Annotated in this window: 42 protein-coding genes and 2 pseudogenes (1 of these 44 cut by a window edge); 24 read left to right on the top strand and 20 right to left on the bottom strand. The window is 67.2% G+C overall.

The features are described from left to right. Positions 1-445: 445 nt before the first annotated feature. A complete protein-coding gene (locus I7S92_RS13040; RefSeq protein WP_197644963.1) occupies positions 446-1765 on the bottom strand; it encodes a hypothetical protein in 1320 nt (439 codons plus the stop codon). A gap of 863 nt (positions 1766-2628) precedes the next feature. On the opposite strand from I7S92_RS13040, the gene I7S92_RS13035 reads away from it, so the two are divergent. From I7S92_RS13035 to I7S92_RS13025, 4 genes and pseudogenes are all read left to right on the top strand, one after another. Further along, positions 2629-3279 (top strand): VanZ family protein, encoded by a 651-nt coding sequence (locus I7S92_RS13035; RefSeq protein ID WP_197644960.1) that lies wholly within the window; start codon positions 2629-2631, stop codon positions 3277-3279. 158 nt (positions 3280-3437) lie between these two features. After that, positions 3438-3598 (top strand): annotated as a pseudogene (locus I7S92_RS23195) (transposase); the annotation flags it as partial. Between the two features lie 213 nt (positions 3599-3811). Beyond that, a pseudogene (locus tag I7S92_RS23190) lies at positions 3812-3922 on the top strand (IS66 family insertion sequence element accessory protein TnpB); the annotation flags it as partial. 169 nt (positions 3923-4091) lie between these two features. After that, the gene (locus I7S92_RS13025) at positions 4092-4784 is read left to right on the top strand and encodes an outer membrane protein (protein ID WP_197644957.1); all 693 of its coding nucleotides are present in this window, start codon (positions 4092-4094) and stop codon (positions 4782-4784) included. Between the two features lie 996 nt (positions 4785-5780). Here the strand turns inward: I7S92_RS13025 and I7S92_RS13020 are convergent. From I7S92_RS13020 to I7S92_RS13005, 4 genes are all read right to left on the bottom strand, one after another. Continuing rightward, a complete protein-coding gene (locus I7S92_RS13020; RefSeq protein WP_197644954.1) occupies positions 5781-6095 on the bottom strand; it encodes a type II toxin-antitoxin system RelE/ParE family toxin in 315 nt (104 codons plus the stop codon). Continuing rightward, positions 6092-6358, bottom strand: coding sequence for a hypothetical protein (locus I7S92_RS13015; protein ID WP_197644952.1), 267 nt, complete (start codon positions 6356-6358; stop codon positions 6092-6094). Before I7S92_RS13015 ends, I7S92_RS13020 begins: the two co-directional genes overlap by 4 nt. 469 nt (positions 6359-6827) lie before the next feature. Beyond that, positions 6828-7202: a response regulator gene (locus I7S92_RS13010; RefSeq protein WP_197644950.1), complete on the bottom strand. Its 375-nt coding sequence runs from the start codon at positions 7200-7202 to the stop codon at positions 6828-6830. Continuing rightward, positions 7177-7344: a hypothetical protein gene (locus I7S92_RS13005; RefSeq protein ID WP_197644948.1), complete on the bottom strand. Its 168-nt coding sequence runs from the start codon at positions 7342-7344 to the stop codon at positions 7177-7179. Before I7S92_RS13005 ends, I7S92_RS13010 begins: the two co-directional genes overlap by 26 nt. 853 nt (positions 7345-8197) lie before the next feature. On the opposite strand from I7S92_RS13005, the gene ilvD reads away from it, so the two are divergent. Beyond that, positions 8198-10036: a dihydroxy-acid dehydratase gene (gene ilvD, locus I7S92_RS13000; protein WP_197644946.1), complete on the top strand. Its 1839-nt coding sequence runs from the start codon at positions 8198-8200 to the stop codon at positions 10034-10036. A gap of 214 nt (positions 10037-10250) precedes the next feature. On the opposite strand, the gene arsJ is transcribed toward ilvD, so the two are convergent. From arsJ to I7S92_RS12975, 5 genes are all read right to left on the bottom strand, one after another. Next, on the bottom strand, positions 10251-11546 hold the full coding sequence (arsJ, locus tag I7S92_RS12995; protein WP_197644944.1) for an organoarsenical effux MFS transporter ArsJ: 1296 nt from the start codon (positions 11544-11546) through the stop codon (positions 10251-10253). Next, positions 11489-12496 carry an ArsJ-associated glyceraldehyde-3-phosphate dehydrogenase gene (locus I7S92_RS12990; RefSeq protein ID WP_197644942.1) on the bottom strand — a complete coding sequence of 336 codons (1008 nt, stop codon included), beginning with the start codon at positions 12494-12496 and terminating at the stop codon, positions 11489-11491. Before I7S92_RS12990 ends, arsJ begins: the two co-directional genes overlap by 58 nt. Positions 12497-12501: 5 nt before the next feature. Beyond that, positions 12502-13356, bottom strand: a complete 855-nt coding sequence (locus tag I7S92_RS12985) for a metalloregulator ArsR/SmtB family transcription factor (protein WP_197644941.1) — start codon at positions 13354-13356, stop codon at positions 12502-12504. A 169-nt stretch (positions 13357-13525) separates the two neighbouring features. Then, entirely contained in the window at positions 13526-14995 is a 1470-nt protein-coding gene (gene copM / locus I7S92_RS12980; RefSeq protein WP_197644939.1) for a CopM family metallochaperone, read from the bottom strand. An 87-nt stretch (positions 14996-15082) separates the two neighbouring features. Continuing rightward, complete coding sequence (locus tag I7S92_RS12975) at positions 15083-15424, bottom strand: hypothetical protein (protein ID WP_197644937.1); 342 nt, start codon at positions 15422-15424, stop codon at positions 15083-15085. Positions 15425-16050: 626 nt separating this feature from the next. Here I7S92_RS12975 and I7S92_RS12970 point away from each other — a divergent pair. The 4 genes from I7S92_RS12970 to proX all read left to right on the top strand — a co-directional run bounded on the left by I7S92_RS12970 (position 16051) and on the right by proX (position 20306). Continuing rightward, positions 16051-16947, top strand: a complete 897-nt coding sequence (locus tag I7S92_RS12970; RefSeq protein ID WP_197644935.1) for a LysR substrate-binding domain-containing protein — start codon at positions 16051-16053, stop codon at positions 16945-16947. 96 nt (positions 16948-17043) lie between these two features. Further along, the gene (locus I7S92_RS12965) at positions 17044-18138 is read left to right on the top strand and encodes an alcohol dehydrogenase family protein (RefSeq protein WP_242070202.1); all 1095 of its coding nucleotides are present in this window, start codon (positions 17044-17046) and stop codon (positions 18136-18138) included. Then, on the top strand, positions 18135-19259 hold the full coding sequence (locus I7S92_RS12960; protein WP_197644932.1) for a mandelate racemase/muconate lactonizing enzyme family protein: 1125 nt from the start codon (positions 18135-18137) through the stop codon (positions 19257-19259). The genes I7S92_RS12965 and I7S92_RS12960 overlap by 4 nt, the downstream gene beginning before the upstream one ends. Positions 19260-19319: 60 nt before the next feature. Next, the gene (proX, locus tag I7S92_RS12955) at positions 19320-20306 is read left to right on the top strand and encodes a glycine betaine/L-proline ABC transporter substrate-binding protein ProX (RefSeq protein ID WP_197644929.1); all 987 of its coding nucleotides are present in this window, start codon (positions 19320-19322) and stop codon (positions 20304-20306) included. A gap of 40 nt (positions 20307-20346) precedes the next feature. Here the strand turns inward: proX and I7S92_RS12950 are convergent, their stop codons facing one another. Genes I7S92_RS12950 through I7S92_RS12935 form a run of 4 tightly spaced genes read right to left on the bottom strand, consistent with a single transcriptional unit; the run spans position 20347 to position 23742 of the window. Next, positions 20347-21051, bottom strand: a complete 705-nt coding sequence (locus I7S92_RS12950; protein ID WP_206761076.1) for a GntR family transcriptional regulator — start codon at positions 21049-21051, stop codon at positions 20347-20349. Continuing rightward, on the bottom strand, positions 21051-21899 hold the full coding sequence (locus tag I7S92_RS12945) for an ABC transporter permease (protein ID WP_197644925.1): 849 nt from the start codon (positions 21897-21899) through the stop codon (positions 21051-21053). Before I7S92_RS12945 ends, I7S92_RS12950 begins: the two co-directional genes overlap by 1 nt. Next, on the bottom strand, positions 21896-22711 hold the full coding sequence (locus I7S92_RS12940) for an ABC transporter ATP-binding protein (RefSeq protein WP_197644923.1): 816 nt from the start codon (positions 22709-22711) through the stop codon (positions 21896-21898). Before I7S92_RS12940 ends, I7S92_RS12945 begins: the two co-directional genes overlap by 4 nt. After that, positions 22711-23742 carry an ABC transporter substrate-binding protein gene (locus I7S92_RS12935; protein ID WP_197644921.1) on the bottom strand — a complete coding sequence of 344 codons (1032 nt, stop codon included), beginning with the start codon at positions 23740-23742 and terminating at the stop codon, positions 22711-22713. The genes I7S92_RS12940 and I7S92_RS12935 overlap by 1 nt, the downstream gene beginning before the upstream one ends. A gap of 218 nt (positions 23743-23960) precedes the next feature. Between I7S92_RS12935 and I7S92_RS12930 the strand changes: the two genes are divergently transcribed. Genes I7S92_RS12930 through I7S92_RS12915 form a run of 4 tightly spaced genes read left to right on the top strand, consistent with a single transcriptional unit; the run spans position 23961 to position 26963 of the window. After that, entirely contained in the window at positions 23961-24659 is a 699-nt protein-coding gene (locus I7S92_RS12930) for a fumarylacetoacetate hydrolase family protein (RefSeq protein ID WP_197644919.1), read from the top strand. After that, a complete protein-coding gene (locus I7S92_RS12925; RefSeq protein WP_197644917.1) occupies positions 24656-25267 on the top strand; it encodes an RraA family protein in 612 nt (203 codons plus the stop codon). Before I7S92_RS12930 ends, I7S92_RS12925 begins: the two co-directional genes overlap by 4 nt. Further along, complete coding sequence (locus I7S92_RS12920) at positions 25267-26133, top strand: NAD(P)-dependent oxidoreductase (RefSeq protein WP_197644915.1); 867 nt, start codon at positions 25267-25269, stop codon at positions 26131-26133. Before I7S92_RS12925 ends, I7S92_RS12920 begins: the two co-directional genes overlap by 1 nt. Before the next feature lie 8 nt (positions 26134-26141). Then, positions 26142-26963 carry a sulfite exporter TauE/SafE family protein gene (locus I7S92_RS12915; protein ID WP_197645001.1) on the top strand — a complete coding sequence of 274 codons (822 nt, stop codon included), beginning with the start codon at positions 26142-26144 and terminating at the stop codon, positions 26961-26963. A gap of 24 nt (positions 26964-26987) precedes the next feature. Here I7S92_RS12915 and ychF read toward each other — a convergent pair whose 3' ends face one another. Then, entirely contained in the window at positions 26988-28085 is a 1098-nt protein-coding gene (gene ychF, locus I7S92_RS12910; protein ID WP_197644913.1) for a redox-regulated ATPase YchF, read from the bottom strand. 105 nt (positions 28086-28190) lie between these two features. Here ychF and I7S92_RS12905 point away from each other — a divergent pair, with 105 nt between their 5' ends. From I7S92_RS12905 to I7S92_RS12885, 5 genes are all read left to right on the top strand, one after another. Continuing rightward, complete coding sequence (locus I7S92_RS12905) at positions 28191-28604, top strand: VOC family protein (protein WP_197644911.1); 414 nt, start codon at positions 28191-28193, stop codon at positions 28602-28604. Between the two features lie 60 nt (positions 28605-28664). Then, positions 28665-29456 carry a tryptophan synthase subunit alpha gene (gene trpA / locus I7S92_RS12900; RefSeq protein WP_197644909.1) on the top strand — a complete coding sequence of 264 codons (792 nt, stop codon included), beginning with the start codon at positions 28665-28667 and terminating at the stop codon, positions 29454-29456. A 138-nt stretch (positions 29457-29594) separates the two neighbouring features. Next, a complete protein-coding gene (locus I7S92_RS12895) occupies positions 29595-30758 on the top strand; it encodes an alpha-hydroxy acid oxidase (RefSeq protein WP_197644907.1) in 1164 nt (387 codons plus the stop codon). 158 nt (positions 30759-30916) lie between these two features. Then, positions 30917-32278, top strand: a complete 1362-nt coding sequence (locus I7S92_RS12890; protein ID WP_197644905.1) for an aspartate aminotransferase family protein — start codon at positions 30917-30919, stop codon at positions 32276-32278. 2 nt (positions 32279-32280) lie between these two features. Then, positions 32281-33669 carry a glutamine synthetase family protein gene (locus I7S92_RS12885; protein WP_197644903.1) on the top strand — a complete coding sequence of 463 codons (1389 nt, stop codon included), beginning with the start codon at positions 32281-32283 and terminating at the stop codon, positions 33667-33669. 55 nt (positions 33670-33724) lie between these two features. Here the strand turns inward: I7S92_RS12885 and I7S92_RS12880 are convergent, their stop codons facing one another. The 4 genes from I7S92_RS12880 to I7S92_RS12865 all read right to left on the bottom strand — a co-directional run bounded on the left by I7S92_RS12880 (position 33725) and on the right by I7S92_RS12865 (position 36833). Beyond that, on the bottom strand, positions 33725-34432 hold the full coding sequence (locus I7S92_RS12880; protein ID WP_197644901.1) for a sirohydrochlorin chelatase: 708 nt from the start codon (positions 34430-34432) through the stop codon (positions 33725-33727). A 39-nt stretch (positions 34433-34471) separates the two neighbouring features. Beyond that, positions 34472-35605, bottom strand: coding sequence for an aromatic ring-hydroxylating oxygenase subunit alpha (locus tag I7S92_RS12875; RefSeq protein WP_197644900.1), 1134 nt, complete (start codon positions 35603-35605; stop codon positions 34472-34474). Between the two features lie 62 nt (positions 35606-35667). Further along, a complete protein-coding gene (locus I7S92_RS12870) occupies positions 35668-36309 on the bottom strand; it encodes an SGNH/GDSL hydrolase family protein (RefSeq protein WP_197644899.1) in 642 nt (213 codons plus the stop codon). A gap of 65 nt (positions 36310-36374) precedes the next feature. Further along, positions 36375-36833, bottom strand: coding sequence for an Lrp/AsnC family transcriptional regulator (locus I7S92_RS12865; RefSeq protein ID WP_197644898.1), 459 nt, complete (start codon positions 36831-36833; stop codon positions 36375-36377). 182 nt (positions 36834-37015) lie between these two features. On the opposite strand from I7S92_RS12865, the gene I7S92_RS12860 reads away from it, so the two are divergent. The 6 genes from I7S92_RS12860 to I7S92_RS12835 are packed head-to-tail and all read left to right on the top strand — an operon-like array spanning position 37016 to position 46885. Continuing rightward, positions 37016-40459 carry an indolepyruvate ferredoxin oxidoreductase family protein gene (locus I7S92_RS12860; RefSeq protein WP_197644897.1) on the top strand — a complete coding sequence of 1148 codons (3444 nt, stop codon included), beginning with the start codon at positions 37016-37018 and terminating at the stop codon, positions 40457-40459. Positions 40460-40468: 9 nt separating this feature from the next. Beyond that, positions 40469-41635 carry an acyl-CoA dehydrogenase family protein gene (locus I7S92_RS12855; RefSeq protein WP_197644895.1) on the top strand — a complete coding sequence of 389 codons (1167 nt, stop codon included), beginning with the start codon at positions 40469-40471 and terminating at the stop codon, positions 41633-41635. Further along, positions 41632-43239 (top strand): carboxyl transferase domain-containing protein, encoded by a 1608-nt coding sequence (locus I7S92_RS12850; protein ID WP_197644893.1) that lies wholly within the window; start codon positions 41632-41634, stop codon positions 43237-43239. The genes I7S92_RS12855 and I7S92_RS12850 overlap by 4 nt, the downstream gene beginning before the upstream one ends. Before the next feature lie 7 nt (positions 43240-43246). Further along, positions 43247-45250: an acetyl-CoA carboxylase biotin carboxylase subunit gene (locus I7S92_RS12845; RefSeq protein ID WP_197644891.1), complete on the top strand. Its 2004-nt coding sequence runs from the start codon at positions 43247-43249 to the stop codon at positions 45248-45250. Beyond that, the gene (locus I7S92_RS12840) at positions 45243-46100 is read left to right on the top strand and encodes a hydroxymethylglutaryl-CoA lyase (protein WP_197644889.1); all 858 of its coding nucleotides are present in this window, start codon (positions 45243-45245) and stop codon (positions 46098-46100) included. Before I7S92_RS12845 ends, I7S92_RS12840 begins: the two co-directional genes overlap by 8 nt. Then, positions 46097-46885 carry a crotonase/enoyl-CoA hydratase family protein gene (locus tag I7S92_RS12835; protein WP_197644887.1) on the top strand — a complete coding sequence of 263 codons (789 nt, stop codon included), beginning with the start codon at positions 46097-46099 and terminating at the stop codon, positions 46883-46885. Before I7S92_RS12840 ends, I7S92_RS12835 begins: the two co-directional genes overlap by 4 nt. Here the strand turns inward: I7S92_RS12835 and I7S92_RS12830 are convergent. Then, positions 46882-46997: the final stretch of a DMT family transporter gene (locus I7S92_RS12830; protein WP_197644998.1), read on the bottom strand. It continues 805 nt past the right edge of the window; 116 of the gene's 921 nt are visible here — the last part of the coding sequence; its start codon lies off the right edge, out of view; it ends in the stop codon at positions 46882-46884. The two genes, I7S92_RS12835 and I7S92_RS12830, sit on opposite strands and share 4 nt — an antisense overlap.

Raw genomic sequence — 46997 nt, 5'->3', positions numbered from 1 at the left:
TTCGGAAAGAATGGCTTCAGGCGCTCCATTTGCGCCTCGGACAGCCAGTAGAGGTTGCTCATCGGTCAGGTCTCCTTGCGAGGCCTGAATCACGCGAACCGCCCGAAATCAATGGGTCTGGAGCCTAGCAAATTCGTCAATCTCCGCGAACTTGTCCATTTGGACAGGTTTACGTGAGGCGAGCCGCGACAATGAGCGAGGGAGGCTGGTATTTTAGCGCATCGGCCCCAGACGATCATCCTATGGTTGGGTTCCGAGGCGCTTCAGATCCGCGGCATTTCGACGGGATTCGGATCCGGCCGAACTTGTCTGCAATGGAATTTAGCAACCAAGAGTTGCCGGGATGGACCGATGGTCGCGCGGCCCCACAAAATGCCGCCATGACGCCTATCTGACGTCAGATTTTCTGGTCAGGAATCGGCATGCGAGGCGTTGCCCTGTCCCCTTATTCGCCTCGTAGTCTTTTGGCCCAAGTGCTTTCTTTCATGGGTAGTAGTTGGCCCACCTGTCGTCCGGCACTTCCCCAAGTCCGCCGGACGGCAGGCCATTTTTTCGAGTTGAGAACTCGCACGCCTTGTCGCAGTCGTGTCCCCAGCTTGGCCGGCACCTTGTCCATCAAGCCCTGGATATATTGCGCCCATTTACCACTGGTCAGAGCAGCATCCGCTTCCGTCAGCCCCTCGGAGATGGTGGAGAACTCCCCCGCCTCGATCAGCGGCCAGATCGACATCCGCTTGTTGGAATCCTGGATCGAGCGCAGCTCTGCCTGCAGCCGGCGTACCGCATCGTGGTTGGTTCGTTGCGCCACGATCTCGGCTTCGACCTCGATCCTCCGCTTCTCGTTCTTCTGATACTTGGTGATCTCCAGAAGCTTGGTCGGGAAACCAGACACCATGTCCCGAACTGACACCCCATGCAGGGAGAGCTGCAGGAAGTTCGAGCCAAGGTTTGCCAGGGGAATGATCACCGAGCGCACGACGATCGTGGACTTCACCACCGACACCCCGGCCTGGATCGCCTTCTCTGCCGTGGCCAAGACCTTGAAGGCATCACCATGGATCGCCGTGGCCACCTTCACGAAGGCTTCCTGGTGCTCCTTGTCGAATCGGCTGATCCCGGTCCAGGCATCGGTGATCGAGGGCGCCCGGTAGCCCACGGCATTGTTGATCATGTCCTGACGGATCGGGAAGCCGTCTTCCCCGAAGACCTCCTTGATATAGGCCTTGAGATCGTTCGGCACCATCTCCCAACTGTCGGCATAGACCCGATCCTTGTGGGCATCGACATCCGAGATGTCGATGAACTGGACACCCTTGGTCTTCTTGTCCCGGTCCCAGATCACCTTCAGGTTGTCGATGAGCTGACGGTTGTAATCCTGGGCCAGCTCCTCTTCCGCCTGGCGGCCTTTCCAGGACCCGAGCATCTCGCCCATATGGGTGTTTGGTTCCAGCGCAGCCAGGGCCTTGGGCGCCATGTGCCGCTCATAGGCCACCACCTGTCCCTTGCCATCCAGCACAGGCAGGAGAGCCTCCTCGGGGCCATACTGGTGGTTCCTGAGCCGCTGCTGGATGATCCCGAGATACTTCCCCGAGATCACTCCTGCCGTGGTTCCCTTCACCGTGCGGCCCGTCCTGGGATCCACCCCAGAAACGCTCTGCTGGATCGTCTGCATCGCCCCTTGGGTATAGGTCCCGTTACCGGCAACGGTGGAGAAGTAGTAGCTCTTCTTCCCGGTCTCGACACCTGCACCCTTGTATTCGCCCAAGGGAACCTAAACATCCCCTAAAGCTCAGCGCCGCAAAATCGGGGTTAACTGAGGTCATACCCGGTATGTGATAAGTTATTGATTCAACGGATAAAATCCGCATATTTTCTTCAACGTACCCAGGTCCCCTGCTCCATTTCAAAAACTAAATGCTAAGTCCCCGGATCACCCCGTTTTTGACCTAAAGGTCACCTAAAGGCTAACCGCCCGAAAATGGGGAGGATTTTCGGCAGCCGGCAACCGAATGTTAAGGATGCCCACATATGCTCATATTCTCGGTAAGCTATTAATATTCATACATAAAAATATGTATTGACGATCTGGAAAGAGGATGTATAAATGGGCTTGCCCCACCGGGGCCGTATAGCTCCCGCGCGTGAGTTTTTGCCCCCTCCCGTAATGGTGACTTCGCTTGAGGTAGAAATCACCATCGTTGCCCGCTTCGGGGCGAGGCGTTCAGTCGCAAAGTGGCCCTCAGTAGATTTGCCAGATCTACCTGTGACTGCGTCCCCAATCTCGGTGAGGCGAATGAGATGGCCGACAACGGCAGGCTGCCACGCAATGGTCCAGGTAGCATCCTGAAATCTAATACTCGGTGTCTTGGGGCTGAAATGGGTTGCGCTTGGCTAGATCAAATTCCTGGCTCAGCAGGACTCATCGGAGCGAGAAGGCATTCGCGATTCCATCGGACGATGACGTGTACATTTCGTCCGCCCCTTGGCCGGGTGCGCGGGGAGCTGGGCAGCGTCTCAGGCGCTAGCTAGCCGCCGATGCTGACCCGGTAACCTGACAGCGATCTTCGACGCTTCATCATTCTGTCGTGCGCAAGTCACTTCGTGACACCCTTGGCTCCCTGCGAGTCTATGGGATCCGACGCCACGCCGATCGTTGCCGAGATGGCGGGGCAGGTGGGCTTTGGCATCGAGCTGAACCCGGCTCACGTCGAGGTGGCTGTCCAGTGGTGGCAGGATATCACCGGCGAGACTGCGATTCTGGAAAGCGGCGGGCAAAGGTTCGATGCCCTGAACCCGGCGAAGCCCTGCCGATTGGTGCCGCAATGCAAACCTGATCAAGCTACGCGATTGACACTCCCCAGGAATGTGTCGCTGATGGCCCGTTACCCCAAGGAGCGATGTGTGGCGCAAGGGCAGAAGAATCTGAAACAGGTCGCAGTTGGCAGCGCGGTAACGCTCGCCTTGGGGATGATCATTGCGGTACTCACGTTAGCTCCCATGCCTGCCGTCAGTCCCGTGGGGTCGGATAAGGTTTACCATATTCTGGCCTTCGCCGGTCTTGCGTTTCCCCTGCCACTTGTGAGGCCGCGACTGACGATCTGGGTCGTGTTGGGGGTGATCGCCTATGGCGGCGCGATTGAAATGGTCCAACCTTTCTTCGGCCGGCAGGCAGAATGGGCTGACCTCCTTGCAGACGGGATCGGCGCAGTCGTGGGCGCGGTGGCCGGATATGCTTTGTCGCGCCAAATGGTTCCTCTGCCACGGTATCGCGACACATGACGTATTACTGGTCCAGGTGTTTGATCCCGCAGTTTGATGGTGCGTTCCTTTCGCAGGGTCGGAAGGAATGGAAGAGTTCTTCACGGGAACGCCACGATCCAGCGAGCGCGGCGCCACCGGTTCGAGCCCGCTGGCGAGGGCACGCTGTCAGAGCTGCAATACAGCGATCACAAGCTTCGTGGCGCAGCTGAGCCGGGAACTTGGCATCAACCCCAAGACGGTGGCGAAGTGGCGCAAGCGCGCGACGGTCGAGAACATGAAGACCGGGCCGAAGGAACCGCGCTCGACGGTCCTGACCGAGGACGAGGAAGCGGCGGTTTGGAGGTGCGGCTCCATACGCTTCTGGCGCTGGACGACTGAGGACCCTGCCCCGCTTTCTGCCGGTGGAGATCGTCGCCGATGCGAAGGCACCAAAGGCAATGCCTACCGTCGAAAACCACATCAAGATCGAACTGGCCAGTGGCCACCGGATGCGGATCAGCGGCGGGTATGACCCCGAGGCGCTGGCGCGGCTGATCCGGGGTCTGTCGGTTTGATCCCGGTCCCGGCCAACACGCGGGTCTGGCTGGCGGCGGGCGTCACCGACATGCGCAAGGGCTTTGCGGCCTTGGCGGCGCAGGCCGAAGGCGTGCTGAAGCAGGAGGGTCCGCCGCGTCCTGGCTTGCTGGTGGCGGATCAGGCGGCAGTGAGACCTCGATTGGCCGTGCAGCGGAATAGCCACATTGCGACGGCGCGCCCGTCCGCTGCCCAAAAAAAGACGAAAACATAACCGTATAGCGATTTGCTTGAATGAGAAGACAGGGAATAATTCTATGAAGCAGTTTGGCAGCATGCTTGCAGCGGTGGCTTCCGCAGCTCTGATTGCCGGTGTCGCGCACGCCGGTGGGCCGACCGTTGTCGCGGACGATGCGCCGGTCGCAGCAGCACCCGAAGCCATCGACTGGTCGGGTCTGCGGCTTGGGATCGCCTTCAGCAAGCCGACCGGAGACAACTTCTGGGCTGAGCGCAGCCTATCGGCCGAATCGAGCGCGGACGACTGGTCCGGCACAATGCCGTCTGTGTCGGTCGGCTATGACTGGCAGCACGGCAATCTTGTCTATGGCGCGGTCCTTTCGGTTCATGGCGGTGACATGAACGCGAACCCGACGACCGGGTCCATCTTCGGCTGCACCGGCTGCGAAACGTCCGTCGACAAGCTTGCAACCCTTCGCGGTCGCCTTGGGTGGGCCCTTGGCAAGACGCTCGTGTTCGCCAGCGCTGGCGCTGCGCGGGCAAACGCTCTTGGGAGCGCCGGCGACGGGACAGTCACTACCGGAGAAGACAAGCTCAGCGGCTGGATCGCAGGCTTGGGTGTGGAGCACTTCATCAGCCAGAAGCTCACCGTTTCGGCCGAATACCTGCACACCGACCTCGGTCGACTGGAGTTGCCGACTAGCTGCTTCGTCGACTGCTACACCGACATCGAGTTCGGGATGGTGCAGCTCGGCATCAACTACCGCTGGTAACTTCTCGGCTCTGTTCGGCATCCCGAGGCTTCGGGATGCCGGGCGCCCCTCGAGGCAATCGTAGCCCTCGGAAACGGAGTGAATGGCCACCCCGCCGGCTCTCCCCAGACAGCCGCGCCCTCCCTTTAGCCTAGGTCGGAATTGACATAGAGCAAGCCTTGGCTGTGTGCATTGCGGCTCTGGGAGACAAAATGCCGCGCAGTCGCAGGTATTGGGCCTTGCGCCCTTTCCACCGATCATTTCAACATTAGATGTCAATGTGTCGATGTGTCCCGTCGACTGTTGTGCCTGACTGGCTGCCCGTGTCCCCTGGGTGTGCCACCGTGGTAAGGGGCTGCCCGGTCGACTCCCCAGGGCCGGGCAGCTGTCTCTGACGGCGCTGCGACCTGATGCGCCGCACGGCAGGCACGGACGAAGAACATCCGGCTGTGGCAGAGCCGGACAGCGTCACCACCACGGTCGCCCCGGTGTCGGCGAGAATCGCGATCCAGAGCCCAGTGATGCCGAAGACGGAGCCGGCGGAGAAGCTGGCCAATGCGAAAGCGCCCCCGCCCCTGCTGCATCCGAACATGGTCTCGCTCTACGCGCCGCGGATCGGCCAGCTCTATGAACACCTGCAGGACGCGGACGGCCGTACCCATGCGGCGCAGGCTTTCCGATCTCTGTTTCAACCAGGTGACGCTGGTGCCGGACAGACGAGAACTGGCCATCGTCCTGCACGGCGATCTCGGCGCGATCCTGCGCTTTGCGGCGGGCAAGAAGAGCCCGGATTTCCTGGCGGAAGCTGTGGCCCTCGACAATCTGCTCGGCTCGCAAGGCGCATCTCGGAAGCCGTCTCGCGGACAGCAAAAAAGCCTCCGCGGCGGGACCTCCGGAGGTTTCGCAATTATCCTTGGTTGCGGGAACAGGATTTACCAACTGTTTCAATATGTTCCGAGCGGCACTCCAGCCCTGGACAGCCAAGGCTGCCGGAACCTTATCACCCGCAATTCCACCTCAGCTTCGGGACCTGCTACGCTTGATCCAGTCCGCACCGCCATAGGTCACGGCATAGATCAGAACCTCCCGCATGTCATCGTCCACCTTGAACACGACAACGCCTTTGCGTCCCGCCGGGATCGCCCGAAGACCGGGCGCGATCTCGTCCCGCGTGCTGCCCTTATGTGGCGTCGCGGCTAGGCCGAGGATGGTGCCCTCGATCTCTGCCAGCTTTGCGGAAGCAACGGATGATCCCGCGTAGTCGGAAATCCAGCCGGCGATCCATTCGAGATCGTTGGCGACCGAGGGATGAAAGCGGATACGGTAGCTCACCCAGCGCCCTGCGAAGCACGGGCACGAGCACGGGCAAACGCCCCGTCGACATCGAGAAAGGCATCGCGAGGCGTCTGGAGCCGGCCCCGGATCTCGTCGGCCAGGGCACCCAGTGCGACCTCACGCTCTTCCTCGTCCTGGATCATCTGCTCCAGCGCGGCGGCAACCAGCGCCGACTGCGAGGCGAAGACCCCGGCATCCACCTTCTCCGTAAGGAAACGGTGATGGCGGTCGGTGAAGCTGAGGGTGGTCTTCACGGTCATGATACGCCTCCTTCCAGAGCCATGGTGTGACTAGATCATACCGTGGCTCTGGAAGGAGGCAACAGCAAAAGGACGGCTTACTCGGCACGAGGAGCGGAAGTTGACCTTCAGCATCCCCATGTAGACCGAGACACATACTGCGAAAACGGGCGTCAACCCAACATGCGAGCAAGCTTTCTTCCGACGACGCGAGGGGCGATAAGTGGCTCATGCCGCCCAAACACTTGTGCGAACCGTGACTGCCCCCCAGCATCAGCAAGGAGAGGAAGGAACAGACGTCCCTTCGCCTAATGCTCCGGACGGGTCCCACCGGCAGTAATGCAGGACTGGCGGCCCGCTGTGCGTTCGGGTCGACCACCGCGGCTCTGGAGTTGCCCGGCCCCCAGATCCGGACAGCTGTCCCCCTCTCGCTTACCACACCATTTTCGATGGCCTTACCATTGAGGGTCGGAGAACTTTCACGACTCCCCTAGTTCACCCGTCGCCGGAACTTCGCGATGGCAGTTTCCAGGGCATTGACGAGTTCATCGGGTGAGGAGGGCTTGCCCAGATTGTCGATGCCGCGGAAGGCGGCCCCCCCGATTGCCATTGCATCGGCGCAACCGCTCGCCAGAATGAAGGGGATGCCTTGAATGTTCAGGGCCTCCGCCACCGGCGTCGACAAGCCCCGCCGCAGCATCAGGTCCAGTATGGCGACGGTGGGGGTGTCATCCTTCAGCAAGCCGAGGGCCTGGTCGGCCGTTGCTGCGGGTCCAAGCACCTGCCAGCCCCGGTTCAGGATCGTCGTCTTGTAGTCAGCAGCGATCAAGCCATCGTCCTCAACCACCAAGACTTTGATTTGCATGGTCCCACTCGCTTTCCGCTGGAGGTTCTGTGACCGGACCATCGGCGCCTGCCAGCGGGATGAAGAGGTCGATTGAATAACCGTCTGGGCTAAAGTTTTGTTTCTGTTCGCCGCCATGGCTGTAGAGGTCGTCGATCGTCATCTGAGGAGCTCCGCGTCCAGGTTCCACAGCCGCCAGTCACTGACAACCCGGCGGGGTACTCCCCAGTTCCTTTGTGGGCAGGTAAAATTTCGTGTCTACGACGGCAACTGTCGTCGTCAGAGCATAAAGCAGTTGCGACCACTCCCGACGAGAATCCCGACATGACTGCGGCTTCCCGCTCATTAAAAAGGGGTCCGGCACACTGCGGAAGGATTATGTGCCCCCCGCCCCGTTCGGCGGCCCCGTTGCCCCGGCGCCGCCAGCCTGGAGAGAGAGGGGCACAAATGACAGCCTTCGAAGAACCTTCCCGGTGCGACGCGCCAGCAGGCCTGGCCGGCCTGCTGGCGAACGATCTTGCCCGCCCGCGCTCTGCCTACACTCTTCCACACCTTCGACCGCGTGGATGCTCCGGGGAATGTGCCCCAAAGATACGATCCCGGGTTCCGCTTGGGTTCCGATTGGGGCTTTCCAACTGACCTCAATCAGGTCGAAAACGGGTATAAATAGGGAACACGCAGTGAACTTATGGCTAGGCCCTTCCTTGGTAAGGGAGAGGTCGAGAGTTCAATCCTCTCTTGCAGCACCATCCTATCCTCTTGATCCGAATGAAAACCCTTGGTCTCCAGGACCTGATGCCATTTCCGGCGCCAGAAGGGGATGAGATGGCCTGCGCTGTTTCAAGGCGCGGAGCGGTCAGGTCTGCGCCCGCCTTGCCGGCGCGAAATGGGAACGCGTCTTCAAGCCTCGGACATCGTCGACCGATGATGTGGCGCCGCGTCTGTTGATCCTGGCCGCCCGTAGGCCTAAGAGGGGCCGACCCTGCTCTCCTTTCGCTTTCGCTCCCGAGGTCCAGATGCCCGCCTATCGCTCCCGCACCACCACCCATGGCCGCAACATGGCTGGCGCCCGTGGCCTCTGGCGGGCCACCGGCATGAAGGACGAGGACTTCGGCAAGCCGATCATCGCCGTCGTCAACTCCTTCACGCAGTTCGTGCCCGGCCACGTCCACCTCAAGGACCTCGGGCAACTGGTCGCGCGTGAGATCGAGGCGGCCGGCGGCGTCGCCAAGGAGTTCAACACCATCGCCGTGGACGACGGCATCGCCATGGGCCACGACGGGATGCTCTACTCGCTCCCCTCGCGCGAGCTTATCGCCGACAGCGTGGAATACATGGTCAACGCGCATTGCGCCGATGCCATGGTCTGCATCTCCAACTGCGACAAGATCACGCCCGGGATGCTGATGGCGGCGATGCGGCTGGATATCCCCGTGGTGTTCGTCTCGGGCGGGCCCATGGAGGCCGGGAAGGTCACGCTGCGCGGCAAGGAGGTCGCTCTCGACCTCGTGGACGCGATGGTCGCCGCCGCGGATGACGCCGTGACCGACGAGGAGGTCACGCAGATCGAACGCTCGGCCTGCCCGACCTGCGGCTCGTGCTCGGGGATGTTCACCGCCAACTCGATGAACTGCCTGACGGAAGCCCTGGGCCTGTCGCTGCCGGGGAACGGCTCCACGCTCGCCACCCATGCCGACCGCAAGCGGCTTTTCGTGGAAGCGGGCCACCTGATCGTGGACCTCGCGCGCCGTTACTACGAACAGAACGACGAGAGCGTGCTGCCCCGCTCCATCGCGACCAAGGCGGCGTTCGAGAACGCCATGGCGCTGGACATCGCCATGGGGGGATCGACCAACACGGTGCTGCACATCCTGGCCGCCGCGCATGAGGGCGGCGTGGACTTCGGCATGGAGGACATCGACCGCCTGAGCCGCCGCGTGCCCTGCCTGTGCAAGGTCGCGCCCGCCAAGTCGGACGTGCACATGGAGGACGTGCATCGCGCCGGCGGGATTCCGGCGATCCTGGGCCAGCTCGACGCGGCGGGGCTTCTGCACCGCGAGGTGCCCACGATCCACGCCCGCAGCCTTGGCGCGGCCATCGACCAGTGGGACATCTCGCGCACCAACCAGGAGTCGGTCCGGACCTTCTTTCGCGCCGCGCCGGGCGGCGTCGCCACCACCGAGGCCTTCAGCCAGGACCGCCGCTGGAAGGACCTCGACCTCGACCGCCAGACGGGCGCGATCCGGGATGCCGAGCACGCCTTCTCCAGGGACGGGGGCCTTGCGGTGCTGGCGGGGAACCTCGCGCCCGAGGGCTGCATCGTGAAGACGGCGGGGGTGGACGAGTCGATCCTGGTCTTTGCCGGCCCCGCGCGGGTCTTCGAATCGCAGAACGCCGCGGTCGAGGCGATCCTTTCGAACCGCATCCAGGCCGGCGACGTGGTGGTGATCCGCTACGAGGGACCGAAGGGCGGGCCGGGAATGCAGGAGATGCTGTATCCCACGAGCTACCTGAAGTCGAAGGGCCTGGGGAAGGCCTGCGCCCTGATCACCGACGGACGCTTCTCGGGCGGCACCTCGGGCCTGTCGATCGGCCACGTCTCGCCCGAGGCGGCGGCGGGCGGGACCATCGGCCTGGTGCGCGACGGCGACCGGATCGAGATCAACATTCCTGCGCGGACGATCGTCCTTGCTGTGCCGGAGGCCGAGCTGGCCAGGCGCCGGGTGGAACAGGACGCCAAGGGCTGGGCCCCGGCGGCCCCGCGCGCCCGGAAGATCAGCACGGCGCTGAGGGCCTATGCGATGCTCGCCACCTCGGCCGCGCAAGGCGCGGTGCGGAAGCTGCCGGAGGCCTGACAGGGTAGGGGCCGCAACATTGTCTGTCTGTTCGCAGACCATGCGCTGAGACTGTCGAAGGCGGGGATAGGCGCGGCACGGGATCCTGACCCGCCTGGACGGGCGCCGGCCTGCGCGATCTGGGGATCAGGGTGCCGACCCCGCTGAGTCGGGGTCGCGGCACGGATGTTGCGCAGCGCCGAAGCCAGCCGGCCAGACGGGAACCGCGCTGTGTTCAGCCGGGGTCGAGCCGCCGCGCCGCGAGCCAGCTTGCCAGCGCCATGGCCCCCGCGGTGAAAAGGCACAGGGGTAACCCGCCAAGCTGGTAGCTCAGGCCGGAGAGCAGCGTGCCGATCAGGCGCCCGGCGGCATTCGCCATGTAATAGAAGCCCACATCCCGCGTGATCCGTTCCGCCGCTCCGAACGCCAGGATCAGGTAGGAATGGACGGAGGAGTTGACGGCGAAGACGAAGCCGAACAGCAGAAGCCCCCCGGTCAGCGTGGCGGTCAGCCAAGGGGCGCCTTCCCCCGCGATCCACGCCGCCCCGGCAAGGAAGAAGGGGATCGGCACCAGAAGGCCGGCCCAGAGAACGGCCTTGCGGGTGGTCTCTGCCTCGGGCTGGGTCCTGCCCCCCAGAAGACGCGGCGCGAAAGCCTGCACCGCGCCATAGGCGATGATCCACAGGGCCATGAACCCGCCGACAAGGAAGAATGCCTCGCGGCGCCCTTCGGCCGTGCCGTCCGACAGCACCGCCTGGAAATAGACCGGGATGCCGACGACGAACCACACGTCTCGCGCGCCGAACAGGAACAGCCGCGCCAGCGACAGCCGGTTGACGCGCGGATCGCGCGACCGCCAGCCAGCCCAGGCCTCATCGGCTCTCATGCGGCCAGGCAGGCCCGCTGGCAGGAACAGGGCGATGGCGATCAGGATCACGGCCAGCACCGCCGCCATGCCCCAGAGCGCCAGGTCGAACCCCGCCAGCGCCAGCAGGGCCGCGCCAAGGAAGAAGCCCAGCCCCTTGACCGCGTTCTTCGATCCGGTGAGCCTTGCGACCCAGCGGAACAGACCGCCGTCCCTTGTCGGCGCCAGCAGTTTCACCGCCGATTTCGACGACATCTTGACCAGATCCTTGGCCGCGCCCGACACGCCCTGTACGGCCATGACGAAGACGACCGAGGCCGCGATGCTCCAGCCGGGGTCAAGCTGCGCCAGCGCCACCAGCGCCCCGATCTGCAGCGCCAGCCCGCCATGAAGCGTGGCCGCCAGTCCGAACCTCGCCGCCAGCCAGCCGGCGGCGAGGTTGGTGACGATCCCCGCGACCTCGTAGAGCAGAAAGAGCCAGGCCAGTTGCACCGGCGAGAAGCCGAGCGCGTTGAAATGCAGCAGCACCATCATCCGCAGGGCGCCGTCCGACAGCATGAAGGCCCAGTAGGCCGCCGTGACGGCGGCATAGGCGCGCAAGGGCTGGCTCACAGCGATGCCGCGACCAGTCGCGCGATGTCCGCCAGCCGGCAGGAATAGCCCCATTCGTTGTCATACCAGGCGTAGATCTTCACCTGGGTGCCGTTGATCACCATGGTGGAAGGAGCGTCGATGATCGACGACCGCGGGTCGTTGGTGAAGTCGCACGAGACCAGGGGGCGGGTCTCATACCCCAGGATCCCCTTCAGAGGGCCCTCGGCAGCGGCCTTGAACAGGGCGTTCACCTCCTCGGCCGTGGTCGGGCGCTCCACCTCGAACACGCAGTCGGTGAGGGAGGCGTTCAGCAATGGCACGCGGACCGCATGGCCGTTCAGCCGGCCCTTGAGTTCGGGGTAGATCAGCGCGATCGCGGTGGCGCTGCCCGTGCTGGTGGGGATCAGGTTCATCAGGGCCGACCGCGCGCGGCGCATGTCCTTGGCGGGGCGATCCACGATGGTCTGGCTGTTGGTCACGTCATGGATCGTGGTGATCGAGCCATGGCGGATGCCAAGGCTTTCGTGGATCACCTTCACCACCGGGGCGAGGCAATTCGTCGTGCAGGAGGCCGCCGTGACCAGCGCCTGCGAGCCGTCATAGAGGTTATGGTTCACTCCATAAACCAGGTTCAGCGCGCCGCCATCCTTGACCGGGGCAGAGACGACCACCTTCTTCACGCCCGCAGCACGATAGGGCGCGAGCTTGGCTGCGGTCTTGAAGGCGCCAGTGCAGTCGATGACGAGATCCACGCCCAACTCCGCCAGCGGCAGCGCCTCGATGGTCCTCTCATGCGTCAGGCGGATGGTCCGGCCGGCAAGGACCAGCGCCTCGTCCCGATGGCCGACCGGCGTGCGCCAGCGGCCGTGGACGCTGTCGAACTCCAGCATGAGCGCGTGCTGTCCGACATCGCCGACGGGATCGTTCAGCAGGACGATCTCGCCCCCGGCGCCGGTGTCGATCAGGTCACGCAGGACCAGCTTTCCGATCCGGCCGAGGCCGTTGAGTGCCATGCGGGCCATGGGGATCAGGCCTTTGCTTGCGTTTCGGCGCCGATGGCATCGACGCTGGACTGCAGGGACATCCGGTTCAGGCTGTCGAAGGGCAGTTCGACGAAGGCCGTGATCCGGCGGCGCAGCGCGGCATAGGTCTGGGCAAAGACCAGCGCCTTTTCCGCCTCCGTGCCCGTGGCCTTGACCGGATCGGGCAGGCCCCAATGGCCGGTGATCGGCTGGCCGGGCCAGGGCGGGCACTCCTCGGCCGCCGCCGCGTCGCAGACGGTGAAGACGAAATCCATCACGGGCGACCCGGGCTGCTGGAACTCGGAGATGTGCTTGGAGCGCAGGCCCGAGGTGTCGTGGCCGTTGCGCGCCAGGACCTCGAGCGCGAAGGGGTTCAACGCGCTGCCGGGGCACGTGCCGGCCGAATGTGCCGTGAATTTGCCGCGACCGAGGTCGCGCAGGATGGCCTCGGCAAAGATCGAGCGGGCCGAATTGCCCGAGCAGATGAAGAGCACGTCGAAGCCGGTGTCGCGGGGTGAGGCAGTCATCGGGGTGGCGTCCTTCCGGGCAGAGAGCAAGGGGGCAAGGAGATCGGGCCGGGCACGGCCGACATCGAGGGCGAGATAGCCGATCAGCCCTTCGGTCGTGTCGAGATCGACCGCGTAGTAGCGCGACCGGCCCCGCCGGGTGACTCCGACAAGGCCGGAGGCGGTCAGGTCGGCCAGATGATGCGACAGGGTGTTCTGCTTCAGGCTCAGCGCCTCGGCGATCTCGGTCGGGCGCACGCCCTGGGGAGCAAAGCGCATCAAGAGGCGGAAGACGGCCAGCCGGCCGGGATGGCCGAGCGTGGCGAAGGCATGGGCGGCGCGATTCTGTTCCATATTTCCCGAATGCAGGAATTGATTTGCCTTTTCCAGTGAAGGTTTCATGACACTCTGGCGCGCCTGTCTTCCCCGGTGGATCGCGGCTTGGAACTCCGTCCAGATGAAGCCACGGAATCCCTGCATTCCGACGTGGCGGCCGTTTACCCGGCCGCCACCCTTGGCTCCGTCAGTCCGGACGACCGTAGACCACGCCGTTCGGCCGGTCGCCGACGGGCACCGTCTCCACCACCTCTTGCGCGCGCGTGTCGATGATCGAGACGGAATCGGCGGCGATGTTCGTCACGAAAACGAAAGCCCCGTCCGCCGATACCGAGACGCCATGCGCGCCGGGGCCGGTGGTGATCGTCTTCACCACCTTGCCGCTTGCGGCGTCGATGACCGAGACGGTGTCATCCGGCGCGGCCTCGGTGCCCTGGTTGGCGACATAGACGAAAGCACCGTCCGGGGTGGCGGCCATCTGGATCGGATTCGCCCCGACATCGATCCGGTCGGTGACCTCGCGGGTCGCGGTGTCGATGACCGCCACACGGTTCTCGTCGCGCAGCGAGACGTAGACCTGCGCGCCCGAGGGCGTGAAGCCCACCTGCACGGGGGCTTCGCCGACGGGAATCCGCGCGACCTCGGCGAGGCTGGCGGTGTCGATGAGCGAGACCGAGCCGTCCTCGACATTGGCGACGTAAAGCTGGGACTGGTCGGGGCCAAGGCGCAGGCCATGCGGATAGGCGCCGGTCGGGATGCGCGCGAGCACCTCGGCCTTCGCCAGATCGACCACCGCGACCTCGTTCGCGCCCGAGAGGCTGACGAAGGCGCGGCCCGCGCGGTCGGCGACGACATGGGCGGGATGCTCTCCCACCGGGACGGTCTTGGCCGGGGCGGAGAGGTTGGCGGGGTCGAGGATGGCCAGCAGGCCCCCTTCGGCATCGTGGCCATGCGCCGCGCCGCCATGTCCGCCCGTCGCGGGTTGACCGACCGCGAGCAGGTGCTTGCCGTCAGGGGTCAGGTCGACATTGTGCGGGGCCAGCGGCAGCGTGACCGTGGCGACCGCGCCTGTAGAAAGGTCAATGGCGCTGATCGAACTGCCGCCCTCGTTGGCGGAGTAGACCGTGCCAGTGCCAAGGTCCATCGGCGTCTGCGGAGCCTGGGCCGCCAGCCAGTTCTGCATCGCGGCGATCTCGGCCTCTTGCGCCGCGATGATCTGGGCGGCCCATTCTTGCACTTGCGGATCGTTGCCGTATTGCTGGGCGATCCGGGCCATCTCGATCGCGCCCTGATGGTGCGGGATCATGCCGCGGACGAAGGCCACGTCCGGGTCTGCTGCCCTGACGCCGTCCATCATCGGGCCATGCATCGCGTCCATCGCCGCAAGATTGGCGCGGGTGAAGTCGGGCAGGTTCGCGGCCGCCTCGGCAGGGGCCATCATCCCCTGCATCATTCCTTGCATCATCTGCTGCATCGACGCCATGCAGTCAGGGGTCATCGCCTGCATCATGGCCTGGCACTGCGTCGGCATCGCCGGCATCTGCGCGGTCGGGGCCTCCGCAGGGGTCCCGGTATGGTGGGTGTCGTGCCCCTCCTGGGCAAAGGCAGGCAGTCCTGCGAGGAAGGCAAGCGTGAGTGTGAGTGCGGTTCGGTTCATCTTTGTCATCCCGTGTGAGCGCCTGCACCAATCGAGGGGCGGCGGCCAAGTTCCTGTGGTCATGCGGAAGTGCGCCGGGTCGGCGCGTTACAGGATGACGGATCGCGGGGGGCGGAGGAGCCGTTCGGGGGATCTTGCCCGCAGGACCGGGGCTTCTTGCCGGAAGCTTTCGCCAGCCGGCAGCAGGGTGACAGGCAGTGGCCCGGCGGGCAGCACCACAGCGAGGCAGGCCTGGCAGCAGATGCCCGCTTCGCCGGTGCAATCCGGGGCGGGGTCCGAAGGCTGCGCCTTGTGGTGCCCGGCGCAATGGCCGGTCATGCCGGCATGGTCCTCATGGATCGCATGGGGTCCCTCGCCCGCTTCGGCCGGGGCCTGCAGCACCAGCGCCGCGAAGGCGACCAGAAGGATGCCCAGGGCGAGTTGCCGCAAGCTGGCCCAAGCCCTGCGGGCAAGGGGAAGGCCCCCGTCTGGCAGGGGTCGAGCAGCCAGGCGGGTGCGCCGGGTGGTCATCCCTGGGTGTCCGGTGCGGCTTTCGGGTCGAGGTCGCGCATACCCCCATCCTGCGTCCCGGCGCCGGCGGATGCGATGCACGAAGCGGTGAAGTGCCGCCCCGGAACTGCGACAGGGTGTCGCCGGTGCCGCTGTCGGCCAGTTCCTCGTTCGGCCGGCCTCGCGGCTGACCAGCGCCATGCCGCAGGCCGGACAGGCGCCGGGGAAGACCTGCCGGAGTGGAGCTGTGGATCGTGCCCCCGGCCCCGGAACTCCGTGCGAGACCCGCCGGGCTTGATCGCCGCAGTCATCCCGCAAGCCGGGTCCGTTGCTGTCGATTCCCTAGGAAGGTTCGGGGATTTGTATTGATGGCGGTGCTTCATGTCATGTCGACCTTTCCGTCGCTCAAGACGAGCCTGCAGCTTCCGGTCGTGGGAAGGTCAAGAGGTTTCGACGGTATCGTGGCGAAGCATTTCACAGCTGGGGCAGATCCGGAAACCGTGGTCAAGCGGATGGGCGCGGCGAGGGCTCTTTCCTCCCCTGCCCCGCGCCTCTAGTCTGTCGGCATGGCCACGCGGCACTACAACCTGCCCTCGCTGACCGCCCTGGCGGCGTTCGAGGCGGTTGCGCGGCAGCTGAATGTCACCCGCGCGGCGGAGGAACTGAACGTCACTCCGGGAGCGGTGTCCAAGCAGATCCGGCAGCTCGAGGCGGAACTGGGGCGGGTGCTTTTGCGCAGGCATTCCACCGGCGTCTCGCTGACGGCCGAGGGCGAGGCGGTCGCGGCCAGTCTGCATGACGCATTCGACGGCATCTCGCGCACCCTGCAGAGTGTCCGCACCTCGGGCGAGCGGGCGCATGTGTCGATCGTCACCACCATGGCGACCATGCAACTGTGGCTGATGCCGCGTCTTGGATCCTTCTGGGGCGAGCATCAGGACATCGTGGTCGAGCACATCATCTCGGATCGGCTGCACGACGTGCCGCGCCCGGACCTCGACCTGCGCATCCGCTACGGCGCGGGCGACTGGCCCGGCGAGATTTCGGCGAAGATCCAGGACGACCGCGTCGTCGCCGTCGCCAGCCCCGCCTTTCTGGAGACCCGCCCGATTCCGGACCTGGAGGCGCTGTCCGCGGCCCCGCTTCTGTCGGTCGAGGGGGCGGACTGGGTGTGGATGACCTGGACCAGCTTCCTGCGCGAGGCGGGCGCGCCTTTCCACAGGCTCAACGTGCGGCGGTTCAACAGCTATGTGATCGCCTTGCAGGCGGCTCGGAACGGACAGGGGGTGGCGCTGGGCTGGATGAGCCTGGTGCGGCCCCTGTTGCGGTCCGGCGAACTCCGGCAGGTGACCGAAGCTGAAATCGCGGACCCGAGCGCCTTTTATGTAACCTGGAGCGACCGCCGCCCGCTCAGCCCCGAGGCCGTCACCCTGCGCGACTGGCTGCTGGCCCAGGGACGTTGAGTTTTCCTCAACTCTACCCGGCAACTTGTTCGCTTGATCCGGGCGGCTGGAATCCGTCTTTCTGGCAGGCAGAGACTGGCTGACGGAATGAGAGAGATGATGCCCCGAACCATGTCCGCCGTGCTGTTGACCGGGCACGGGGATTTCGACGTGCTGGACTACCGAAGCGATGTGCCGGTGCCCGAGCCGAAGCCCGGCGAGGTCCTGATCCGCGTCGCGGCGGCGGGGATCAACAACACCGACATCAACACCCGGATCGGCTGGTATTCGAAGAAGGTCGATGCGGCGACCGAACAGGGCGGGGCCTCGGGCTTTGCCCAGGTCGACGACAAGGACGCCAGCTGGTCGGGCGTGCCCTTGCAGTTCCCCCGCATCCAGGGTGCGGACGTCTGCGGCCATGTCGTCGCGGTCGGCGCGGGCGTCGATCCGGCGCGGATCGGAGAGCGGGTGATCGTGCGCAACATGCTGCGCAGTTACGTCGACTACCGCCCTTACGAATGCTGGACCCTCGGCAGCGAGATCGACGGCGGTTTCGCCCAGTTCACCGTCGCGCCTTCGCGTGAGACGCATGCGGTGCGCTGCGACTGGACGGATGCCGAGCTGGCCTCGATCCCCTGCGCCTATTCGACGGCCGAGAACATGCTGCACCGGGCGGGCGTCGGGGCCGAGCGGGTGCTGGTCACCGGGGCCTCGGGCGGGGTCGGCTCGGCCGCGGTACAGCTGGCGAAACGGCGCGGGGCCGAGGTGATCGCGGTCTGCGCGGCGGCGAAGGCCGGTGAGGTGCGGGCGCTGGGGGCGGACCGGACCGTCGACCGAAGGGCAGATCTGGTGGCCGAACTGGGGCGCAATTCCATCGACGTGGTGGTGGACATCGTGGCCGGGCCGGTCTGGCCACAGCTGCTGGAGGTGCTGCGGCTGGGCGGCCGCTACGCCTGCGCCGGGGCCATCGCCGGGCCGATCACCGAACTGGACCTGCGCACGCTCTACCTCAAGGACCTGACGCTCTATGGCTGCACCTTCCAGGAGGATGCGGTGTTCGAGAACCTGGTGCGCTACATCGAGGCCGGCGAAATCCGCCCCGTGGTCGCGAAAACCTATCCGCTGGCCGAGATCGCCCGGGCACAGTGCGACTTCCTTTCCAAGTCACGCACCGGGAAACTGGTGCTCATCCCCCCGCAGGTGAACGCATGAAGATCAGGTCCATCGAGCTTTTCCAGGTCGAACTGCCCTATTCCGGCGGGGTCTACCTGCTGTCCGGCGGCCGGGAGTACCGCGCTTTCGAGGCCTCGATCGTGCGGATGGAGACGGATACCGGCATCGAGGGCTGGGGCGAGAGCACGCCCTTCGGCTCGACCTATATCGCCAGCCATGCACGCGGCGCGCGGGCGGGGATCGAGGAGATAGCGCCTTACCTCATCGGCCGCGACCCGCGCCAGGTCGACCGGATCAACGACGCCATGGACGAGGCGCTGGTCGGCCATCACCACGCCAAGACCGCGCTGGACATCGCCTGCTGGGACATCTTCGGCAAGTCCGTGGGCCTGCCGGTCTGCGAGCTTCTGGGCGGGGCGACGGGGTTCCGGATGCCCACGATCTCGTCGATCTACGCGGGCGCGCCCGAGGAGATGCGGGCCCGCGTCGCGGCGCATCGGCAGATGGGCTATCGCGGCCATTCGGTGAAGATCGGCGCGCTCGACAGCGAGGGCGGCCCGGCGCTGGACGCCGAGCGGATCGCGGCCTGCCTCGCCGACCGGCGGCCGGGGGAATATTTCATCGTCGACGCCAATGGCGGGATGCTGCCGGAAACCGCGCTGCGGATGCTGCGGATGCTGCCCGATGGATTGGACTTCGTGCTGGAGGCGCCCTGCGCGACCTGGCGCGAGACCGCGTCCTTGCGCAGGCGCTGCCCGGTGCCGATCATCATGGACGAACTGGCGGAACTGGATGGCGACATCGCCCGGATCGTGGCCGAGGACATTGCCGACGGGATCGGGCTGAAGGTGTCGAAGGCCGGCGGCCTGACCCGCGGCCGCCGTCACCGCGACATCTGCCGCGCCGCCGGGCTGACGGTCAGCGTGCAGGACACCGTGGGCTCGGTCATCGCCTTTGCCGGGATCGTGCATCTGGGCGCGACGGTGCCTGAACGCTACCTGCGCTGCATCCTGGATTGCCGCGACATGGTCACCCTGACCACCGCCGATTTCGACGCGCCCGTCCGCGATGGCGGCGTGCTGCCGCCGCAGGCGCCGGGCCTCGGGATCACGGTGCGGCGCGAGGTGCTGGGCGACCCGGTCGCAAGCTGGACCTCCTGAACTCAACCATCAGAGGCGCGGGCAACGCGCCCTTTCCCCAACAACGACACGGAGACACCGATGAAACACCTGAACGCCGCTTCGGCGATTGCCCTTGCATTGCTTGCCGGACCGCTTTTCGCCAATGACCGCCCCGGCGAGGGCGTCACCGTCCGCCCGGTCATCCAGCCCCTGCTGGAGGAGATGTTCCAGTCGCGCGTCCTTTTCCGCGCGCTGGAGGACCTTGGCTATACCGTCGCCGACCCGCAGGAGGCGACCGCGCAGACCGCGCATCTGTCGGTCGGCGCCGGGGATGCGGACCTGTTCCCCTCCAGCTGGCACAAGCTGCATGATCCCTTTGTCCAGGAAGCCGGCGGCGACGGCGTGGTGACGAAGGTCGGCACCCTGGTCGACGGCGCGCTGCAGGGGTATCTGGTCGACAAGGCGAGCTACGACGCCGGCGTGACGAACCTGGACATGCTGAAGGACCCCGAGGTCGCCGGGCGTTTCGACGCCGATGGCGATGGCAAGGCCGACCTCGCCGGCTGCGTCCCCGGCTGGGGCTGCGAGCGGGTGATCGAGCATCAGCTGACCGAATACGGCCTGCGCGACACCGTCACCCACAACCAGGGCGAATACAACGCCATCATCGCCGACACGATCGCGCGCCAGCAGAACGGCCAGCCGGTGCTTTACTACACCTGGACGCCCTACTGGGTCTCGGGCGCATTGGTGCCGGGCAAGGATGTGGAGTGGCTGTCGGTGCCCTATACCTCGCTGCCGGACGGGGCGACGGGGCAGACCGAGTTCGAGGGCAAGAACCTGGGCTTCGCGGTGGATTCGGTCGGCGTCGTGGCGCGGAACGATTTCCTCGCGGCCAATCCGGCGGCGGCGAAACTGTTCGAGGTGGCAAGGATCAGCATCAATGACGTCTCGGCCGAGAACAAGCAGATCTCGGAGGGCGAGGACAGCTCGGAGGCGATCGACCGGCATGTCGCGGGCTGGATTGCCGCCAACCAGGCGACCTATGACGGCTGGCTGGCCGAAGCCCGCAAGGCCGCCGAATAACCCGGCCCGGTCAGGCGGATGGACGGGCCTGATCCGCGGATCAGGCCCGATCCTGCTCGATCACGCCGCGCGGGCCCTCGAGGGTCGTGGTGTAGTGATCGGCGAGCAGCCCGCAGGCCCGCTCCGCATCGCGATCAATGGCGGCGTTCAGAAGCGCCTGATGCTCTGCCGCCGCCCCCTCGCGGCGCTGGATGCTGGGATGGACGTTCATCGACAGGCTGCGGTAGCGCACCGCCTGATCCATCATCGTGGAACAGAAGCCCAGCAGCCAGCTTGAGCCGCAGCGGTCCAGCAGCAGCATGTGGAACTCCTTGTGGCGCAGCTCCCATTCCTCGGACAATTCGCGCCCCGCTTCGGCCGGAAGGCGGCGATGGGTGCGGGCAAGGCGGTGGTAGGCCAGGACCAGCTGTTCCTCCCAGTCCTCGGTTGCGTTGCGGATCGATTCGCGCAGGGCCAGCGTCTCCAGCCAGATCCGGGTCTTGACCAGATCCTCCAGCGCGGTCATCGAGATCCCGGCGACGAAGAAGCCGCGCTGGCTTTTCCGTTCGACCAGCCCCTCGGAGGACAGCCGGTTCAGCGCGTCGCGCACCGGCGCGATGCCGATGCCGTAGCGGTCGGAGATCGCTTCGATATGCAGCTTCTCGCCGGGGAACAGCTCGCCGTTCAGGATGTCGCGGCGGATGCACTCATGCGCCTTCTCGGACAGGGTCTTCGCATCGCCCAATGCCTTGTCGGTGGCATTCATCACCCAACTCCACCCGGCCGGTCGCCCTTGTTCCAGAACACCAGACGTCTTTGCACCCAGGCGACGGCAAAGAAAAGAGCCAGGCCCAGCAGGCTGAGGTAGAGGATCAGCGAAAAGACGCGCGGGGTGTCCAGCATCGAGGCCGATTCCCGGATCAGCGCGCCAAAGCCCTTGCCGCCGCCCAGGAATTCGCCGGTGATCACGCCGGCCATGACCCCGACCGAGGCGATCTTCAGCCCGGTGAAGATATAGGGCAGCCCGTTCGGCAGCTTCAGCCGGACCAGGGTCTGCCATCGGCTTGCGCCCATCGCCTTGAACAGCATCCGCTCGTTCTCGGAGGCGGCGTAAAGCCCGGCCGCAGTCGAGACGATGATCGGGAAGGTCGCGATGAAGGTCGCCAGCGCCACCTTGGACGCGATGTCGAAACCCAGCCAGGCGATGAACAGCGGCGCGAAGGCGATCTTCGGCATGGTGTCGATGGCGACGAGATAGGGCATGACGGCGCGTTCGCCGAACTTGGTCTCGCCGACCAGCACCCCCAGCGAAAAGCCGATCAGGGCCGAGAGCAGGAAGGCCCAGAACACCGTGCGCGTGGTGGTCCAGAGCGCCCCCAGCATGTAGCCGCCGCTCAAAAGGTTGGTGCCGACCATGACCAACTCGTCCAGCGTCTCCTTCGGGCTGGGCAGGATGATCGGCGAGACCCAGCCCGTCCGCGCGGTCGCCAGGTCCCAGATCAGCAGGACGACGGCGGCCAGCCCCAGCATCGCCAGCCAGCGCGGGATGCGGTCGATCAGGGCGACATGCTCGACCCAGACGGTATCGGTGCCGTGATCGGGGGCATCGGTCATTGGAAGGCCTCCTTGCCCAGAAGCTCGCGGATATGGGCGACGTACTGGCCGAAGCGGGGGGTGTTGACCATGTCCAGCGTCCGGGGCCGCGGCAGGTCGATCGCGATCTCCTCGACGATGCGGCCGGGGCGCGGCTTCATCACCAGGATGCGGTCCGACAGGATCACCGCCTCGGCCAGCGAATGGGTGACCAGGAAGGCGGTGGACTGCTGCTCGGCACAGATGCGTTGCAGTTCCATGTTCATGAAATCGCGCGTGAGCTCGTCCAGCGCGCTGAAGGGTTCGTCCAAGAGCAGCACCGCCGGATTGGCGATCAGCATCCGGCAGATCGAGGCGCGCTGCGCCATGCCGCCCGAAAGCTCTCCGGGATAGACATGGGCGAAATCGCCCAGGCCCACCAGCGTCAGCAACTCCAGCGCTCGGGGTATCGCAGCCCTGGCGGCGGCCCGGCCCTGGCGGATCTCGATCGGCAGGACGATGTTCTCGACCGTGGTCTTCCAGGGCAGGAGCGTGGCCTGCTGGAACATCATCCCGATGTCGGCGCGCGTGCCGGTCACGGGTTTTCCCTCCAACACGACACGCCCCTTCGTGGGCGGCATGAGCCCCGACATGATCTTCAGCAGCGTCGATTTCCCGCAGCCCGAGGATCCGACGACCGACACGAACTCGCCCTTGTGGAGCGTCAGGTTCACATCGGTGAGCGCCGTAAGCATGTTCCGGGCATAGGTCTTCGACAGCCGTTCGATCTGGTAGACCGGCCGCAGGGATGCGGCCGGGCTGGCGGTCAGGGGTCGGGGCTCTGCCATCATCATCAGGCGTTCCAGCCTGCCACGAATTCGTTCGTGTAGACAGCGGCAAGATCAGGCAGCGGCGCCTCCAGCGCGCCCGAGGCGACGGCGCTGTCGTGGATCGCCTGCCAGTGCTCGGGCGGCTGGTAGCCGTAGCCCTGGCCAAGGAAGGCCTCGGTCGGAGTCATGCGGTTGACGACGCCGTCATAGAGCGCCGGCGCATAGTCCTGCTCGCCCTCCTGCGGGTTGCCGGCCGCGCAATGCGCCAGCGCCTTTTCCTTGTTCGCGGGGTCGCTGGCGAACTTGGTGCCACGGACCAGCGCACGCCCGAACTTCGGCGCAAGGTCGGGCGTCGCGGCCATCTGGCTTTCCAGCATCGCGATGCCGTTGCCGAAGAAGCCGAGATAGGCCTCGGGCGTGATCTCGCGCAGGGTCAGGCCGCGAGCCGCGAGAATGGCGGCGTCGGACACCGCGCCGGCATAGCTGTTCACCTCGTCGCGCAGGAAGGCGACCGCCGCCGTGCCGCCGTCGCCCACCGGCAGGAAGGTGTAATCCGTGCCCTCCGCCATCCCCAGATCGCTGAGGATCGCCTTCGAGAACGACACCTCCGCCCCGTCCGCGGTGCCCACGCCGATGATCGTGCCCTTCAGGTCGGCGGGCGTCTGATAGGCGCTGTCCGCCTTCACCAGAAGGCCGAAGACCGATTTCGGATAGAGGTTGTAGAGAAACTTCACATCCACCCCGCGCGACCGCGCGCCAAGCGTGGGCCCCGGCCCCGGCGCCCCGATCTGGGCCTGGCCGGCAGTCATCGCCTGCAGCACGGCGGACGAGCCGTCGATCGCCTCCAGCCGCAGGTCCAGGCCCTCTTCGGCGAAATAGCCCTCACCCACCGCCACCCAATAGGGCAGCCAGGTCAGGGCCGAGGGGTTGGGGACCGCGAAGGTCACCGCCGTCTGCGCCCGCAAGAGCGAGGGCGCGCCAAGCGCAAGCCCGGCCGCCCCGCCCGCCGCCAGAAGCCCGAAGCCCCGACGCGTCACTCTGGTCGTGTTGGTCATGGTCTCTCCTCCCGTTGTGCGAAGGCGGCCCCGCTTCTTCCTCGGCGGTGCCAGCCTCTCGATGCAGGATATGCGATTCTTTCCAGAACGCAAAAATATATATGAAACGTCTGAATGAGAGATTTCATATCTTGATCTGCGGCGGGAAGCGGGAAATCCTGACCCCAACGTGATTCACCAGCCAACCGGGCGTCGGCCCGACCAGACAGGAGCTTTCCATGGTTGCATTCGCCCTCGCCCCGCCGCCGCAGGTGCATCTCGACATCACCGGCACGGACGAGAAATTCCCCGTCCGCCGCATCTACTGCATCGGCAAGAACTACGTCGCCCATATCATCGAGATGAACGCGGACGAGCGTGATCCGCCGGTGGTCTTCATGAAGCCGACCGATGCCATCGTGAGGAACGGCGGCGAGATCCCCTATCCGGTCCTGACCAACAACTTCCACTACGAATGCGAGTTGGTCGTGGCGCTGAAATCCGGCGGCTACGACATCCCGGTGTCCGAGGCGTCCAGCCACATCTACGGCTATGCCATCGGCCTCGACATGACCCGGCGCGACCATCAGGCGGCCGCGCTGGAGAAGGGCCTGCCCTGGGAGGTGACGAAAGCCTTCGACCATTCCGCCCCGATCGGCCCGATCACCCGCGCCAGTGACAGCGGCATCCTCACCTCCGGCCATGTCCGGCTGAAGGTGAACGGCGAGACCCGGCAGGACGCCGACATCTCGCTGATGATCTGGAAGGTGGACGAGATCATCGCGAAACTGTCCGAGCAGCACCGCCTGATGCCGGGCGACATCATCATGACCGGCACGCCCGCGGGCGTGGGTGCGGTGGTGACGGGCGACGTGCTGGACTGCAGCATGGACGGGGTCCAGCCGATGCAGCTGCGCATCGGCCCCAGGGCTTCATGACCGCGGCCGACCTCCTGCCGCTGGGCACGGCCACGCTGGGCGAGGCCTGGCCTGCCGCCCGGCTGGTCGCGGCCCCGATCCGCCCGCTCGCCCCCGGCATGGCGCTGGCGGGCACGGCCCTGCCGCTGCGCTGCCGCCCCGGCGATAACCTGGCGCTGCATCTCGCCATCGCGGCGGCGCGGCCCGGCGACGTGCTGGTGGTGGATTACGGCGGCAGCCTGCAGAGCGGCCCCTTCGGCGAGATCATGGCGCTGGCCTGCCGGATGCGCGGCATCGCCGGGCTGGTCATCGACGGCGCGGTGCGCGACAGTGCCCAGATCGCCGGGCTCGGCTTTCCGGTCTTCGCCCGCGGCCTGAACATCCGCGGCACCTCGAAATCCGACCGGGGCGAGATCGGCGTTCCGGTCGTGCTGGGCGGGGTGACGATCGCGCCGGGGGATGTGATCCTTGCCGACGCGGACGCCATCCTCGTCCTCGACGCGGGCGACCTCGACCCGGCGCTGGCCGCCGCGCAGGCCCGGGCCGCGCGCGAGGCGGCGATGATGACGCGGCTCGGCCAGGGCGAGACGACGCTATCCATCCTCGGGCTTGACGGAGGGACAGAGTAATGAGCCAGACCATCGGCATCGCAGGCACCGGGCGCATGGGCACCGCCTTCGCCCGCCGGCTGGCCGAGACCGGCCACCGGGTCCGCGTCTGGAACCGCAGCCCGGACCGGACCGCCGCAGCCGTGGCCGCCGGGGCCGAGGCGGTGGACCTGCCCGGCCTCGCCGCCTGCGAGGTGATCCTCCTGTCGCTGACCGATGCCGCGGCCTCGCGCTCGGTGCTGCGCAACCTGGCGGCAACCGGACTGCAGGGCCGGCTCGTGATCGAGATGTCCACCCTCCTGCCGGACGAGGCCGGATCGCTTGCCGTGATCGCCGGGACGGCCGGCGCCGATTTCCTGCACTGCCCGGTCGGCGGCACGGTGGCGCCGGCCCTGAAGGGCCAGCTTCTGGGCATGGCGGGGGGCACGCCCGCCGCCTTCGACCGCGCCAGGCCGGTGCTCGACCAGCTCTGCCGCCGGGTGGAGCATCTGGGCACCCCGGCCGCGGCGGCGCGGATGAAGCTGGCGGTCAACCTGCCGCTGGCGGTCTACTGGCAGGTGCTGGGCGAAAGCCTCGCGCTTTTGCGCGGGACGGGGGTGCCGGACGACCTGGCGATCAGCCTGATCGCCGACAGTTCCGCCGGGCCGAATGTCCTGAAGACCCGTGCGCAGGTCGTGGTCGACACCCTGGCGGGAACCGACCAGCCCGGCACCTTCGACATCGCGGGCCTTGCCAAGGATCTCGGGCTGGCGCTGACCCTGGCCGAATCCGAGGGTGTGGAGCTCCCCCTCGCCCAGGCAACCCGTTCCCGCTATGGCGCGGCGCTTGCCGCCGGGCTCGGCGGCTTCGACGGGGCCAGCCTGACTCGCAGGACGGCCGAAAGGTGAGCGAGTTCATGGATCCCGCCACGCTTCTGCCGCTGGTCGCCGCGCTGGCCATCGCCGGGGCATTGATCGGCTTTCTGGCCGGGCTCTTCGGCATCGGCGGCGGGGCGATCTCGGTCCCGGTCTTCTACGAGGTGTTCCAGACCCTTGGCCATGCGCCCGAGGTGGCGATGCCGATGGCGGTCGGCACCTCGCTCGCCGTGATCATCCCCACCTCGATCCAGTCCTCGCGCGGGCATTTCAAGCGCGGGACGGTCGACCTCGACCTGCTGCGGCTCTGGGCGCTGCCGGTGCTGGCGGGGGTGGCGGTCGGCTCGGTCATCGCGCGCTTCGCCCCGCCGCAGCTGTTCCAGCTGGTCTTTGCCGTGGTGGCCGCGATCAATGCCGTCAAGCTTCTGGCCGGAGGCTCGGGCTGGCGGTTGCGCGACAGCCTGCCCGGCAAGGCGGCGATGCGGGCCTATGGCGCCGGCGTCGGACTGGTTTCCGCCCTGATGGGCATCGGCGGCGGCGCGGTCTCGACCCTGATCCTGACGCTGCATAACGTCCCGATCCACCGCGCGGTCTCGACCTCGGCGGGGGTGGGCGTGCTGATCGCCATCCCCGGAACGCTGGGCTACATGGCGGCCGGCTGGGGACGGACCGACCTGCCCGCCGACGCGCTCGGCTTCGTCTCGCTCGCGACCTTCGCGCTCACGATCCCCACCTCGATCCTGACCACCCGCTTCGGCGTGGCGCTGGCCCATGGCCTGAGCCGCCGCCGCCTGGAAACCGCCTTCGGCCTGTTCCTGGCCGCCGTCTGCCTGCGCTTCATCTGGGCGATCCTGCGGGGATAGGCGCCCGCAGATCAGTTCCCGCACTCAGCCGTTGAACAGGAAATGCAGGACGTCGCCGTCCTTGACCTCGTAGGTCTTGCCTTCCACCCGGAACTTGCCGGCCTCCTTGGCCCCCGCCTCGCCATTGCCGGCGATGTAATCGTCATAGGCGACGGTTTCGGCCCGGATGAAGCCCTTTTCGAAATCGCCATGGATCACCCCGGCCGCCTGCGGCGCCAGCGTGCCCTTCTGGATCGTCCAGGCGCGGGCCTCCTTCGGGCCGACGGTGAAATAGGTCTGCAGGCCCAGAAGCGCATGGCCCGCGCGGATCAGCCGGTCGAGCCCGGCCTCGTGCAGGCCCATCTCCTCCAGGAACATCGCGGCCTCGTCCTCGGGAAGCTGCGCCAGTTCCTCCTCGATCCGGGCCGAGATCACCACCGCGCCCGCGCCCTGTTTCGCCGCCATCTCGGCCACGCGGGCCGACTGGCTGTTGCCTGTCGCGGCCGAAGCCTCCTCGACGTTGCAGACGTAAAGCACCGGCTTCGCGGTCAGGAGCTGCAGCATCCGCCATTGTTTCTGGTCATCCTCGGCGATCTGGATCGTACGGGCGGGCTTGCCGTCCTCCAGCACCTTCTGCGCCACGGCCAGCAGGCGGTCCTGGTCCAGGCTTTCCTTGTCGCCGCCCTTGAGCTTGCGCGCCAGGTTCGCCCGGCGCCGCTCGATCGATTCCAGATCCGCCAGCATCAGCTCGGTCTCGATGGTCTCGGCATCGGCCACCGGGTCGATCCGGCCCTCGACATGGGTGATGTCGCCGTCCTCGAAGCAGCGCAGCACATGGGCGATGGCGTCGCATTCGCGGATATTGGCGAGGAACTGGTTGCCGAGGCCCTCGCCCCTCGATGCCCCGCGCACGAGGCCGGCGATATCGACGAAGGTCATCCGTGTCGGGATGATCTGCTTCGAGCCCGCGATCGCCGCCAGCTTGTCCAGCCGCGCATCGGGGACCGCGACCTCGCCCACGTTGGGCTCGATGGTGCAGAAGGGGAAGTTCGCCGCCTGCGCCGCCGCCGTACGGGTCAGCGCGTTGAAGAGGGTGGACTTGCCCACGTTCGGCAGCCCGACGATGCCCATCCTGAAGCCCATGATACCCTCCTGCAAGCGACGGGCCGCTTCTACGGGGGTGGCGCGGCGGGATCAAGCTTCTGCGACTCGGATCCCGGGCGTAGGCTGGCGGGCAGGAGGTGCACCATGAGCTTCGATCCCTATATCCATTTCCAGGGCAACGCCCGCGCCGCGCTGGAGGCCTACCGCGATCTGTTCGGCGGCACGCTGGAAATGATGACCTATGCCCAGATGCCCGAGGCCCCGGCCGAGATGCAGGGCTCGGACCTGATCCTGCATGCAACCCTGCGCGTCGGCGGTCGCAGCCTGATGGCCTCGGACTTCCCGCCGGGCATGGCGGGCGATCCGCAGAAGGCGGTGTCGATCAGCCACGAGGCCGCTTCCGAGGCCGAGGCCCGCCGCATCTTCGCCGCCCTCAGCGAGGGCGGCGCGGTGATCATGGAGTTCCAGCCGACCTTCTGGTCCGACGGGTTCGGCATGGTGAAGGACCGCTTCGGGACGCACTGGATGATCTCCTCGCCCTGGCGGCAACCGGGCTGAGTCCCATTGATTTCCCCATGTCGGCCATGGCAGATGGAGCCGACCAGCAGGGGGACCGCCATGACACGGATCGACGACACCTTCGCGCGGCTGAAGGCCGAGGGGAAGAAGGCCTTCGTCGCCTATATCATGGGCGGCGATCCCGACGAGGCGACCTCGCTTGCCGTGATGCAGGGCCTTCCGGCCGCCGGGGTGGACGTGATCGAGCTGGGGATGCCCTTCACCGATCCGATGGCGGACGGGCCGACGATCCAGGCGGCCGGGCAGCGGGCGCTGGAAGGCGGCATGAAGATGGACCGGGTGCTGGCCATGGTCCGCGCCTTCCGGGCCGCGGATGACAGGACGCCCATCGTCCTCATGGGCTACTACAACCCGATCTATTCGCGCGGCGTCGACCGCTTCCTGGTCGAGGCGACCGACGCCGGGATCGACGGCCTCATCGTGGTGGACCTGCCGCCCGAGGAGGATGCCGAACTCTGCATCCCGGCGCAGAAGGCCGGGCTGAACTTCATCCGGCTGGCGACGCCCACCACCGATGACAAGCGCCTGCCGAAGGTGCTGCAGAACACCTCCGGCTTCGTCTACTACGTCTCGATCACCGGCATCACCGGGGCGGCGGCGGCGCAGGCGACCGACGTGGGACCGGAGGTCGTGCGGATCAAGCGGTCGACCGGCCTGCCGGTGATCGTCGGCTTCGGCATCAACACGCCCGAGGCGGCGAAGACCATCGCCGGCGTGGCGGATGGCTGCGTCGTGGGCTCGGCCATCGTCAAGGACATCGGTGCGGGCGTGCCGGTTGCGCAGGTGCTGGCCCGCGTGAAGGCGCTGGCCGACGGAGCGCATTCGGCCTGATCCTCGCGCGACGCCGATTTCCGGACGGAAATCGTCCCGGAATTCGTTCGAATTCCGGGGTCGCGCGCTTGCCGGACGTATGGACGGATGCCCGCGGTATTGGTAACAGGAGTTGACCAATACCGGGAGCCACCACCCATGCCCGTGATCACCTGCATCGAGGATCTGAAGCGCCTGCACCGGAAGCGCACGCCGCGCATGTTCTGGGACTATTGCGAAAGCGGCAGCTACACCGAGCAGACCTTCCGCGAGAATTCCTCGGACTTCACGAAACTCCGCTTCCGCCAGCGGGTCGCGCGCGACCTGACCGGGCGTGACCTCTCCAGCACGATGGCCGGGCACAGGGTCTCGATGCCGGTGGCGCTGGCCCCGGTCGGATCGACCGGGATGCAGCATCCCGACGGCGAGATCCACGCGGCGCGGGCCGCGGCCAGGGCGGGGGTGCCCTTCACCCTCTCGACCATGTCGATCTGTTCGATCGAGGACGTGGCGGCGGCCAGCCCCGATCCGTTCTGGTTCCAGCTTTACGTGATGAAGGACGAGGATTTCGTCGACAGCGCCATCGAACGCGCCCGGGCCGCGAAATGCAGCGCCCTGGTGCTGACGCTGGACCTGCAGATCCTGGGCCAGCGCCACAAGGACCTGAAGAACGGCCTGACCTCGCCACCACGGCCGACGATCCCGAACCTGATCAACATGGCGCTGAAGCCGCGCTGGTCGCTGAACATGCTGAAGACCCCGCGTCGGCAGTTCCGCAACATCGTCGGCCATGTGAAGGGCGTGACCAGCCTTTCCGACCTGACCACCTGGACGAACGAGCAGTTCGATCCCCAGCTCGACTGGGCCAAGGTCGCCCGGATCCGCGACCAGTGGAAGGGCAAGTTCATCCTCAAGGGCGTGCTCGACCCCGAGGATGCCAGGATGGCCGCCGACGCCGGCGCCGATGCGGTGATCGTCTCGAACCACGGCGGGCGGCAGCTGGACGGGGCGCTCAGCTCGATCCGGATGCTGCCGTCGATTGTCCGCGCCATCGGCGACCGGACCGAGGTCTGGCTGGATTCGGGCATCCGCTCGGGCCAGGACGTGCTGAAGGCGCTCAGCCTTGGTGCGACGGGCACGATGATCGGCCGGGCCTATATCCACGGCCTCGGCGCGATGGGCGAGACTGGCGTGACCGCCGCGCTCGAGGTGATCCGCAAGGAGATGGACATTACCATGGCGCTCTGCGGCGAGCGTGACGTGAAGGCGATGGGCCGGCACAACCTGTTGATCCCGCAGGATTTCGAGGGAAACTGGGCCTGACCCACCCGCTCGTCGGTGACTTCGTCACTCCTCACAGGTCGCGCGTGACGCCCTGCGAGGAGGAGCCGAAGGCGAACGACGAGCCACCGCTTGCTTTTTGATCAAATTATGTCGCATATACGGCCAGCAACCCCGCGAGGCCCGAATTGTCAGACGAGATGATCGCCGGTATCCGCCAGGACCGCCTGGCCGCTTTCGCCAGGCGTGAGGCCGGGATCTACGCCAAGGCCCGCCCGAAGGCCCGGAAGGCGCTGGCCGAAGGATCGCGGCACTTCCTTGGCGGCGTGCCGATGCACTGGATGGCCGACTGGCCGATGCCGCATCTGCCGCTGGTCGCCCGCGCCCAAGGCGCGCGGATCGAGGATATCGACGGCGTGACGCTGGACGACTTCTGCCTCGGCGACACCGGCTCGATGTTCGGCCACTCCCCCGCCCCCGTCGCCAGGGCGATCCGCCAGCAGGCCCGGCGCGGCCTGACCTACATGCTCCCCACGGAAGCCGCGCTGGAGGCAGGCCGCCTCCTGACCGAGCGTTTCGGTCCCTTCCGCTGGCAGATCGCCACCACCGCCACCGACGCCAACCGCTTCGCCCTCCGCGTCGCCCGGGCGATCACCGGCAAGCCCAAGGTCCTGGTGTTCAACGGCTGCTACCACGGCACGGTGGACGACAGCTTCGTCTCGCTGGAAAACGGGGTCACGGTGAACTCCCCGGGTCTTCTCGGCCAGGTGGCCGACCTGACGCAGACCGCCGTCGCCTGCGAATTCAACGACCTGGCCAGCGTCGAGGCCGCGCTCGCCAAGGGCGACGTCGCCGCGATCCTGACCGAGCCGGTGATGACCAACTCCTGCATGGTCCTGCCCGACCCCGGCTTCCACGACGGCCTGCGCCGCCTGTCGAAACAATACGGCGCGCTTCTCATCATGGACGAGACGCACACCATCTCCTCCGGCCTCGGCGGCTATACCCGCGTCCATTCCCTCAGCCCCGACATCTTCGTCGTCGGCAAATGCGTTGCCGGGGGGATGCCGACCGCCGTCTGGGGCCTGACCGACGAGACCGCGCAGCGGTACGAGGAGGCGAACGCACGGCGCGCGCCCGGCCGCAGCGGCATGGGCACCACGCTTTCCGCCAACCCGATGCAGTTCGCCTGCCTCGTCGCCAACCTGTCCGAAGTGATGACCCCGGAAAACTACGCCCATATGGAGAAGCTGGCCGAGCGCCTGTCCCGTGGCCTCGCCAGGGTCATCGACAGGCACAAGGCCCCCTGGCACGTCGTCCGCGTCGGCGCGCGGGTGGAGTTCATCTGCGCCCCCGGCCCCCTGAAGAACGGGACGCAGGCGGGTTACGCCCACCAGCCGCAGGTGGAGGCCGCGATCCACACCGGCCTCATCAACCGCGGCACGCTCATCGCGCCCTTCCACAACATGATGCTGATCAGCCCCGCGACGAAGAAGGCCCAGGTCGACCGCCTGATTGCCAGCTTCGACGCCATCCTTTCCGACCTTTTCCAGGCAGACTGAAAATGACCACGACCAGCCCCTCCGGTTCCACCGCAGCCGAGGCGGAAGCCTTTCTCGAAGCCCATCCCGAGATCGAGGCTTTTGACATCATCCTGCACGACGCCAACGGCATCGGCCGGGGCAAGATCATCCGCCGGCATGAGCTTTTGTCCTTTTACAACAATGGCCGCCATCTGCCGATCTCGATCCTCGGCCTCGACATCTGCGGCGAGGACGTGCACGAGACGGGTCTCATCTGGGACCAGGGCGACGGCGACCTGCGCGCCTGGCCGATCCCCGGCACGCTGAAGCCGCTGCACAACACCCAGCCGCCGCGCGGCGAGGTGTTCATGTCGATGTATACGCTCGATGGCGCGCCGATGACCTCGGACCCCCGCCACGCGATGCAGCGGCAGGTGGACCTCCTTGCGCAGGACGGCCTGCACCCTGCCGGCGCCTTCGAACTGGAGTTCTTCCTGCTCGACCCGGAGCGCGGCCCCGACGGCAAGATGCAGCCCGCCCGCGACGTGCTCGACCGCCGGTCCAGCCGCAAGACCGAGGTCTATTCCGTCGATCATCTGCACGGGATGCTGCCCTTGTTCTCCGACATCTACGCCGGGGCCGAAAAGGCGGGCATCAAGGCCGAGACGCTGATCTCGGAATATGCCCCCGGCCAGTACGAGTTGACGCTGCACTACCGCACCGACGTGATGCAGGCAGCCGACGACCTGATGCGGCTGAAGCGCATCGTCCGAGCGCAGGCGCGCGCGCATGGCGTGGTGGCCTGCTTCATGGCCAAGCCGAACGAGAACTACGCCGGGTCGGGGATGCATTTCCACGTCTCGATGCTGGACGATGCGGGGAAGAACGTCTTCGTCGAGGCGGAAGAGGGCAAGTGGAACCCCACGATCCTGCATGCCCTCGGCGGCCTGAAACAGACGATGGGCGAATCGATGCTGGTCTTCGCGCCCCATGCGAATTCGTGGCGGCGCTTCGCGAGCCAGTCCTATGCGCCCGTCAGCCCGACCTGGGGCGTCAACAACCGCTCGGTCGCGCTGCGGATCCCGGCGGGAGAGATCAAGGCCCGGCGGATCGAGCATCGCCCGGCGGGGGTGGACGCCAATCCCTATCTGGTGGCCGCGACCGTACTGGCGGGCGTGCGCAAGGGCATGAAGGAGCAGATCGACCCCGGCCCCGAGACCACCGGCAACGGCTATGCCGACGAGGACAACGCCGGCATCCCGTCGGACTGGAAATCCGCCATCGACGCGGCGAAACGGTCGGATTTCCTGAAGAACGCCCTGGGCGAGGACATGCACCGCACCTTCACCGCGATCATGGCGGCGGAATATGCACGTGTGATGCGGACGGTCAGCGAGGTGGACTTCGACCTCTACCTGCACACGGTCTGAGGCCGGGGACCAAATTTCTTCGAAGAAATTTGCAAAATCCTTCGAAGGATTTTGGTCACCGCACCCACCGGCAGGCCCCGGAACAGACCGGCACCCGCCGTGCGATCGCCGCCGCAACGATCTCCGGCACCCGCGGGTCCAGCCCCACCGGCGGCAGGATCCGCCCCTGGAACCCCGCCTTCGCCAGCGCGGCGGGAATGTCGTCGCTGACATGGCCGCCTCCGGCCGCGAAGAACGGCAGGCAGACGCCCGCCATCCCGGTCAGGGAGGAAAGCTGCGGCTCCTGGTCGATGAAGCCCGACCGGACACGCGCGCCGGTCTCGGCCGCGATGCGTTCCGCCACATGCCCCGCGATCTGCGACGGTGCGGGCGACTTGAACGAGCCGTGCGCCGCCAGGATCACCTCGCGCCCGCCCGCCTCGCGTGCCAGAGCGACGCAGAGGTCGTGGACGGCGGGGTCGCAGCCGAAGGGCTCCAGCACCGTCCAAAGTCCGGACCGCGCCCCCGCCCCGGCCTCGGCCAGCTTCGCCGGGATCTGCACCCGGGTGAACCAGCCCCCGGCCATGAACATCGGAAAGACCACCCCACCCGGCCGCCCCGCCACCGCCCGGGCCAGCGCGCCCGGTTCGGCCAGCGTCGCGGCCGCGACCTCCCAGTCCGGCAGGAGGGTCTGCACCCGCGCCGCCAGCGCCTCCAGTGCGCGGGCGGCGGTCAGGGGGTCCGAGGGCTGGCCGTGCGCCACGATCAGGGCATGTTGCGTCATGCCCGGATAGGTGACGCCTCCTGCGCCGGGGTCAAGCCCCTACGGCATCCGGCTGGCGATGTAGCGGGCGAAATCGTAGTTCGGCCGCTCCAGATGGCTGAGCGCGCCGGGCGAGGACATGCCGGCGCACAGCCCCTTCCAGACCTTCTCGACGCAGCCCTTGTCCTCGACGTTGACGTCGTCCAGCAGCGCCTTCACCGACGCCAGATGCCGCTCCGCCTCGGGGTCGGCCATCCATTCCTTGCTCATCCCGCCGCCGAACAGCACCCGGACCGAGCCCGGGCCGTCGGCCGTCAGCGAGAGATACCAGAAATAGCCCGGCGTCAGGGTGATGAGGAGCGCGGGGTAGATCGCCAGAAGCCAGGTGATCCGGCGGTCATCGCCCTGAAGCGCGGTGTTCGACGGGTGCGCCAGCGCCAGGGGCACCAGGTCGTTCTTGATGATCCAGTGATGGTTGAAGGCCTCCTCGCCCTCGGGGCATTCCATCTTGTTCAGGTCCGAGGCCCCGCCGATGGTGCCGGAATGGCAGACCGGCAGGTGGTAGCTTTCCATGAAGTTCTCGGCCAGCACCTTCCAGTTGGTGTCCCAGCGGAACTCCTCGCGGAAGACCTCGCGGTAGTCCGCCATCGGCAGGTGGCCGACCAGCCGGTCAACTCCCGCCAGACGCTCGGCCACCGGCGGGGCATCGGGGTTCAGCGTGACCATGATCCAGCCCTGCCAGTCCTCGACCCGGACCGCCGGAAGCTTCACGTCCTCCTTGCAGAAGCCCTCGTTCCGCGCCATCGCCGGGGCGCCGCGCAGGCTGCCGTCCAGATTGTAGGTCCAGGCGTGGTAGGGACAGACGATCGAGCGTACATTGCCCCGGCCCTCCAGCAACGTGCTCATCCGGTGCCGGCAGACGTTGGACATGCCGCGCAGGGCGCCTTCGCGGTCGCGCAGGATGATCACCGGCTCGCCGGCGATGTTCATCGTCAGATAGTCGCCGGGATTGGCCAGCGCATCGGCCCGGCCGGCGCAAAGCCATTCCTTCGCGAAGATATGCTCCTGTTCGGCGCGGGCGAAATCGGGCGAGGTATAGACCGCCTTCGGCATCGCCTGGGCACGCTCGAAGGGCACCGAGACATTGGCGCGCAACTCGGCGATGGCGGCAAGGGCAGTATCGTGGCTGGTCATGGCTGGTCCTCCCCGACCGATCCTGCGGTCGAAGCCCGGCGCAGGCAAGTTCGATCCCGACCTCAACCGGGGAAATAGTGGCGGATTGCGACAGCGAAGGCTTCGGCCAACGCCGGATTCGCCTCGGGGTCATAGTGGATCCCGTCGATGGGCGAGACCTGGACCACCGCGCCCGCATCCAGGAACGGCACCGCCAGCCGCGCCGCCGCTGCCCGGATCTCGGCCGCAAGGCCCTGCGACTTCGCCGCGCCGCCGGCGAACATGCCGGCAAGGCAACCGACCTCGGCAATCGGCGGCGGCGCCACCAGAAGCACGTCCGGAGCCCCCCGCCCCGGCCCCGCCTCCGAGGCGCGGATCACGCGCACCAGCCGCTCCAGCGACAGGGCGATGTCGCTTGCGGTGACCGAGAACCGCGCCTTCAGGTCATTGGTCCCCAGCATCAGAAGGACCACATCCACCGGCCGGTGGCTTTCCAGGATCGCGGGCAGCACCGTCAAGCCGTTGCGATGCGCCCCTTCGACCGGGTCGTCATGCAGCGTGGTGCGACCCGGATGCCCCTCGGCGATCACCTCCCAATCGGGCAGGAGCTTCGCCAGCCGTCCCGGCCAGCGGTCGTCGCGCGGGAAACGGCCCGAGGCCCCAAGCCCCTCCATCGGCAGCGTGCCATGGGTGTTGCTGTCGCCGTAAAGCAGCAATGTGCGCATCCTTTACCTCCCTTGCGTCCTGCGCACAGGATGCACCGGCGCCCGCGCGGACTGAAGGCGGATTTCTAGACCGGCACGTTCAGCGTGTGCTTGACCCGCTTCAACGTGAAGCTGGTGTTGATCGACTGCACATTGGGCAACTCGACCAGCGCGTTCTTCACCGTTGCCTCGTAGTCCCGCACGCTGGTCGCCACGACCTGCAGCACATAGTCGTATTCGCCGGTCAGCGAATGGCACTGCATGACCTCGGGCACCTTGACCACCGCCTCCTCGAAGGCGCGCAGGCGGTCGCGCTGGTGGTGCGAGATCTTGACGAAGCACAGGACCAGGATCTCGAAGCCCACCGCCTCGGGATCGACGACGAAGCGCTTCGGGCTGATCGCCCCCTCGTCCTGCAACCGTTTGAGCCGCCGCCAGCACGGGGAATGGCTGAGGCCGGTGACCTCGCCCAGCTCGCGCAGGGTCAGTTCGGGCTCATCCTGCAGGGCACGCAGGATGCGGCGGTCGGGTTCGTCCAGCTGCATCTTTCCTCCTCAAGCGACAGGCAGGTGGAAACTCGCCCGACAGAGCACCATATTGCCTTGAAGACGCAAGGAACAGGTACGGTGTTCCAAGGTCGCCGACAAGCAGGTCAGCAATAGAGACCTTGTCCCGTCGGCCGGTCCTAGAGTGTTGCCACAGGGGGTCCGAGAGAAAGGACGCGCGCATGGCCATCTCGCTTGACGACAAATACGCGGCCGAGGCGGGTTCGGTCTTCATGACCGGGACGCAAGCCCTGGTCCGCCTGCCCATGACCCAGATGCGCCGCGACCGGGCGGCGGGGCTGGACACGGGCTGTTTCATCTCGGGCTATCGCGGCTCTCCCCTGGGCGGCTATGACCAGCAGCTGGTCAAGGCGCGGAAGTTCCTGGACCGGCACGGGGTGGTGTTCCAGCCGGGCCTGAACGAAGACCTGGCGGCCACGGCGGTCTGGGGCAGCCAGCAGGTGCATCTGTCGAAGGGCGCACGCAAGGACGGGGTCCTGGGCATCTGGTATGGCAAGGGTCCGGGCGTGGATCGCTCGGGCGATGTGTTCAAGCACGCGAATGCGGCGGGCACCGCCCCGCATGGCGGCGTGCTGGCGATCGCGGGGGATGACCACACCTGCAAGTCCAGCTCGATCCCGCACCAGTCGGACCATGCCTTCATCTCGGCGCTGATGCCGATGCTCTACCCCTCGTCGATCCATGAATTCCTGGAGATGGGTCTGCTGGGCATCGCCATGTCGCGCTTCTCGGGCTGCTGGGTCGGCTTCAAGGTGATCTCGGAGACGGTCGAGATCTCCTCGGTCGTGGACCTGGCGCAGGAGGCGCGGCAATTCGTGCTGCCCCCGGACTTCGCGCTGCCGCCCGGCGGCCTCGGCCTGCGCTGGCCCGATCCGCCGCTGGTGCAGGACGAGCGGTTGCAGGAGCACAAGGGCTATGCCGCCATCGCCTTCGCCCGCGCCAACGGGGTGGACCGGCTGATCACCACCCATGGCCGCGACCGCTTCGGGATCGTCGCCTCGGGCAAGGCCTATGAGGACGTGCGGCAGGCGCTGGCCGAACTGGGCCTGGGCGCGGCGGAGCAGGCGGTGATCGGGCTACGGCTCTACAAGGTGCGCATGCCCTGGCCGCTGGAACCCGAGGGCATCCGCGCCTTCTCGCAGGGGCTGGAGGAGGTGCTGGTCGTCGAGGAACGCCGCGAGATCATCGAGAACCAGATCAAGCAGGAGCTGTTCAACTGGCGCAGCGACGTGCGCCCGCGCATCGTCGGCAAGTTCGACGAGAAGGACCAGCCGTTCCTCAGCCTTTCCGCCGGGCTGACGGTGGCGCGGGTGGCCGGGGCCATCGCCGAGCGGCTTCTGCGGCTGGACCTGCCCGAAAGCCTTGCCGCCCATCTGCGCGCGCGGGCCGAGGCGCTGCACCGGGCCGAGGCGCGGGCGGCCGGCCATGTGCCCCCCGTGCTGCGCGTGCCCTATTACTGCGCCGGCTGCCCGCACAACACCTCGACCCGCGTGCCGGAGGGATCGACGGCCATGGCGGGGATCGGCTGCCATTACATGGCGATCTGGATGGACCGCCGGACCGAGACCCTGTCGCAGATGGGCGGCGAGGGCGTGCCCTGGACCGCGATCCAGCATTTCACCGACGAGAGGCACCGTTTCGTCAATCTGGGCGACGGCACCTATTTCCACTCGGGCCATATGGCGATCCGCCAGTCGGTCGCGGCGGGCGCCAATGTCACCTACAAGATCCTGTTCAACGACGCCGTCGCCATGACCGGCGGCCAGCCGATCGACGGGGTGCTGACGCCCGAGCAGATCACCCACCTGGTCCACAACGAGCGCGTGGCCCGCGTCGTCCTGATGTCGGACAAGCCCGAGACCTATCGCGCCGCCGACCTGGCCAAGGGCACCGAGGTCCGCCACCGCGACGAGATCGACGCGGTGATGCTGGAACTGCGCGAGGTGCCGGGCGTGACGATCATCGTCTACGAACAGACCTGCGCCGCCGAAAAGCGCCGGCGCCGCAAGCGCGGAGAGATGGAGGACCCCGACCTCCGCCTCTGGATCAATCCGGCGGTCTGCGAGGGCTGTGGCGATTGCTCGGAGACGTCGAACTGCGTTGCGGTCGAGCCGCTGGAGACCGACCTCGGCCGCAAGCGCAAGATCAACCAGTCGGCCTGCAACAAGGATTATTCCTGCCTCAAGGGCTTCTGCCCCTCGTTCGTGACCGTGAGGGGCGCGACCCTGCGCAAGGCAAGGCCACAGGCGGGGGCGGATGTCTCGGCCCTGCCCGAGCCGGAACTGCCGAAGATCGAACGCGCCTGGAACCTGGCGCTGGCGGGGGTGGGGGGAACAGGGGTGCTGACGATCAGCGCGATCCTGGGGATGGCGGCGCATGTCGACGGCAAGATCCCGATGGTGCTGGACATGGCGGGCCTTGCGCAGAAAGGCGGCGCGGTGATGAGCAATGTCCGCATCTCGCGCCCCGACCGGCCGATCGCCGCGCCCCGGATCGCTGCGGGCTCGGCCGATCTGCTGCTGGCGGCGGATTCGGTGGTCGCGGCGTCGAAGGACAGCATCCTTCTCTGCGATCCGGCCCGGACCGAGGTGGTGCTGAACACCCGCATCACGCCGGTCTCGGACTTCATCCGCCACCGAGATTTCGACTTCAAGGAGGCGCAGGTCGAGGCCTCGGTCGCGCAGGCCACGCGGTCGTCGCGGAATTTCCTGAACTTCTCGGCGCTGGCTAGGGGCCTGACCGGAGACGAAATCGGCGCGAACCTGATGATGGTGGGCTATGCCTGGCAACTTGGCCTGATCCCTCTCGCGCGGGAGTCGATCCTGCAGGCCATCGCGCTGAACGGGACGGCGGTGCAATCCACCACCGATGCCTTCAACTGGGGCCGGCTCCTGGCGCATGACCCCGCGCGGGTCGCGGCGCTTGCCGGTACGAAGGCGGCGCCCGAGGCGCCGTCGCTTCCGGCGCTGATCGACCGCCGCGCCGACCACTTGCGCGCCTATCAGGACGCGGCCCTTGCCGACCGCTACCGCGCCCGGCTGGACCGGATCGGCAGGGCCGCGGACCGGATCGGGGCCGGGGACCTGATCCGCACCGCCGCCGAGACCTATGCCAAGGTCCTGGCCTACAAGGACGAATACGAGGTCGCGCGGCTTTATTCCGACCCCGCCTTCCGCGCCGGGCTGGAGGCCGAGTTCGAAGGTCCCTACCGTATCTCCCTGAACCTCGCCCCGCCGATCCTGCCGGGCAAGGCTGCAGACGGCCGCCCTCGCAAGCGCGAGTTCGGACCCTGGATCCTGCCGGTCCTCGGCGTCCTCGCCCGGTTGAAACGCCTGCGCGGCACCTGGGCCGATCCCTTCGGCCATACCGCCGACCGCCGGATGGAGCGCCGGCTGATCGCGCTTTACGAGGCCGACCTCGATCTCGCCGAGCGGGTGCTTTCGGCGGAAACCCTGCCGCTCCTGCGCGAACTTCTGGCCCTGCCGCAGGAGATTCGGGGCTATGGTCCGGTCAAGGAGACGGCCTTCGCCCGGCAGATGGAACGGCGCGACGCGCTGCGGGCGGCGCTGCAAGAGCAAAGACCGTTGGCAACGGCGGCGGAATAGGGGGACGGAATGTTTCTGGGTTCGATGGGTTTCGATCTGGGCGAGGATGTCGAGGCGCTGCGCGAGATGGTCCACCGCTGGGCGCAGGACCGGGTCAGGCCGATGGCGGCGGAGATCGACCGGCGGAACGCCTTCCCGGCGGAGCTTTGGCCCGAGATGGGCGAGCTTGGTCTTCTCGGCATCACCGTGCCCGAGGCCCATGGCGGCGCAGGGCTGGGCTACCTCGCCCATGTCGTCGCGGTGGAGGAGATCGCCCGCGCCTCGGCCTCGGTCTCGCTGAGCTACGGCGCGCATTCCAACCTCTGCGTCAACCAGATCGCGCTGAACGGGACCGAGGCGCAGAAGCGAAAATACCTGCCCGGCCTGATCGCTGGCACCCAGGTCGGCGCGCTGGCCATGTCCGAGGCCGGGGCCGGGTCGGATGTGGTGTCGATGACGCTGCGCGCCGAGAAGCGCGGCGACCACTACATCCTGAACGGCACGAAATACTGGATCACCAATGGCCCCGACGCCGATGTGCTGGTGGTCTATGCCAAGACCGACCCGCAGGCGGGATCGAAGGGCATCACCGCCTTCCTGGTGGAGCGGACCATGCCGGGCTTCCGCACCTCGCCGCATTTCGACAAGCTGGGGATGCGGGGGTCGAACACCGGCGAGCTGATCTTCGAGGATGTTGCCGTCCCGGCCGGGAACGTGCTGGGGGCCGAGGGCAAGGGCGTGCGCGTCCTGATGTCCGGCCTCGACTATGAACGGGTTGTGCTTTCGGGCATCGGCACCGGCATCATGGCCGCCTGCCTGGACGAGATCATGCCCTACATGGTCAGCCGCAAGCAGTTCGGGCAAAGCATCGGGCAGTTCCAGCTGATGCAGGGCAAGATCGCCGACATCTACACCAAGCTGAACTCGGCCCGGGCCTATGTCTACGCCGTCGCCCGCGCCTGCGACCGGGGCCAGGTCACGCGCCAGGATGCGGCGGCCTGCGTGCTTTACGCCTCGGAGATGGCGATGGAGGTGGCGCACCAGTCCGTGCAGGCGATGGGCGGCGCGGGCTTCCTGAACGACGCAGCCGTCGCCCGCATCTTCCGCGACGCGAAGCTCATGGAGATCGGCGCGGGCACCAGCGAGATCCGCCGCATGCTGATCGGGCGCGAATTGATGGGGGCGATGGGGGCATGACGATCCTGACCTCGGCGATCTCGCCCCGCAGCGAGGCGTTCCGCGCCAACCAGGCCGTCAACCTTGCCGCGCTGGAGACCGTGAAGACTGCCGCCACGCTGGCCCTTGCCGGTGGCGGCGACAAGGCCCGCGGCCTGCACCAGAGCAGGGGCAAGCTTCTGCCGCGCGAACGCATCGACCGGCTGCTCGACCCCGGCTCGCCCTTCCTGGAGATCGGCCTGTTCGCCGCTCATGGGCTTTACGACGGCGCCAGCCCCTCGGCCGGGCTGATCGCCGGGATCGGCCGGGTCGAGGGGCAGGAGGTGATGATCCTCGCCAACGACGCCACGGTGAAGGGCGGCACCTATTTCCCGATGACGGTGAAGAAGCACCTGCGCGCGCAGGAGATCGCTGCCGAGAACCGCCTGCCCTGCGTCTATCTGGTCGACAGCGGCGGCGCGAACCTGCCCAACCAGGACGAGGTCTTTCCCGACCGCGACCATTTCGGCCGGATCTTCTTCAACCAGGCCAACATGTCGGCGCAGGGCATCGCGCAGATTGCCGTCGTCATGGGATCCTGCACCGCGGGCGGGGCCTATGTGCCGGCCATGTCGGATGTGACGATCATCGTGAAGGACCAGGGGACGATCTTCCTCGCCGGCCCGCCCCTGGTGAAGGCCGCGACAGGAGAGGTCGTCAGCGCCGAAGAACTGGGCGGCGGCGACGTGCACACCCGCCTTTCCGGCGTGGCCGACCTTCTGGCCGAGGACGACGCCCATGCCCTCGCCCTTGCCCGTCGCGCCGTGGCGACCCTGAACCGCCGCAAAAGCCCCGCCGTCGCCCTGCAATCCCCCGAGGACCCGGCCTTCGACCCTGAAGAGATCCTGGGCCTTGTCCCGCCCGGCCTGAAAACCCCCTGGGACATCCGCGAGCTGATCGCCCGCACCGTCGACGGCTCGCGCTATGACGAGTTCAAGCCGCGCTATGGCACGACCATCACCTGCGGTTTCGCCCATGTGATGGGAATACCCGTCGGCATCATCGGCAACAACGGGGTGATCTTTTCGGAAAGCGCGCTGAAGGCCGCGCATTTCGTCGAGCTTTGCGCCCAGCGCGGCATTCCGCTGGTGTTCCTGCAGAACATCTCGGGCTTCATGGTCGGCCGGACGGCGGAAAACCGGGGTATCGCCAAGGATGGCGCGAAGCTGGTCACCGCCGTCGCCACGGTGCAGGTGCCGAAGATCACTATGATCGTGGGCGGCTCGTTCGGGGCGGGCAATTACGGCATGTGCGGCCGCGCCTACGGGCCGCGCTTCCTCTGGACCTGGCCCAACAGCCGGATCTCCGTCATGGGCGGCGAGCAGGCGGCGGGCGTCCTTGCCACCGTCCGCCGCGAGGCGATCCAGCGCCAGGGCGGCAGTTGGTCGCAAGAAGAGGAGGCCGAGTTCAAGCGCCCGACGCTGGAGATGTTCGAGCGCCAGTCGCACCCGCTCTACGCCTCGGCAAGGCTGTGGGACGACGGGATCATCGACCCCCGCCAGACGCGGGCGGTGCTGGCCCTGTCGCTGTCTGCCACGCTGAACGCCCCGATCCCGCCGACGCGCTTTGGCCTGTTCCGCATGTGAGGCCCGGATGTTCCGCAAGATCCTGATTGCCAACCGGGGCGAGATCGCCGCCCGCGTCATCACCACCGCCCGCCGCATGGGGATCGCGACCGTGGCCGTCCATTCCGACGCCGATGCCGGCGCGCTGCATGTCGCGCTGGCCGACGAGGCGGTGCGCATCGGCCCCGCCCCCGTCGCCGAAAGCTACCTGCGCAGCGAGGCGATCATCGCGGCCGCGCTGAAGACCGGCGCGCAGGCGATCCATCCCGGTTACGGCTTCCTGTCGGAAAACCCCGGTTTCGTCGCGGACGTGGAAGCGGCGGGTCTCGTCTTCATCGGCCCGCCTGCGCAGGCGATCCGCGCCATGGGCCTGAAGGATGCCGCCAAGGCATTGATGCAATCGGCCGGGGTGCCGGTGGTGCCGGGCTACCACGGCGAGAACCGCGATCCCGCCTTCCTGGCCGGGCAGGCCGCCGCCATCGGCTATCCGGTCCTGATCAAGGCCCGCGCGGGCGGCGGCGGCAAGGGGATGCGGCTGGTGGAAGACCCGGCCGACTTCGCCGATGCGCTGCAAGGCGCGGAACGCGAGGCGCAGGCCAGCTTCGGCGACCCGGCCTGCCTGATCGAGAAATACGTCGCTCGCCCCCGCCATATCGAGATCCAGGTCTTCGCCGATGCCCACGGCAATGTCGTCCACCTGTTCGAACGTGATTGCAGCCTTCAACGCCGCCACCAGAAGGTGATCGAGGAAGCCCCCGCCCCCGGCATGACCGAACCCGTCCGCGCCGCCATGGGCCGCACTGCGATCCAGGCCGCCCGCGCCATCGGCTATCGCGGCGCCGGGACGGTGGAATTCATCGCCGACGGCTCCGGCTCGCTGCGCGACGACGGCTTCTGGTTCATGGAGATGAACACCCGGCTTCAAGTCGAGCATCCGGTCTCCGAGGCGATCACCGGGCTGGATTTCGTCGAGTTGCAACTGCGCGTCGCGGCAGGGGAGGAACTGCCCTTCCGGCAAGAGGACTTGCGGATCGACGGTCACGCCGTCGAGGCCCGGCTTTACGCCGAGGATGCCGAGCGCGGCTTCCTGCCCGCAACCGGACGGCTGACGTATCTGTCCTTCCCGCCCGCAACCGCCTTTACCCATGGCCCGGTCCGCATCGACAGCGGTGTGCGGCAGGGCGACGAGATCACGCCCTGGTATGACCCCATGCTCGCCAAGGTCATCGTCCACGCCCCCGACCGCGCCTCGGCGCTGGCCCGGCTGGCATCGGTGCTGGACGAGTGCCGGATCGCCGGATCGACCACCAATGCCGAATTCCTGGCCGCGCTGGCCCGGCATCCCGACTTCCGCGCCGGTGCGGTCGATACCGGCCTGATCGCGCGGGAGCTGGAGGGCCTGACCGCCCGCCCGCCCCTGCCGCCCGAAGCCCCCGCCCTTGCGGCGCTGGCGGCGCTCGACCTGCTCTTCCCCTCGGACGATCCCGATCCCTGGCGCAGCCTGACCGGCTGGCGCGGCTGGGGCACGGCGGAAAGCCATGTCGTGCTGGCCCATGGGGGAGAGCGGCTGGACCTCAGGCTCCGACAGCTCGGGCCGGGAGAGTTCGCCGCCTCCAGCCCGCTGGGCGAGACGGCGCTGACGATCATCGGCCATCGGTCGGGCGAAGTCCGCTTTGTATCCGGGGGCGTGCAGCGGACCGCGCATCCGGTGGCCGGTCCGGGCCGCATTTCGCTGTTCCTCGACGGCGTGAAGCACGATTTCTCGGTGCCGGATCCGCTGTCTGGCGGCACGCACGACCATGTCGGCGGCGATGCGATCATCGCGCCGATGCCGGGCCTTGTCGGCCCGCTGCGCACCCGTGCCGGGGATCGCGTCAGGAAGGGCGAGCCGCTCCTCCTTCTGGAAGCGATGAAGATGGAGCATGTCCTGACCGCCCCGCGCGACGGGGTGGTAGCCGAGGTTCTGGTCGCGGAAGGCGATCAGGTCGGCGACGGCACGGTTCTGCTGCGGATGGAGGCCGAAGTTGGCTGATCACGTCACCCTCTACGAGGTCGGCCCCCGCGACGGGCTGCAGAACGAGGCCCGGCCGATCGCCACCCCCGACAAGATCCGCCTTGTCGACCAGCTTTCCGACTGCGGTTTTAGCCATATCGAGGTGACCAGTTTCGTCAGCCCGAAATGGGTGCCGCAGCTTGCCGACGCGGCCGAGGTCATGGCCGGGATCACGCGCAGGCCGGGAGTGTGCTATGCGGCGCTGACGCCCAACCTCCAGGGCTTTGAGCACGCCCTCGCCGCCGGGGCGGACGAGGTTGCGGTCTTCGCCTCGGCCTCCGAAGGTTTCTCGCAGCGCAACATCAACTGTTCCGTCGCCGAAAGCCTGGACCGCTTCCGCCCGGTGCTGGCCCAGGCGGCGGAGAAGTCGATCCCGGTCCGGGGCTATGTCTCCTGCGTCACGGATTGCCCCTATGACGGTCCCGTCGCTCCTGGGGCGGTGGCCGATCTGGCCGCGGCTCTGGCGGCCATGGGTTGCCAGCGGATCAGCCTGGGCGACACCCTGGGCGCGGGCACGCCCGAAACCATCGGCCGGATGCTGAAGGCGGTGCTGGAACGCCTGCCCGCCGACCGCCTTGCCGGGCACTACCACGACACGCGGGGCCTTGCCCTGCAGAACATCGCGACCAGCCTCGACCTTGGGCTGCGGGTCTTCGACACCTCGGTCGGCGGCCTTGGCGGCTGCCCCTATGCGCCCGGCGCCAAAGGCAATGTCGCGACCGAGACGGTGGCCGCCTTCCTGCAGTCCCAAGGCCTTGCCACCGGCCTTGATCCCGACCGGCTGGCCGGTGCCGCCAGCTTCGCCCGCAGCCTGAGGAGCGCGCCATGACCTGGCAGACCCTGGACGTCACCACCGATCCGCGCGGCGTGGTCCGGCTGGTCCTGAACACGCCCGAGCGGCGCAATGTCCTGTCCCCGGCCATGATCGCCGAACTGACCGAATTCGCGTCCACCGTCGGACAGAATCCCGCGACGCGGGCCATCGTGCTGTCCGGCGCGGGCCCCGTCTTCTGCGCGGGCGGCGACCTTGCCTGGATGAAGGCGCAGGTCGAGGCCGACCGGGCGCAAAGAATCCGCGAGGCCGGGAAACTGGCCGGAATGCTGCAGGCGCTGAACACGATCCCCGCGCCGCTGATCGGCAGGCTGCACGGCGGGGCCTATGGCGGCGGCCTGGGCCTCGCCTGCGTCTGCGACGTGGCCCTCGCGGCACGGGGCACCGGCTTCTGCTTTTCCGAGACCCGGCTTGGCCTGATCCCCGCGACCATCGGCCCCTATGTCCTGGCCCGGATCGGCGAGGGCCGCGCCCGCCGCGTCTTCATGTCGGCCCGCGCCTTCGATGCGGACGAGGCCGAACGGCTGGGCCTCATCGCCCGCGCGGTGGAACCGGACGCGCTCGACGTCGCCATCGAGGCCGAGGTCGCGCCCTATCTTGCCGCCGCCCCCGCCGCCGTCGCCGCCGCAAAGCGGCTGGCCCGCGCGCTTGGCCCCCGGATCGACGCGGCGGTGATCGAGGACAGCATCCGCCGCCTCGCCGACATCTGGGAAGGCGAAGAGGCCCGTCTCGGCATCGCGGCCTTCCTGGACCGCAAATCCCCGCCTTGGCGGCAGGCCTAGCCCTGCGGCGTCATCGCCTTCCTTTGCCGCGCCCGCTCCAGCCCCAGCCTGCGCTCGCGCCAGATGATCAGGATTCCGGCCGTCACGATCAGCGCCGCACCGGCCAGCATCG

The organism is Tabrizicola soli, assembly GCF_015999335.1.
Classification (GTDB): Bacteria; Pseudomonadota; Alphaproteobacteria; order Rhodobacterales; family Rhodobacteraceae; genus Tabrizicola; species Tabrizicola soli.
The sequence above is the reverse complement of the archived record's forward strand: the minus strand, read 5'-3'. Positions and strand labels throughout refer to the sequence as shown.

Bases quoted from the DNA above. Each gene is read 5' to 3' on its own strand.
- I7S92_RS13035 (WP_197644960.1), top strand. From the start codon at position 2,629: ATGGGATCCGACGCCACGCCGATCGTTGCCGAGATGGCGGGGCAGGTG.
- I7S92_RS13025 (WP_197644957.1), top strand. From the start codon at position 4,092: ATGAAGCAGTTTGGCAGCATGCTTGCAGCGGTGGCTTCCGCAGCTCTG.
- I7S92_RS13015 (WP_197644952.1), bottom strand. From the start codon at position 6,358: ATGACCGTGAAGACCACCCTCAGCTTCACCGACCGCCATCACCGTTTC.
- I7S92_RS13010 (WP_197644950.1), bottom strand. From the start codon at position 7,202: ATGCAAATCAAAGTCTTGGTGGTTGAGGACGATGGCTTGATCGCTGCT.
- I7S92_RS13005 (WP_197644948.1), bottom strand. From the start codon at position 7,344: ATGACGATCGACGACCTCTACAGCCATGGCGGCGAACAGAAACAAAAC.
- ilvD (WP_197644946.1), top strand. From the start codon at position 8,198: ATGCCCGCCTATCGCTCCCGCACCACCACCCATGGCCGCAACATGGCT.
- arsJ (WP_197644944.1), bottom strand. From the start codon at position 11,546: ATGGGGCTATTCCTGCCGGCTGGCGGACATCGCGCGACTGGTCGCGGC.
- I7S92_RS12990 (WP_197644942.1), bottom strand. From the start codon at position 12,496: ATGGCCCGCATGGCACTCAACGGCCTCGGCCGGATCGGAAAGCTGGTC.
- I7S92_RS12985 (WP_197644941.1), bottom strand. From the start codon at position 13,356: ATGGAACAGAATCGCGCCGCCCATGCCTTCGCCACGCTCGGCCATCCC.
- copM (WP_197644939.1), bottom strand. From the start codon at position 14,995: ATGAACCGAACCGCACTCACACTCACGCTTGCCTTCCTCGCAGGACTG.
- I7S92_RS12970 (WP_197644935.1), top strand. From the start codon at position 16,051: ATGGCCACGCGGCACTACAACCTGCCCTCGCTGACCGCCCTGGCGGCG.
- I7S92_RS12965 (WP_242070202.1), top strand. From the start codon at position 17,044: ATGATGCCCCGAACCATGTCCGCCGTGCTGTTGACCGGGCACGGGGAT.
- I7S92_RS12960 (WP_197644932.1), top strand. From the start codon at position 18,135: ATGAAGATCAGGTCCATCGAGCTTTTCCAGGTCGAACTGCCCTATTCC.
- proX (WP_197644929.1), top strand. From the start codon at position 19,320: ATGAAACACCTGAACGCCGCTTCGGCGATTGCCCTTGCATTGCTTGCC.
- I7S92_RS12950 (WP_206761076.1), bottom strand. From the start codon at position 21,051: ATGAATGCCACCGACAAGGCATTGGGCGATGCGAAGACCCTGTCCGAG.
- I7S92_RS12945 (WP_197644925.1), bottom strand. From the start codon at position 21,899: ATGACCGATGCCCCCGATCACGGCACCGATACCGTCTGGGTCGAGCAT.
- I7S92_RS12940 (WP_197644923.1), bottom strand. From the start codon at position 22,711: ATGATGATGGCAGAGCCCCGACCCCTGACCGCCAGCCCGGCCGCATCC.
- I7S92_RS12935 (WP_197644921.1), bottom strand. From the start codon at position 23,742: ATGACCAACACGACCAGAGTGACGCGTCGGGGCTTCGGGCTTCTGGCG.
- I7S92_RS12930 (WP_197644919.1), top strand. From the start codon at position 23,961: ATGGTTGCATTCGCCCTCGCCCCGCCGCCGCAGGTGCATCTCGACATC.
- I7S92_RS12925 (WP_197644917.1), top strand. From the start codon at position 24,656: ATGACCGCGGCCGACCTCCTGCCGCTGGGCACGGCCACGCTGGGCGAG.
- I7S92_RS12920 (WP_197644915.1), top strand. From the start codon at position 25,267: ATGAGCCAGACCATCGGCATCGCAGGCACCGGGCGCATGGGCACCGCC.
- I7S92_RS12915 (WP_197645001.1), top strand. From the start codon at position 26,142: ATGGATCCCGCCACGCTTCTGCCGCTGGTCGCCGCGCTGGCCATCGCC.
- ychF (WP_197644913.1), bottom strand. From the start codon at position 28,085: ATGGGCTTCAGGATGGGCATCGTCGGGCTGCCGAACGTGGGCAAGTCC.
- I7S92_RS12905 (WP_197644911.1), top strand. From the start codon at position 28,191: ATGAGCTTCGATCCCTATATCCATTTCCAGGGCAACGCCCGCGCCGCG.
- trpA (WP_197644909.1), top strand. From the start codon at position 28,665: ATGACACGGATCGACGACACCTTCGCGCGGCTGAAGGCCGAGGGGAAG.
- I7S92_RS12895 (WP_197644907.1), top strand. From the start codon at position 29,595: ATGCCCGTGATCACCTGCATCGAGGATCTGAAGCGCCTGCACCGGAAG.
- I7S92_RS12890 (WP_197644905.1), top strand. From the start codon at position 30,917: ATGATCGCCGGTATCCGCCAGGACCGCCTGGCCGCTTTCGCCAGGCGT.
- I7S92_RS12885 (WP_197644903.1), top strand. From the start codon at position 32,281: ATGACCACGACCAGCCCCTCCGGTTCCACCGCAGCCGAGGCGGAAGCC.
- I7S92_RS12880 (WP_197644901.1), bottom strand. From the start codon at position 34,432: ATGACGCAACATGCCCTGATCGTGGCGCACGGCCAGCCCTCGGACCCC.
- I7S92_RS12875 (WP_197644900.1), bottom strand. From the start codon at position 35,605: ATGACCAGCCACGATACTGCCCTTGCCGCCATCGCCGAGTTGCGCGCC.
- I7S92_RS12870 (WP_197644899.1), bottom strand. From the start codon at position 36,309: ATGCGCACATTGCTGCTTTACGGCGACAGCAACACCCATGGCACGCTG.
- I7S92_RS12865 (WP_197644898.1), bottom strand. From the start codon at position 36,833: ATGCAGCTGGACGAACCCGACCGCCGCATCCTGCGTGCCCTGCAGGAT.
- I7S92_RS12860 (WP_197644897.1), top strand. From the start codon at position 37,016: ATGGCCATCTCGCTTGACGACAAATACGCGGCCGAGGCGGGTTCGGTC.
- I7S92_RS12855 (WP_197644895.1), top strand. From the start codon at position 40,469: ATGTTTCTGGGTTCGATGGGTTTCGATCTGGGCGAGGATGTCGAGGCG.
- I7S92_RS12850 (WP_197644893.1), top strand. From the start codon at position 41,632: ATGACGATCCTGACCTCGGCGATCTCGCCCCGCAGCGAGGCGTTCCGC.
- I7S92_RS12845 (WP_197644891.1), top strand. From the start codon at position 43,247: ATGTTCCGCAAGATCCTGATTGCCAACCGGGGCGAGATCGCCGCCCGC.
- I7S92_RS12835 (WP_197644887.1), top strand. From the start codon at position 46,097: ATGACCTGGCAGACCCTGGACGTCACCACCGATCCGCGCGGCGTGGTC.